This is a genomic window from Streptomyces sp. WAC 04229, from assembly GCF_003947455.1.
Classification (GTDB): Bacteria; Actinomycetota; Actinomycetes; order Streptomycetales; family Streptomycetaceae; genus Streptomyces.
The window spans coordinates 1-42,064 of record NZ_QHJH01000055.1 but is presented as its reverse complement, the minus strand read 5'-3'; the positions used below and the strand labels follow the sequence as shown (position 1 = coordinate 42,064).

Genomic DNA, 42,064 nt, shown 5'->3' with positions numbered 1-42,064 from the left:
GCGCTCGAGGACTGGATCAAGAACTGGAACGAGCAAGCCCGGCCCTTCAAGTGGACCAAGACCGCAGACCAGATCATCGACCGCATCTGCCGCTACTGCGACAGGATCTCCGGACCGGGACACTAGCTGGTCGACGACGCGGTCGGCTCGCCCACTGACGCCGACGCGACGCCTCGCCCGTTGCTGCCCTCTCTGGCCAGGCGCCTGTCGGGCAGTGCTGTCACAGAAAGGCCCACCATCGCGATCTGTCCGGTACGAGCATCTGAACCAGCCCGGCGAGGTCGGCCACGTTGGCGAGCGCGGCCAAACCCACGGTCCGGCGATCACCCAGCGGGCGTAGCGCCGCCTCCGTTCTCCCTTGAGCAGGTGGCCAAACGCTCGCATCCCAAGTACTGCGCACGAAGCGTTCTCAAGGGCGGCCGACCCAGGCCCGATGGTGGGACGCGACGTACAACCCCTCGCGCTGTCGGCCGCACAAGACGCCGACGCGCGTTCTTCCCTCCACCACCTGCAACCCACTGTCCGACGGCCCCCAAAGGCGCCGATCGATCAGGAGCGGCGGGCGCAGCCACGTCCCGTGGTCTTCCCAGTGCCTGCCGACTTCAGGGACTTTTACTGAGGCCCAGTACACGGGGTTCTGTGCGAAATGCTCGATCAGTCCGGCTTCGCTCTCACCGGTCGGCATGGTATGGAAGTCCGTGGCTGGGAGCGTCTCCAGCGTCCAGGTGATCGCGCTCAGGTCGAGGTGGCCGTAGTCGGCCACGAAGGGGCCGTGGTCGCCGTGTTCGAAGAGGAAGTCCCGCAGCACATCGTCCGGCCACTGCAGGGCGGCCAAGATCGGGTCAGTGCGGAAGCGGTCGAGGTCAAGGCCGCCATCCTGGCGGCGGACCATCAGCGGGCCAAGGTCGTTGAGGTTCATGCCACCAGATCTATCGGAGATTGCTGACGGTGTTCCCCCTGTCCGCGGTCTAGTGACGTCTTGTCGGCTGCCTGGCGGCGACCACGGCTTCGGTGAGACGGTCCAGTCGGCTGTAGAGGGCCCGTACGAGGCGGGCGCGGTTCTGGACGCAGCACGCGGTGCCCTTGAGCGGTGCGGACAGGCGGCCGTCGGCTTCGCGGAGGATGACTTCTGCGAGGGCGCCGCGGCCGTCGCTCTTGGGCAGGGCGGCGGCGAGACGCCGGATGTCGGCGGCGACCGCGTGGGCGTGCCCGGTGAGCTGGAGGGCGATCTGCTCGTAGTCGCAGGGAGCGAGGTCCGGATCCTTCCACGCGAGGACGGCGGTGACGAGGGCCTCGTGCGGGGCGCGGTCCAGGGGCAGTTCGGCGTCCATCAGGCCCTGGGGGTCGTGGAGCACGGCTTAGGCCCCTCTCACCGCAGGCCCACCGCGTCGTCGACCGGGGCCGGGAGCGCCGGCGTCGCCGTGGTGGTGGCCGCGAGTTGGTCGGGCGCGGTGGCCGAGGCCGGCGGGAGGTTGTGGGCGTCGCCGGGCTGATTCCCGCTCGCGGACGGCGCGGGGGCCGGCGGGAGTTTCTCCGGTGCCATTGGGTCGGGTGTCGGAGAGGAGTTCGAGCTGCGATTTGTGGACACTTTCCGGCCCGAAAGTACGCAGGTGCCTCGCTTGTGCGGCGCGGTCGGTACAACGGTGGGAGAGATCGACCAGGGAGGGCTGCATGACCGAGTACAAGGACGCGCCCGAGCACAAGCCCGCGGTGGAGCGCGCGAGGCAGTACGAGGCGATGGCCTCCCGGTACGTCAAGAAGGCGTTGGCGGGCGAGGCGGGCGCGGTGCAGATGGCACAGACGTTCGCGTCGCTGGCAGCCGCCGCCCGGATGGAGCGCCTGGACTGGCGTTTGCGGGTGCTGGGTGACCAGCTTGGAGACGTGCAGAAGGCGATGGACGGTCTTCGTCGCAAGCTGCCCGAGCGGTGACGTCCCTCAAGTTGGCAGCGGCGCTGCTTACTGTGGGGTCGTGACCACGCCCTCCGATGACGCGGCCAAGCCGGTGCCGGTGCGGGTCGTGCTGCCCGCCGACCCGCTGCTCGAGCACCCGGAGCAGGAGGTCGTGGCACGGCTGTGGGGGCGACGGCAGACCGAGACCGGGTGGATGTACCTCGTGGGCCTGCCGTCGTACCGGGACCTCGAGGACGGCAGTGTGGAAGCCGCGGAGTACCGGGTATGGGTCCGGGCGCCCGACCACGTACGCCCGGTCGACGGCATCGACTACGACCAGGTCCCCACCGAGCCCCTACCATCGGCGCCCGCGTCGGTGGTTCGTGAGGTCCTCGGGGAGCGCCGGCCTTCGGGCTGGGTGCTGGCGAAGGTCCGCGAGGGGCGGGGCTCGGTCCGCGGGGTGCTGCACGCGCCGGACTGTGAAGAAGCCCCGCAGGGTGCGCCGCTGCTCGGTGTGGAGCAGGCGCTGAACGTCGCGGAGAACCCGGGGACGCGGCTGTGCACGCTGTGCGGGTGCGCTCAGGAGCTGACGCCGATGCTGAGCGGGTTCGACCGCATCACCGACTCCTGACCTGCCGTGGTCGGGACGGCCGGTGCCGTGGTCGGGCCCGTGGTCGGGCCCGTGGTCGGGCCCGTGGTCGGGCCCGTGGTCGGGGGGTGTCTCCGGAGTGACGGAGCGGCAGCGCACACGCGGGCCGGGAGTGCTGGGTTCGCCGGGGCACGGGTTGTACCACGGACGGTCTTCTCCTCGCGTTGAACGAGTGAAGGACTCGTCGCGGGGTGTCTGGCAGTCGCGGTGACCAGCGATTTCACATTTCGGGTCCGAGGCACGACGTCGTGGTGTCAGGGCAGACACCGCCGGCCGGTCGGCAATGCCACAACGCCGTGGCAGTCACCAGAGATTCATGGAGAAGACGAACGTGACCGAGTCAGTCGCAAGTTCGGGGCGACCGCGCAAGCGGAACCGAGCGATCCAGTATCTGTTTCAGGATCGCATCCAGGCGCGGGGTATGACCGAGGAGGAAGCGAAGGAGAAGGCCAGGGAGGAGATCATGAACCTCCTCATCAAGCACAGGTCGCACTGGCTTGCGCTCACCCAGCGCTTCGTGCGGGGCCACCAGGCCGAGGACTTCCTCCACACCGGGATCGAGCACATCATCGCCAGCCTCCCGGAGGACCCCCGCACCATCAAGAACCCTCGTGGGTGGATCGCCACCGTCCTCACCCGGCGCGCCCTGGACGAGTTGCGTCGCATGGACGCGGAGGCGCGGGCGCTGGAGAAGCACGGCGCGATGCCGGAGGCGTGGTCCGACCCGGACATCGCCGAGGCGGCGGAGGGCTACCTCCAGGTTCGCGACGTCCTCTATGACGTCCTGCCTGACCGGCAGCACCACGTCTACGTGCTGTACCACGTCGGTAAGTACTCGGGCGCCGAGATCGCCGAGATGCTCGGCATCAAGGCCACCTCCGTGCGCAAGGACCTGTCGAAGGCGCAAGCCGTTCTGAGGACGTCCGAGGTGCGCGAGCGTCTGCGCGACCGGTTGCGCGACTGAGGCCGGCGGTAGCCCTTCGCGGGTGAGCGGATAGGGGTGGACCGGTCCGATCCCCTCCACGTCTCCCGTTCGCCCGAGTGGGGTCATCGCCGATGCCCCAGTCCTACGGGATCAAGAACAAGGACGAGAACAAGAACACGAACAAGACCATGAACAAGAGCCACGACATCTTCGAGTTGAGCGAGAAGGAGCCCTTCGTGTACGACCGCATCATCTTGTACGTCTCGATCGTCATCACACCCGTGATGGCACTCTTCCGACGTCTCTTTAGGCGAATCGAGGCAGCTCGTACCCCCGTCGCCGTCTGGGACGACCCGACCTTGCGCGCCCAGGCATCGGAAGGGCGACCCGCGCGCCGCTCTCTGCGGACACCGCGAACCATGCGCACCTCTGAGCCGAAGAGGGCGTAGCAGCACACGAACCACGACCTCGTCTTCGTGCCGCGACAAGTGGGAGGAAGCTCAGTAAGTTCACGATAGAAGATCACTGACACAGGGCCGGGACCTGCGACTTCACAAGTCGGGTCCCGGCCTTCGTCGTGTGGGGTGTAGCAACCCCGATCACAGGAGCCATCATGGTGACCGCCTCCTCCCCCGCCCGCCGCATCGAGTCCTTCGAGCGGGACTTCGATGCGCGCCTCACCGCGCTGACCGCGGTCCTCGACGCCAAGGGGGACGACACCGCCGTCAAGGACGCCGTGGCGTCGCTGTTCGCCGTCGTCGACGTCGACCTCGCCGCCGGTGCGGAGGGCCTCGACGCGTACGGGGCCTTCGCGGCGCTGCTGACCAAGGTGGAGGCCGATCTCGCCGCCCGGGAGGCCGAACAGCGGTCCGCCCGGGGCCGGGTGCGCCAGGTCGCCCGCGCGCAGCGGCGTTACCGTCGTCGTCAGCTGCGCATGGCGGTCACCCGGATGGCGCCGCGCATCGGGTTCTTCTGCTTCGTCCTCATCGGCATTGTCGTCTTCGGCATCGCCGTCACGCTGATCGCGATGGGCAGCCTCGCCTCGGCCCTCCCGCTGTTCCCGGTCGCCGGAGCCGCCTGGGCCCTCGCCCGCGCCCTGCGCCGATAGCGCGCCCCAGCAGGGTCACCGGCCCTGCACCCGCGGTCCACGCGAGGAGACCGTGTCCGCTGCCCCCGACCCCCAGTGGGGTCGGGGGCAGCGCTGTATCCAGGCCATGCAGCGGCGTTGTTGCCCCGTTGGTGCAGGTCCCGGCAGATCAGCCCGTACTGGCCGTGTCAGCGGGCCCGGAGACGGGAGAACCAGCTCCCAGCCTCCGGTCCTGGAGCAGGTTCTTCTGCTTCATGGTGCGGGTGATCCTGCTGATCCTGCTCCCGGTGTTCGCGCTCGTCGGCTTCGGCCTGCTGATCGGCTGCGACGGCCTGGTCCTGGCAGTTCTCGCACAAGTGCGGGTGCGACTCGCGCTCGCCCCAGCCGCGGGTGTAGCCGAGCGTCTCCCGCTGGTCGTCGGTGAGTTTCTGCCCGCAGTCCGCGCAGGCTGGCCGCCGCCCCTCCCGCTCCGCGGCCATCCGTTCCTCACGGCGCCGTTCCTCTTCCCGGACGGCCTGGCGGCGGCGGGCGAGGTAGGCGTCCCGGCGGGCGTTGCCGATGGCGTCCAGCAGCGGCTGGCGGTGGTCGCGGCCGAAGCGCCAGAAGACGGGTCCGGCCGGGCCGTGTTCGCGCAGCTGGTCCAGGGTGGTCGCCACGATCGGGATGCAGCGGTCGTAGGAGTGGTAGCCGCCCTGGGGATGCCACCGCCCTTGCCAGTGGTGGCGGGTGAGGTCAGCGACCCTGGCCATCTGGTTGTTGGCGGAGCGCTGGCCGATCTGGTGGAAGACGAGCAGGACCGGCGGGTGCACCCGCTCGTACGCATCGGCGGCAGGTGCCCACCAGCGGGTGCGCCACAGCGGCTTCTCGATGCCGTCGGTGTCCTTCTCCTGCCGCTTGAAGAACCGGGCGTACTTGTCGAACTTCGCCGCGATGAGCACGGCCTCCTCGGTGCAGTTGTCGACCTCGATGAACAGCAGCGGCATCCCGGCTTCCGGGGCGGTCAGGACGACGTCGGCGCGGGCGCTGCCGATCGCCGGGTTCTTCCAGGTGCCCTTCACCGGGAGCGCGACCTCGGTGGCGTAGGAGGCGAGGGTGCCGATCCCGTCGGGTGCACAGGCGGCAGCCCGCGCGGCCGCGACCGCTTCGGCCGGCTCCTGCATGACCTTGTTCAGGTTCGGCTTCGGGCGGATCAGCGCGATGACCGTCTCGTTCACGGTCATCGGGTGCGAGGCGCCGGAGCGGCCCGCGCTCTTGGGCAGGCCGCCCATCTCCTCCAGCCCGCGGTCCAGGTCGATCGCGGCGGCAGCCAGACCGTCCTTCGTGAGCAGCCGGGTCTCCTCACCGCCCCGCGTGCGGCCGCCGTCAACGGCCAGGCCATGGCGCCGCAGATCGTTCACCGCGGCACGGTGGGAGGCGGTCCGGGCTTCCTTCCGCTTCGCTGGGGTCGGCTTGGTCGTGTGCCGGTAGGTCAGATGCGGCGTGGACAGCCGCTGAATCTGGTCGGCGGTGGCGATCTTCAGCACACCGAGGACGCGCAGCACATCGGCGCGCAGGTCGTTGCTCGATCCCGCCTCGTTCTCCTTGCGCTTGCCCGCCATCAGGCTCGCCCTCCCGTCGTCCGCGACCGGCCCACGGCCGGGCGCCGCCCCCCGGCCGTGGAGGGGACCGAGCCCCCGGACCCGATGATCTCCCCCACCACCGACAACCAACTCAAGGCCAAGGGGAGAGAAGAGGGTTGTGACGATCCGGCGCGGGCCCGAAAACCCGTAGTGACAAGGGCAAATACCGGGTGCGTGGCTGCCGGGCACGGAAGTGGCTTCGGCAGTGGGAACGCAAGCGCCGGCGGCAGGGCCTCACTGGGGCTTGCCCAGCAGCCGCTACGCGGGGCGCGGCCAGGCTGGGCGGCGACAGCGTGAGGGGTCGGGCTCCAGGATCGCGGCCGCGCGGGGCGGCGGGAAGGGGTGGGTCGGTCGGGAGCGGGCACGGTGTCCTCGTTCCTCCGGCCTGCTGGCCGGGTCGGCGGTTCCGGCCCGCGCGTGGATGTGCGCACGGGCCAGGGCCACCGTGAGGAAGGACCCCTTGTCCGCGGTCTGACGACCAGACCCGGCAGGCGTCCATTTTCGCCTTGACCAACCCTTGCAGGCTGGTTTTGTCCGTGGCCGACGCCACACCGCCGGGCGGAGTTCAGCGGGCGGGGCGTGTGCTGGACGGCGAGGCTCCGCGCCGCCAGTCCGAGGGCTTCTGGCCGCGGAACGTCTCGCCGCTCTCGATCCGGGCCTTGTTCCGGGTGAACTCCCGCTCGGCTGCCGACATCTGCCGGGGCGCACAGGCGGAGTGTCCCCAGCGGTCGGTCACCTTCGTGATGACCTCGCCCTTGACGTAGTCCTTGAAGCAGGCCGGGCAGGTGCCCGGATAGGCGGCGCGTACCGAGCCGCGCGGCAGCGGCACCGCCTTCTTCGCCGCCGGCTTCTCCGCGGCCGGCTTCTTCGCGGCCGGCTTCCCGCCACCCGCCTTCTTCTTCGCCGCCTGCGCCCGCTTGATCGCCTCGCGTTGCGCCTTGCCGGGCCGCTTCTTCGGCTGCTGCCCGCGTGCCGCCTTCGCGGCCTTCTGTGCCGGGGTCTGTCCCACGCGCGGATAGTCGAGCCGACTCCTGGCGGCCGTCGCGCGCCACGCGCACCAGCCACCGGGAACAGCGGCGCGCGGAGGCGCACCGGTAGGCGCGCGGCGCGTTGAGTTGCGCACGATGCACCGCACTCCCCCACCGGGTGGAGCGCACCGGGTGGACTCCAACGCGCAGCCGATGCGCATCACGATGGGTCCACTCCCCACCCGGTGCGCCAAGTGGCGTCCACTCCCACCCGGTGGAACGGACCGCGATGCCAGAGCGCGCGGCATCGTCCGCACCCCGCATCGCCCTTACGCAGGGTGATGATGCGTGGTGTGTCGGGAGGGAGAGATCTCCCCTCCGCCACCGTGCATCGGGTGCCCGGTGAGGGACGTCTCCGGAGTGGTAGCGGAGGGTGTCAAGGTGAAACGTCGAAAGATCGCGGGAGATCGTGGCTGGACAAGGGTTGCTTTCCGCTCGGTGGACTGGGTGGGATCCGCAGCGGCACACCTGGACAAGGGGGTGCATCGAGTGCACCGCGTCCGATGCTCCGTCACCCTCCGTATGTACACCGGGTGGAGCGGGCGGGAGCGGCCGGCCACTCCCGTACGCATCGTGCGGTGCACCGGTGCGGTGGGGATGAGTGCACGGCATCGTCGGCGCGCGAACCGGTGCGCCCGATGCACCGCGCCAGCGCACCGGATGCCGGGATGTCCTGCACTCCCCCACCGCACCGGTGCACCGGAGTGGAGTCCACCCGATGCGCACCACCGTGGTCTCCACTCTCCGAGTGGACTCCACCGCCCACCCAGCCGCCGATCCGCGCCCGGGTGGGCGGTGGAGTTCACTGTGCCCACTCACCCCCAGCGGCGGCCCCGCACGGAGCGCCACGGGCTCGGCCGGCCGCCGGGGTACTGCCGAGAGCGCGAGCGGCGCCGGACGGGCGGCGGCTTCGGCGACGGGTACAGCGCCGCGCGCAGCCGGGACGCGTCGGCGAGCTGCTCGAGGCGCTCGCACTGCTCCGGCGAGAGGTGCGGCAGGGTCGGGTGGACCATCGGGGCCTCCGTGCTTGGGTGGGTTAACTCCCCTGCACCCTCGCTGTCTGCGTCGCCCGCAGGGGCGCTCGCGCGGCCCGCGTCCCGACAGACGCTCCGGCGACTTCACCCGTCGTCCCGTGAGACGGGCACGAGCTCCGGGCCCTCGAGGATCCGAACGCGCCGACGCCCACGGACATCTGGTCCGTGGGCGTCGGCATGGTCAACGACCAGCGCTCAGCTCGCCATCATGGCCTGGAGGTCGCTGAGCGACAGCTCGTTCGTGCCACGGTCCGCCGCCTTGCTCTGCGTCCACGCGAGGATCGCCGGGTGGGCGTCCTCGTACTGCGCGCCGGCGGTCGTGTGCTGCCCGTCGCTGGTGGCGACCTGGGTGAGGTAGGCGGCCAGGGCGTGCGGGCCGCCGCCGTTGTACCCGATCTCGTAGCCCATGCCGTTCCTCTGCGGAAGGAGCGAGAGCACGCCCTTGTCCGTCCGGGCCCAGAACAGACCGCGGCCGGTGTAGAAGCGGCTGAAGACGTCGTTGGGGCACAGTTCGAGCGGGGCGTACGTGGTGTAGCTCCACTGGTCCGTGCCGCCGGTGCCCGCGTGCTTGAAGTGCTCGCCCACGACGGGCAGCCCGAACTCGGGATCGTAGAAGGTGCGGCGGCACACGCAGCCCGATCCGCTGATGGCTGAGGGGCTGGCCTTGTCCTCTGTGACGCACGGGTGGAAGAGGGCCGGGATCTTCTTCGGGTTCACGAGTGTGCAGTGCATCGCGTTCGGCTCGCAGCGCACCAGCCTGTTCAGCCACTCCTGGAAGTGAGGTGTCACGGTCTGCTGCGCCTCGATCTCCAGTACGGCGTTCAGCGACGACGTGACGGCGCCATGCTGGGGCTCGGTGTAGAGGACGAAGTTCAGGTAGCCCTTCGTCGGGTCGGTCAGGTTCAGATCGCGGGCCTCGTAGGGCAATGTGCCGCTCCAATGCGGGTGCCGGGCGGCCGGGGCGCGGCCGCGGGTAACGGTGAGGTCAGCCGGCGCGGTGTTCCGGGCGCAGGGTGAGGCCGCGGTTCAGGAACTGCGCGGTGTCGTCCGGCCCGAGCCCGAGAGCGCGGGCAACGGCGGTGCCTTCGTCATCGCGGACGAAGGCGAGCAGGATCTTGCGGCTGGCGGGGTCGGCCAGGACCCGGCGGGCGGCTTCGACGGTGTGAGCCAGGCAGCCGGTGGTGCCGTCTTCGACGATGTCCCGGCGCGTGGTGTCGTCCCAGACGTTGAGCTGGAGGTTAGCGCCCTCGGTGGAGCAGTCCTCCTTGGAGTCCGCGCCCAGGACGCACCGCCCGAGCAGCGCGGCGTGGGCGTGACGCTGGAAGTAGACGGCGGTGCCCAGAAGCCGGTCGACCTCCTTGGCCGCGTCTTCGCGGGCCTTCTCGGGGCTGACAAGCGAGGTCCTCGGGTCGTGGGGCTGCACCCGGATTTTCAGCGCCGCCAGGCTGCGGGCGAGATCGTCGGCGATGCTGAGCAGACCCACCAGGTTCACGTCGCCGCGCTGGCGGGGCGGGGGCAGTTCGTCGGGGTAGCTGTCGAGCGGTTCCAGCGGTTCGTGCAGGTCGGTCAAGGGTTCCTCCCGTGCCGGGTGCCAACCTCCCGATTCTCGATCCGGCTTCCTGGAGCTGGCGGGTGAAGTCGCAGATCGGCCACGCCCTGGCCGGTTGCCATCCCTCACCGGTCAAGGCCCGCTCCTCTGCCATGGGCGGGCCGGTTCGCGTGGTGCTGCTGCTGGTCGGTGGGCTTGACCGCGTCTGCCGGCTGCTCGGGCTTCGGCCAGTCCTCCATGGCGCGGCGGCGGGTGTCGGCGGCGCGGGTGAAGGCGGCGAGCCGGTCCAGGTTCTTGGGTGTGCGCAGCCATGTCGCCGGGTCGGTCGTGCGGCCCTCCAGGTACTCCTCGGGCATCGCGGCCTGCTGGTGGGCCTGAACTGCGGCGGCCCGCTGCGCCCGGGTCAGGGCGGCGTCCCGGCCCTGGTGGTCGACGGCGTGGGGAGCGGACGCCGTCTCGCCCTCGAGGTCGCGGTGATCGGCGGGTGCGGAGACGTTGTCGGCTCGGAAGCGGGCGTCGCGGATCGCGTTCTGCACAGCAAGGCTGGCGACCCGGGCCCGCTCGTAGCGGCTGGACTCCCGCGGCGGCGTGCCTTCGGCGGGAGCGATCCACCACCGGTGCGGCACCGGGAAGTCGGCGGTGTAGCTGATCCGGTCCGCCGTCGGAGCCCTCCGGCCGGGCTTCGCGACGGTGCGGCGGCGGGAGTACCGGAGCAGGGCCCGGTCGGCGATGTAGTCGTCCAGGCCGCGGGTGAACTCGCGGCCGCGCAGCGTCTCCAGCAGGTGCCGGCGCGCTTCGGCCAGGATGTGGCGCCGGGAGAACTTCTCTCGCACGGTGAAGACGACCGCGGCGATGTCGACGGCGGCGAGCGTCACGTCCACGGTGGGATCCACCCGCGCCCGGATCGCCGCTCCGACTGCCCGGCACCTGTCCAGGAGGCCGTCGATGAGCTGCTGGCCGAAGCGGAGGATCGCGGAGGCGCGCCACCACGCGAGCAGCTGCGCGAGCGGCTTCGGCTTCTTCTTCGCGGGCCGGGTCTCCTGCGCCGCCCACCAGCCCAGTGCGTGACGGCCGCGCTCGCCGGGCAGGTGCCCGTGGTCCTTCACGTACTGGTCGGTGAGGACCTCCAGGGCGTCCTCGATGCGCTGGCGGCGGGACGCTGACCAGTTGATGAGGTCCTCGGGCACTCCGGCGATCTCCATGACCGGACGCAGGCCCGGCGTGACTTCGCGCGGCACGGTCGCCAGCCCCAGGGTCTCGCACACCTCGGTCGTCATCGCCAGGGTGTAGAGCGTCCCGGCGGCCACCACGTACTGGTAGAGGCGGTAGGTGTCCAGGGCGCCCCAGACCGGTTCACCGTCGGCGCCCAGGCGCTGGACGCGGTTGAGGATCAGGCAGTGCTCGTGCAGGAGCGGCAGTCCGTCGCGGTTGTCGTAGTGTCGGAAGGCGGCGACCACGAGCGCGGGCGTCTTCGCGCGGCCGCGGCCTGATGCCCACCGGGTTTCGGCAACTTCGTCCTCCAGCCAGCGCAGCGCCGCGGCGAAGGCCCGCTCGTGGGCCCGCTCGATGACCCGGCGCACGGTGGCATCGCCTAGCGCCCACAGGACGACCAGGGACGCCTGCGGCCGGAAGGTGAAGTCCATGCCGAGCAGCGGTGTCTGCTTGCGGGCCTCGATTTCCTCGATCGGCTGCCCCAGCACCGTCAGCCGGCGGGCGGTGGCCGCGTCGACGCCGTCGTCCAGGAGGCTGCGCTCGATGCGGTCGGCGTCCGGGTGCCGGCCCTCGCCGAACAGCAGCTCCAGCTGGCGCTCGGATACCTGGCCGCCCTCGGTGAGCCCCAGCGCACGCAGACCGCGCCCCAGCCACCGTCCCGGTGGGAGACCGGCCAGCTCCTGGGCGTCCTTCAACGATTGTCCGACCGGGCGGCGGCCGTCCCCGAACGCGACTCCGCGTATGTAGTACCGCCACGCGTTACGCCTCTGGATCTTCGCGACACTCAGCATCGCCCCAGCACACACCGGCTCTGACCTGCAAAAGAAACTCGATCCCGTGAGGCGGGAGGGTTCACTGGAACTTCACCGCCGATCCCGTGCGACGGGCGGTTTTGGCGGGAGGAAGTCCGCTCTGGGCAGACCGCCGGGCCATGCAAATGCTGCGCATCGGCGGTCGACCGAGTTGCCCTCACGGGATGTTCGGGTGGCTCCCGTGGCGGGGGCACCTCGCAGTTGATGCCGGGATTCGACTATCAGGGTCCGGTCCGAGAGGCAGGGACCATGCCTTGCGAATGCTGTCGATCAGAGGACGGGCGCTGTAGGGCGATATCCCGAGTTCCTGTCGTGCATCGGCTAGCCGTTCAGGATCGCCTTCCTGGCCGTGTCCGGCAGCCAGTTCCGTACGGCGCTCGAGTCCGTCGGTGCTGAAGATGTCGAGCAGGGTGAGTGAGAAGTAGGCGTACGTGGATGCTTCGTCGATGAGCTGGCGTGCGCTGCCGCTGATCTCTGGATCGTCTGGTGGCCGATGTGACGAGTCGTCGGCTGTCGCAGGAAGGGGGTGGGCGCCGTAGGCGTGGAAGGCGAAGTGATCAAGCGTGCGGAGTACATCCGCTTCGACGCACGGACAGGGGTCTCGCAGGTAGCTGCTGAGCGTGCGGAAGGAAGCGAGGACGCCGCTGGTGTCGTGCGACCACTGCAGTTTGCCCAGCAGGGTGCGGAAGCCGGCAAAGGTCTCCGCGAGTTCTTCCAGGATGAGTTGCCGGGAGATGTCTGTGAGCTCGTAGGACTGGGTCTTGTCCTGTGTCTCGCGGAGCTGTAGGCCGTAGCGGAGCAGGTCGCGCAGGATGCCGCCGGACAGCGCGTGTGCGAGCAGGATGTGGGGTTCCTTCAGTGTCTGTGAGCGCCTGGCGAGGATGGCTCGTGAGTCGCTGAGGGTGCTGGGCTGGACATGGATGATGTCGTCCAGGGAGCTGTCGGTGGCGTCCCGGTGCGGAAGTCCTCTGCGGACGAAGGCGGCTCCCACGTCCTCAGCAACCGAGATCAGGTAGTGGACCAGAGGAACGCCCAAGATGGCTTTGATCTCCCGGAGGAACGCGAGCGCATCAGTGTCCGCGCCCAAGCGGTCCACTTCGTCGATGGCGATCACGACGGTCTTGCCCGCTTCGGTCCTCTCGGTGGCGATGCACCTGAGCAGTTCGCGAAATTCTTCCACCAGTTCCGGGTAGTTCGGGGGGACGGTGGACACAGACGCGGAGTGGTTGGTGCCCAGGCTCATGATCTGGGCAGTGCTCCCGGTGGTCAGGCCGTGGGTGGCCTGCTGGATCGTCTGAAGGCGGTAGAGGTGGTTCTGGCAGCGCGTGACCAACTCGGGTTCTTCCGACTGCGGCTGCCAGTCCCCCAGCTTCGACAGCAGGAATCCGGCGATGATGCCTGCCAGTCGCAGTGGGTTTTCCGGATCCGCTAGAAGGGACCGTATCTGCGGATTTGTGATGAGGAACAGCAGAAGGTAGATGCCCACGGCGGCGCTGATCGGGCGGAAGATCGTCTCCAGGAAGATGTGCCGCCTTCCGAGAGGGAACTCGACTTCCGAGTCGCGGATCAAGCGCAAGAACGACCACAGGAACAGCAGCCCTACTGCGTAGCCGACGGCTTGGTAGAGGGCCTCGGGCTGGGTGTTGTGCAGGTACCGGGCCCGCTGACGGATCTGTTCGTCCAGCAGCAGGGTGGCAGCGGATGCCCAGGCCAGGAGCAGTCCGATGGGTCTGATACCGCGCGTCCACAGGCGTCCCAGCATCCGGGGCAGCAAGGCTGTGTGCCTTGACTGCCACCAGACGATTCCGCCGATCGTGACGGCCAGGCTTGCGACGACGGTGTGGCCCTGCCAGATGGCCGTGACGTCGCTGCGTAGGGCGTCGGTGTACGTGCGCGCGACATCGGATACGGACGTGGCGTACTGCTCGTAGAGCGACCGGACCGAGGCCGAAAGCCCTAACACCACCAGGGCGGTGGCGGGCACTGCGAAGGAACTCCACCGGCTCAGCCGCTTGGCCTGGAGCCTGACTCGCCGCAGTGCTCGGCGCGCGGGCGACAGGCGAGCGAAGCCGGTGGGTTCATAGCCCCGGGCCCGCATGTACTTCTCGCACAGCTGGACCGACAGGGACAGGAGAAAGTCGTGTGGAGCGTAGGTGGCCGGCGCTTGGACGATCACGCCGAAGCCGGCCTTCTTGACGCACTGCTCCAGTAGCGTCGATTTGCCTGCACCGCGTGGGCCGCAGACGGCGATGGTGCCGTCCTCGAGGTGGGTGAGCTTGCGCTCGAGTTGACGCCGGGCCGCGTTCTCGATGATGAAGCCGGGCGCTCGGGGCGCGCGCAGGCCCCACTCGTAGTCATCGGGGATGAAGAGGGAGTCGGGGTCATCGCCCAGCATGTGACGGACCAGATCGGCCACCACGGGACCGGTACCTGTCTCTTGCAGTTCTTCACCCCAGCGTGCGGCGCATGCTCCTACCTCTATGCGTTGAAGGAGCCACGCGCCCTTGAGCCCTGCGGCTATCAGGCACTGTGTCAGGTTGGCCCACAGTCGGGACCCCCGCCAGATGAACAGCGTGACCATGGTGACTGCCGCCACCACCACCGCTATGAGCAGGGCGAGTGGGCCACTGAAGATCAACAGGGCAAAAGAGACGGCAGCGACCAGCGAGCAGACGACTCGCCAGTCCCACTGCGTCGCTCGAGCCGCTCGCTCGTGTCTGTCTCGGACCTCGGCCAGGTCCTCTATCGCTCTGTCGAGCAGGGATGAGGGGCACCGGAGGGTGGTGTAGCGGTGGTATCGCGTCGTCGTCATGCGCTCTACGACGGCGTCGCGGTCTACGCCGGCACGTTTGCCGAGCAGCCGCTCCGTCTCGGGCGCGTCAACTGCGGCCAGCACGGCCCGTTGGTAGATCGCTGACTTGTCGGCACCGTCGACGAAATCGAAGGCCCTCGCCGCCCATAACTCCAGCCAGGCCCGCAGGTGCGGCATCCATCCACCTTTCCCCCGAGTGCAGAACCTGCGGATGCTACTCCCGCGGCCAGCACTGTGGCAGGCGTTCTCCTGAAGGTGGAGGCTGGCTGCCTACGGTGCGTTGGTCCGTTTGCCCAGCAGGCCTTCTACACCGGCGAGCGCGCCGACCCACTGGAGGGCTCGCCCGCGGCTTTCGGTGCTTGGCACCGCGCGCAATGTGGGCGGGCTGCCTTCGAGGAGACGCAGCAGTTCGGTGCGGCGCTCGGTGTACGGACGGGGCCTCCAGTCGGTGTCGTCGACGGCGAGGACGTCGAAGAGTGCGACGTGGACGGTGAAGTCCGCGCCGCGTGCCGGGCCGCGGCGACCGGCGCGGGTCTGCAGGCGATCGAAGGCTACGCCGGAGCCGGCAGTGAGGACCGCGACGAGCTCACCGTCGAGGACGGCGTCCGGCAGACCGGCGACAGCGTCTGCGACATCGGAGAACTGGTGAGAGGGGTTAGTGCCGTGCCGACTCCACACACGTCGGGTCGCTGTGTGGATCTGGCATCTCCAGCCGTCTTTCTCCAGACTCTGCTGTGTCTCCCGAGACACAGCAGCGCCGCTCTGGCTCGGTCATCGTGAGACGGGGGCGATGTGCTGAGCGCTGACACGCCTGCGTCATGAGCTGAGTTTGGATACTCAGGACGAACGGAGCCAACGGCGCTATCAATGAGTCATGCGAGCATCACGCCCCGGTCCTGCTTCACCGTCCGCTGACCCTGAGCAACTCCCCGACCTTGTCATCCTCGTTCACGGCACCTTCTCCACCGCCGACGGTGAAGGGGGGGACCAGTGGTGGCAGCGAGACAGTCCAAACTGGCGATGGCTCCAAGAACACCTACCGGCGGGCGTCGCTCTGCCCGACGAATCTGTCCGACTGTTCCGATGGGACGGCGCGAACAGCCAGGTTAGCCGACTGCATGCAGCTAATAGATTGCTGGCGCTCATGCTGAAACTCGAACATGAAGGACGGAATTACCACCTGGTCGGCCATAGTCATGGCGGTTCCGTAATATGGGAGGCCCTAGTCAGCGCCGAAGTTACACGTAATCACGGGAGGGTCTATGCGGAACTGCGCCGGGCCTTGAACGATCCTGAAGTCCTACCAGGTGGCCAACCGCTCATCCCGCTACGGCGCGACGAGTACGACCCTTGGTGGGTGAGGTACAAGACTCGGGATCTTCCTGACTCGTCCGAGTATGAAGCCATTCGATCGGCGACAAAATTGCAAGGTTTGCGAAGTTGGACGACCGTCGGAACCCCATTCATGCGTTACATGCCGGTACGCCGAGGGCTGCTTTCCCGTTGCCTGTCCCTCCAATCGCCATCAGCCTGGCGCATCTTGGGCAAAGCGTACGTTGCTCTGATTCCGATGTTGCTGACGGCGCTTCCACTAGTAGCTTTTGCTGCTGCTCTTTTCGGGTGGAACTGGGGCAGGGCGGTGCTAACTAGCGACACCGCCAATGCGTGGAGTGTCCCTTACGCCTTGTGCTGGTTGGTCACTTTTCGCTCGATGAGAGTCAGCGACTATAATGATTCATTGTTAGATCGCGAGCGGGCTGTACCTGGTGTCTTCCGCCGGTTCTCCGGGCGCTGGCTGGGCTTATGGTCGCCATCTGATGAAGCCATTAACATGCTCTCGGCTCTGGCTCACCACCAGGTCAGGTATGAGCTGCTGTGGTCATCGGGCGCCCTGAGCGCCCGCCGAAAATTGGCGCGTCTCCCCAATCAGGTACCGCTACCGAATTTGACTATACCGGACCCTATTCGCACGATCACCCTGGTGCCGCACGTTCGGCGCACTTCTGTATTGTCCGCAACCAAGCCAGTCGTCACTTTGGTAAATCGATGGATCGCGCCGTTGTGGACACGAAAGATCGCCCGGACCTTGGCGCGCAGCGTCCAGGGATCTGACCTTCCTCGCACTGTTGCCGCCTATGTCTCACCCTGGCCGCTACCACTGGATCACGATTGCACCCACTTGGGCCTCCCTGTTCGCACCATTCGTGAAATCGATCGGGAGGTCACTGACTGCAATGCCATGCTCGCACCAAAGGCGCGCGAGCTACTGATTATTGCAGCATTGGAAGGCGTGTCGAAAGACGGTCAAGGTTCTGGCAGGTTCCTCATGGAGAGTGACAGTACGTTGGTGCATACCGGATACTTCAATAATCCGGATGTACGCAGGCTAATTATCCACCATATCTGCCAAACACGGACTTCGGTCGACGGCTACTCGGCACCGGCAGACGACGAGTTAGAAATCTGGCTCACACGGCACCTGGAGAGTACCCGAACCTGCTTCGCGGGTCTTTTGCAGCAGTCAATAGAGGCGCTGCGTGCGGATACGTTCCCAGTTGAGGATTCAGCCAGATGAGACACAGCAGAGCGTCCGGAGAACGGCGAACTTCAGAGCGGAGGCTGTGGGGTCTGTACCGCCTCCGCCGTTGCTGCCGGGGTCCTTCTTCGCGTCAGCGTTCGACGAGCATCCAACGATCACGAGAGTTAACGCTGCGGCTGCCGCCACCCTGATGGCGCCCTCATTTCATCCCCCAGTTCCACACTCGGAAGTCAACACGCACTCGCTTGATCATGACAGTAGCGGGGCGCATAGAGGGCGCTGCTGGCTGGTCCGGCGCGCGCAGCTCGCTGCTGCAGGACCAGCCACCAGACCGAATGAACACGTCGATGGCTGCCGCCCGGCCCTCGCGGAGGGGCGCCAGGCCCTTCGGGATGCCCCGCCCGGGCCCGTCGACCCGCTACCGCCCCCGTCATAGCTGACGCTCGATGCAGCGGCGGCTGTGGCCGGCTTCCAGCAACGGGTGGACCGTGGCGCGCCTGATTCGGACACGGTTGACCAACCGCTCACCCCGCCGTCACCGTCGCGGGTGATCACTTCAGGTTCGTGGGTGGTCTGCTGGCAGGTGCATACCTAGGTCATCCACAGGCGCAGTGACCAGAAGAGGAGGCCGATGACGCCGGCTCCGGTGCTGTAGGCGGCGCCGCGCAGAAGGTATTGGGTGAGGGTGCTGTGGTGGTCGCGGTTTCGGCGTTTGTTCCGGCGGCGGGCAGGCCGCCATGAGCCGCGTGTGTGCGGGTGTGGGCCGGTGGTCGGCTTGGGCTTGGTTCGGGTCCGCCTTTTCTGTGATGCCGTCGTGCGGGCGTCGCGGCGCGTACGCTTGGGCATGAGGACGCTCTCTTTCGTGAGGTGGTGTCCTGGGCGAGGAGTTCGCTCTGCGGTCGGTGGCCTCGGAACCGGTGACCGCGGGAGGGCTCCTTGTCTGCTGTCGGGGGTCAGGAGCGGCGGGCTGCCACGTGGTGGAGGCGGTCGGCGATCTGTCGTTCGGGCCGGCACACCAGGGGCTGGTCGTCGCTGTGGTGTAGGGCGAGGCGGACGACTTCGTCGAGCAGGGACGGGTGGGCGGTCGGCTGGTGGTGCTCGTGCATCCACTGGGTGAAGCGGGCGGTGCCGAGGAGGAACTCCTCGTCGAGGCCGGGCGCCTGCAGGCGCAGTTGGTCGATCCAGTGGGTTGCCTGGGTGCGGGCTCCTTGTGCGGTGTGGTGGAGGTAGAGGCAGTAGGTGGCGCCGAGGTGGCCGGCGCCGGCTGCCAGTTCCCACCAGAACTGGGCGCTCTGGGGGTGGTCGGCGAGGTGGAGCATGCAGCCGAAGAGCTGGGCGCCGTCGATGTCGAGGTCTTCGATGGGCGGGTGGCGGTTGCCGTCGCCGTCGTCGCCGAGGCAGGCCGCGAGCTGCTCGACGTGCCGGGCGGCCTGGGAGTTCTTGAGGTAGAGGCGGGTCAGGACGGAGAGCTGGCGGCGGGCTCGTGTGACCAGGGCGGTTTCGTGGGTGGGGGGCAGGGGGGATTTGCGGGCGAGGCGGCGCAGGCCGTCGGCTTCGTTGAAGGGGCGGCGGCGGGCGCGCAGGGTTTCGCCGGCTTTGGCGAGGATTTCTTCGACGGTGTCTGCGGGACGGGATCGGTTGAGTTTTGCTCTGCTCACGGCGTCAGTCCTTCGTGTCCGTCTCGCTGCCAGCGCCGGTGATGGCGTCGCTGTCCTTTTTGAGCAGCGTGGGCACGGCCTGTTCGATGCGCTGTTTTCCCTGGCGGCAGTGGTAGTTGACGGTCTGCTCGCTGAGGCCCATGTACCAGCCGATGCGCTGGGGTTTGATGCCGAGGATGTAGCGCAGGACGACGGCGTCGAATTGCTGGGGCGGGAGGCCGGCCAGGGCTTCGAAGACGCCCTGTTCGCTGTTGAGGCGTCCCAGGCCCTGGCGGTAGGTGGAGAGGCTGTGGGCTATCGCGGCGCGGTCCTCGGCGTCCTGCCGGTACTCCTCCACGGTCTGGCGCATGATGGCCCAGACCTGCTGTTGCATGTTGCTCTCGACCAGCAGTTCGTTCCAGTTGTCCTGCACTCGCGTCATTGCGGTGTGCACGGCGGACTCGGCTGCTTCGTTGTCTTCCAGGACGACGAAGGCGTAGTCGTGGAAGGCCGTCTGGTCGGACAGGTACAGCGCCTGGTAGCTCAAGGGCAGGCGGGTGTAGACCCCGATCGGGTCGCCACCGCTGCCGGCACCGACGTGCTCTGCGTGCTCGTTGTCGTTCATGTCTCCTCTTCGCGCGAGGACGGGTAGCGCCCCCCCCTTGCCCAGGCAACAGCGCCTGGGCCGCGGCTTTCTGACGACTACTCAAGCGCGCCGAACGCCCGATCGCTCATGCACGAGAAGACGAATTTCGCCCCATCAACCACGGACGGGACATTTAGCACTCAACTACCTTTCAGTAACAGGCCGTGAGCTGCCGCTTTCGATTAGTCATACGAACGAGAAGTGGATGAGCCTCCGAGAATGTGCCCCAGCTCACACCGGCGCATCCGAAGACGCCTCCACGAGCCACGACACGCACGAGTGAAAACCAGCGAACCGATTGACGCAGCGAAGCCGACCGCCACGCATCGGGGCTGTCCGCTGGCGGCCCTTCCCCCTCGACGAGCAGGACTCCGCCCGGACCGAGTCACTCCACACGGGGGTCGGAGCGGTCCTGCCTACGGCACCGGCTGGTAGGTGATCTGCCCGGGGCAGTCGGCCCCGATAACGCGGATGGCCGCTGCTTCGTCCTCGTCGGACGACAGGCGCCAGCGCAGCTCGCGCTCACCCACTCAGCGACGGAGCGGAGCGGCAGTGCGTCGCGGCCGCCGGGCGGCAGCCCCGTCGCTGGGTCCTGGTTGACGAACCCAGCAAGTACGACGGTCCTCACCTGACCGCAGACCACGTCCGGGGGCTCAGGAGGCGCGCGGAGGCTTCCGGGGCGCCTTCTTTGCGGCCGTCTTCTTGGCCGCGGTCTTCTTGGCCGGCGTCTTCCTCGCGCTCTTCTTCGGCTTCGCCAGTTCGTGGATGTCGGCGTGCGTGCCGTCCTCGCGGGTTTCCCGGGCTCTGGCAACGGAAGCGTTGAGCGCGGCCATCAGGTCCAGCACGCCCTCGGGCTGGTCAGGCTCCGGTGCGGTCGGCGGTTCGCGGTGCTCGCGCTTGGCCACGATGATCTCGCTGAGCGCCTTGGTGTACTCGTCCTCGAACCCCGGGCCGGTCAGATCCTCCACCGTCATTGTGTCCATCAGCGCGAGCGCACCGTCGACTTCCTCCTGCGAGACCTCCACCGGCGCCGGCAGCAGCGACGACGGATCACGGACCTCGTCCGGCCAGAGCATCGCGTGCAGCACGATCGCCTCCGCGCGCACCCGGAGCAGGCCCAGACGCTCGCGCCCCGACCAGGCGTACTTCACGACGGCCACCCGCGAGGAACGCTCCAGCGCCTGCCGCAGCAGCTTGTACGGCTTGGCGGCGACCTGCTCCTTCGGCTCCAGGTAGTAGCCGGAGCCGATCCGGATCGGATCCACGGACGCCAGCGGCACGAAAGCCACGATCTCGATCGCGCGGGCGGTCGGCAGCGGCAGGTCCCGCAGATCCTCGTCGCTGATCGGGATGATCTGCGTCTTCGACAGCTCGTAGCCCTTGCCAATCTCCGCGGCCGTCACCTCGCGGTCCTCCAGCTCACAGACCTTGCGGGTGCGCACTCGGCCCATGTCCTCCAGGTGGACCCGGTGAAAGCGGATCGAGTGGTCCTCGGTCGCGCCGGTGACATTGATCGGCACGCTGACCAGGCCAAAGCTGATCGCGCCACTCCATACGGTCCGGGGCATGACCTACCTCCGCAGCAGCCCCGAGTCCTTCCAGGCTAGGACGAACGCAACCGCCGGGCACCCCGCCGGCGCGAGGGCGCAGGGCAGTCCCCCGGGCGCGTGGTTGTCCCGGGGGCGCTGTGGGAGGCTGCCTATGCCGCTGGCTCGTAGGTGACGGTCTGGTCCGGGCAGTCGGCCGCGACCTCGCGCATGGCAGCTGCTTCGGCTTCATCCGCCGACAGGGTCCAGCGCAGTTTGGTGCCCACCCACTCGGCGATGTAGCGGCAGTGCACCTCGGCGGCCGGCGGCAGCCACGTCGCGGGGTCCTGGTCCGACTTGGACCGGTTGGAGCGGGCGGTGACCGCGACGAGGCTGGCCTCGGCGCCCAGGTCGTTGGCGTAGGCCTCCCGCTGCGCCGCGGACCAGGTCGAGGCGCCACTGTCCCAGGCCTCGGCCAGCGGGCCCATGTGGTCGATGTCGAGGCCGGAGGCAGAGGTGACCCAGACCTGGTCGTAGTAGGAGAACCAGCGGCCGCCCGTCAGCCGGCACCGCGACCCGACGGTCGGGGGCTCCACGGCTTCGGCGATCAAGACCTCGGCACGGGTGTTGCAGCCGTCGGAGGGATTGGCGCCGGTGTTCCAGTGGCGGAAGGCGTCCCGGTCGTAGCCCTCACGGGACTCCTCCGCGATCGGGAGGGCGGCCACCGCCTCGGCCAGGGACAGGGTCTGTGCGGCCTGGGCAGGCGCGGGCACCGTCAGGGGCAGGGCGACGAGGAACGCGGCACTCAGGCCGCGCAGCACGGTTTTGAGCATGACCCGTTCGTAGCGGGCCGGCCGGGGGCGCAGTGGGGCGTTCGCCGAAGGCGCCGCCCGTGTGGGGGTAATGGTCCTACCGGCGCCGGGGAGTGCGTCAGCCGGCCGCGGGGTGCAGCTGTAGAGGCGTTGGGGCGTGGTGACGTCAGTTTCGCGCCCGGCCTACGAGCAGCTCGCAAGCCGGGCCCTGTGCAGTAGTGGGGGCTCAACGAGCGATGAGCCGTTGGCTTGCAGCGTTCCCTGCCGTTGGGCTTCGATTTCAGGACGCAGCTGCCGAAGCTGCCGCCGGTCCTCAACGGAGTCGAAAATCGGTTGCGGCGCAGTTGCAGCCGTGGGCTGGCCGGGCAGGGCGTGGGTCAGTCAGCTGCGGCCTACCAGGCAGCTTCGGCGTCCTGGGCGGTGGGGTGGGTTGGGAAGACCTGCTCCAGTCCGACGACGCGGAGGATGCGGCTGACGCGGGTGGGAACGGCGACCAGGACGATGCTTGCCTCGCCCGCGAGGGCGTGGTTGCGGGCGGCGATGAGCATGGTGATGCCGGTCGAGTCGCAGAAGGTGAGGGCGCCGAGGTCGATCACGAGCTGCTGGCCGGTGCGCAAACTGAGCGCGTCCAGTGCGTCCCGGACCTGGGGTGCGGTGTGGTGGTCGAGCTCCCCGGCAAGTTCGATGACCGGACCGGATGCGGTGGTACGGGTGTGGACGGTCAGGTCGTTGGTCACTGCTGCTCATCACTGGTGAGTCGGGGCACGTGGATGGCCAGGACGGCGGTGTCGTCGTCGACGCCGCTGCCGAAGGTGTCGAGCAGGTCACGGACCGCGCGGATGGTGTCCGAGGCGGTGTTGGGGGCGAGGTCACGGCCGAAGTCGAGGAACGCGTCGTCGCCGTAGCGTTCTCCTCCGCCGGCTGCGGCGTTGGTGTGTGCTTCGGTGAGGCCGTCGGTGTGCAGCAGGAGGGTGTCGCCGGGGGCCAGATGGACGGTGGCGGTGGCGATGTGAACGTCGGGCAGGACGCCGATGAGCTGCCCGCCGGGGGTGGGCAGGAAATCGGCGGTGCCGTCCGCGCGCATCAGCAGGGCCGGCGGGTGACCGCCGCTGGCCACGGTGATGCGGAAGCCGCCGCGGTCCTCATCGGGGGTGAGGAGGCCGTAGACAACGGTGCAAAAGCGGGGGTCGGTCCCGTTGTACTCGTGGTTCAAGACGGTGTTGAGGTTGCCGAGGACGGCGGCCGGGTCGGAGTCGTAGACGGCGGCGGCGCGCAGGGTGTAGCGGGCCAGGGAGGTGACGGCGGCCGCGGCGGCGCCCTTGCCGCACACGTCGCCCAGGAACAGGCCCCAGGTGCCGGCCGCCAGGGGGAAGAGGTCGTAGAAGTCGCCGCCGACCTCGTCGACGGAGGCGATGTGGTAGTACGCGGACACGTCCAGGCCGGGAACGTTCGCCAGGGCGGGTGGTAGCAGGGTCTTTTGCAAGGTAGTGGCCAGGACTTGGAGCCGATCGCGTTCGATGTCGGCTTCCTGGCGGGCGCGCAGCAGCTCGGTTTCGTAGGCGCGGCGGTCACGGGCGTCGAAGATGGTGGTGCGGATCAGCAGGGGCTGCCCGTCGCTGCCCGTCTTCACCGTGGAGGTGACCAGGACCGGCAGCCGGGTGCCGTCGGCGGCCTTCAGCTCCAGGGCGATGCCGCTGATCTCGCCCTGCATGCGCAACAGCGGGCCGAAGTGGGTCTCGTGGTAGAGGCGGCCGCCGACGGTGAGCAGGTCGGAGAAGTGCTTGCGGCCCACGAGGTCGTCGCGGTGATGTCCCAGCCAGTTCAGCAGCGTGGCGTTGACCTTGGCGATCCGGCCGTCCAGCTGGGTGGAGAGGTAGCCGCAGGGCGCGTGCTCGTACAGGTCCTCGGCGCTGTCCTCCAGCAGTGCGGAGAACTGCGCCTGGTCGTCCGGCCCGTCGTCTTCTCGCCGGTCGGCCTCTTCGTCGTTGATCTTGCTCATCACCGGGCGGCTCCCACGAACGTTGCGATGGCCTCGGCGGTCTCCTCGGGCGCGGCGAGCTGTGGGCAGTGTCCGGTGGCGTTCAGCGTGACGAGTCGGCTGCCGGGTATCTGGGCGTGCACGAAGGCGCCCACCTCGGGCGGGGCGATCGCGTCGTCGGAGCACTGGGCGACCAGGGTGGGCACCGTCACCTTGGCGAGGTCGGCGCGGTTGTCGGACAGGAAGGTCACGCGGGCGAAGACCGTGGCGATCTTCGGGTCGGTGCGGCAGAAGCTGCTGGTGAGCTCCTCGCCCAGCTCGGGCCGCTCCGGATTGCCCATGATGACCGGGGCCATCGCACCCGACCAGCCCAGATAATTAGCATCGAGCGATTGCAGCAGCTCGTCGATGTCCGGGGCGCTGAACCCGCCCCGGTAGCCGGTGTCGGGATCGTCGATGAAGCAGGGGGAGGGTGCCAGCAGCACCAGGCCCGCGAACGCCTCGGGCTGTCGAGCGGCGGCCAGCACGCCCATCATGGCGCTGACCGAGTGCCCGACGAATGTCACCGGGCCCAGGGCCAGCTCCCGGCACAGTTCAAGGAGGTCTTCGACGTATCCGTTCAGTGTGGAGTACCGCTCCGGACTCCACGTGGAGAGGTCTGAGTTCCCCGCGCCGACGTGGTCGAAGAGGACGACGGTGAAGTCGCGCTCCAGTGCCGGCACCACGAGACGCCACATGTTCTGGTCGCATCCGAAGCCGTGCGCCAGCATCACCACCGGCCCGCCAGCTTTGCCGGTCACCCGTACATGGTTCCTGCTCCGCACGTCCATACGGCCCATCCTCGCAGACCCTCTTTGCGCCTTCCGATGGCCGGTTCAGCGGTCGAGGGCTGCAGAGAGGGTGGGGTGGATGTCGAACAGCGTGGTGGCCCCGGTGATGTCGAGGCGGCGTTGGAAGGACGGGCTGAGGGGGCCGACGAGCGCCACGCCCGGCGCCGGGCGTGCGCTGATGAGCAGGGCCAGCAGTTCCGCGTTGCCGAAGCGGAGACCACCGAGGTCGACGACGAGCGGGAGGCCGGTAGCGGCGGCTCGGGCGAAGTCGACGTCGAGGCCGTCGGTGGTGGTGAAGTCGACCGTACCGCGCAGCATGAGCGCCGTCGCCTCCGCGGAACCACAAGACCACCGCATCCGGGGCCTCGTCGTCGCTCAGCTCCGAACCGGTCGCTTGCTTGATCGCCCCAAGCAGCTGCCTGCGACTTCGCCGGCCCGGCCTCGTGGACCTGTGCCACCAGCGGTGGGGGCACCAGAAGTGCGGGATCGGGCAGGTGGGGCTCTTGAGGCTGAAGGCTTCTTACCGGTCGGTGTGGATGGCGGGGTTGGTGGTGGCCCACGACGCGAGGAAGCGCAGGGCTTGACTCGATGGTGTCCCTGGCGGGGCGGACAGGACCATGAGGGACTGGTCGGGGTCGTGGGGAAAGGTGAGGATCTGCCAGTCGAGGTCGAGGTCGCCGGCCACAGGGTGCCGGTAGCTCTTGGTTCCGAAGGTCTTGTGGGCGACGTCGTGGGTGGCCCACCAGCGGCGGAAGTCCTCGTCGCGGACGGACAGTTCGCCGACGAGTGCCTGGAGAGCGGAGTCGGTGGGTGTGAGGGCGGCGTCCATGCGGACGAAGGAGACGCAGGCACGGGCGCTGGATTCCCAGTCCGCGTAGAGGCTGCGGACGCCGGGGTCGAGGAAGGTGAGGCGCAGGAGGTTACGTTCGGCGGGAGGCAGGGCGGCGAAGTCGGTGTAGAGGGCGACGGCGAGGGTGTTCCAGGCCAGCACGCTCATGTGGCGGCCGAGGACCAGGGCGGGGGTGTCGGCCAGGTTGTCGAGCAGCAGCTGGGTCTGGTTGCGCACCCGCGTGTCGTGGTGCGGTCGGGCACGGCTTCGGGTGGCGTGCTTGTCGGCGAGCTGGTGGAGGTAGCTGGTCTGGTCCGCGTCCAGGTGCAGGGCGCGTGCGATCGAGTCGAGTGCGGCGGGTGAGGCCGAGGGGAGTCGTCCTTGTTCGAGGCGGGTGTAGTACTCGTTGCTGATCGCCGCGAGTTGAGCGACCTCTTCGCGGCGAAGGCCGGGGACGCGGCGCAGGTGTCCGGTGGGCAGGCCGCATAGGTCCGGGCTGATGTCGGCTCGGCGGGCCCGCAGGAAGTCACCCAGCTCGTTGTTCCTGCCTCTGCTGGCACTCATCGTTTCCATTGTCGCTCAGCGGAGGGGTGTGCGCTTGCCCTGCCTGCGAGCGCTGTGCGGGGTGGGGGGTAACAGATGTGGCCTGGTAGCGGCGGCCCGCGCGTGTGAGCGTGGAGGCGTCCTGGAATGAGGGACGGGAGTCGTGATGCGGGCAGTCCTGTCGAGCGGGTCCGCAGGCGTGGTGGTGGCCGATGTGCCGTGGCCGGAGCCTGGGCACCACCAGGTGCTGGTGCGTGTCTCGGCGGCCGGTGTCAATCCCGTCGACGTGGACGCCGGCCGGACGGGTCCTTTCGATCGCGTCCTGGGCTGGGAGGCCGCAGGGGTCGCTGAAGCGGTGGGCGAGGACGTGCGCGGAGTTCGGGTGGGGGACGCGGTCATGGGGTGGACCTATTGGTTCTCCAGTGGGCGGGGCTGCCAGGCGCAGTACTGCGTCCTCGACGCCTCGGAGGTGTCGGCGGCCCCGCGGCAGGTGGATGCCGCGCAGGCTGCGACGGTGCCGCTGAACGGGAGCACTGCCTGGCAGGCGCTGCTGGAGCTGGGCGTGCAGCCGGGTGAGTCGTTGCTGGTGATGGGTGCTGCGGGTTCGATCGGGGGTTTCGCCATCGATCTCGCTGTCGGGAAGGGCTGTGAGGTGTGGGGCGTGGCTGCCGCGCGGGATGCCGATTTTGTCGGCGCGCGCGGGGCGCACTTCGTCGACCGCGCCGATGCTCTGCGCGGCGGCGGTGCTCTGCCCAGCGGCGGCGTCGACGCGGTGCTGGCGACCGCGCCGGTCGACGAGGCGTGGCAGACCGCGGTCCGTCCGGACGGCCGGTTCCTGAGCACGGTAGGCCAGACGCTGCCCCGCACGGCCTGCGGGTTCCTGAACGCCCATCCCGACGCCGGTCAGCTGGGCGAGCTGGCTCAGGTGGTCGACAGCGGCGAGCTGCGGACGCGGGTGGCGCAGCGGTATCCGCTCGCCGATGCCGTCGTGGCCTACGCGGACGCGGCAGCGCCGGCGGTGCGCGGACGCCTGGTCCTCACCCCCTGACCACTGGCCCGGCCCCGCCTACGAGCAGAACGCGAAACAGTGAACACAACGAGTGAACCGGAGAACGACATGTCCGCCGTTGAGAGCGTGACCTTCAAGAACAAGACACTGGACGTCGCCGCCGACGTGTACTTTCCCGACGGCTTCGACTCCTCCCGCACGTACCCGGCCATCGTCAGCGCCCACCCCATCGGCAGCTGCAAGGAGCAGACGTCCGGCAACGTCTACGGCAAGGCCCTGGCCGAGCAGGGATACGTGGTGCTCGCCTTCGACGCCACCCACCAGGGCGCCAGCGGCGGAGAGCCCCGCTACATCGAGGACCCCGGCCTGCGCGTGGAGGACTTCCGCTGCGCGGCGGACTACCTGGTCACCCTCGACTACGTCGACGAGGACCGCATCGGGGTTCTCGGCATCTGCGGAGGCGGCGGCTACGCCGCGACCGCGACCATGACCGACCGGCGCTTCAAAGCCCTGGGCACCGTCGCAGCCGTCAACTACGGCCGGATGATGCGCGAGGGCGACCTCTCCCCCGACTCCGCCATCAAGACGCTGGACGCCGTCGCCCAGCAGCGCACCGCCGAAGCCCGCGGCGCCGAGGCCCGCGTCGACGACGTGCTGCCCTCCTCCCCGGAGAAGGCCGAGGAACTCGGCATCAAGGCTCTCGACGTGGTGGAAGCGACCAAGTACTACCGCACGCCCCGCGGACAGCAGCCCCACGGAGTGAACCGGTCGCTGTTCTCGCACGCCGGCCCCGCGATCGGCTACGACGCCTTCCACCTCGCCGAGCATCTGCTGACCCAGCCCCTCCAGATCATCGTCGGGGGCGTTCCGGGCGAGTTCGGCTCCTACCGCGACGGCTTCGACCTGTTCAACCGGGCCAGGTCCACCCAGAAGGACATCGTCGTCGTGCCCGGGCAGTCCCACTACGACATGTACTGGAAGCCCGAAGCCACCCAGCAGGCCCTCGACACGCTCATCCCCTTCTACAACAAGAACCTCTGACCCGAGGCCATCCTGGCAGCGGACCCGGGCCGCCACGGCGCACCGTCGTGGCGGCCCGCGCCGTTCCGCCACCCGGTTTTCCGCGCGCATCCTCGAGGGCCAGCATGAGTGACACGCCTGTCCGTACCGGCCACGGCCGGCACACCGCGATCCTGACCCGCATGGTCGCCCGCAGACGAGACGAGGAGCACCGCGCGGCCACTCCGCTGGAACTGTTCTTCGACCTCTGCTTCGTCGTCGCCGTCTCCCAAGCCGGGGCCCGCCTCGTGCACGCAGTCGCCGAGGGCGATCCCGCGCACGGCGTCACCGGTTACCTGTTCGTGTTCTTCGCGATCTGGTGGGCCTGGGTCAACTTCACATGGTTCGCGTCCGCCTACGACTGCGATGACGTCCCCTACCGCCTGGCCACCCTGGTGCAGATCGCCGGCGTGCTGGTGCTCGCCGCCGGCATCCCCCGCGCCTTCGACGGCGACTACACACTGGCCGTGGCGGGTTACCTGATCATGCGTGTCGCACTGACCGGCCAGTGGCTGCGCGCCGCCCGAGGCGAGCGCGGCCCCGCGCGGCGGGCGGCCCTGCAGTACGCGGCCGGTCTCATGGTCGTCCAGGCCGGATGGGTCGTCCTCCTTCTGCTCCCGGACGCCGCCTGGTGGTGGGGGTTCGTACCCCTGGTCGTCGCCGACCTGGCCGTCCCCGCGGTCGCCGAGCGCACCCACCCCACCCCCTGGCACCCGCACCACATCGCCGAACGCTACGGCCTCTTCACCATCATCGTGCTGGGCGAGAGCATCCTCGCCGCCTCCACGGCGGTCAGGGCCGCCCTGGACGAGCACACCGCCCTCGGCGAGCTGCTGCCCATCGCAGCAGGCGGGCTGGTGATCGTCTTCTGCGCCTTCTGGATCTACTTCGCCTCCCCCACCCACGAGTACCTGGCCGGTGTACGCAGGCCCCTGTGGTGGGGATACGGCCACTACGTGATCTTCGGCTCGGCAGCCGCGATCGGCGCCGGCATCGAGGTCGCCGTCGAACAGGCCACCCACCACGCCCACATCTCCACCCTCGCCGCCTCGTTCGCCGTGACCGCACCCACCGCACTTTTCATGATCACCGTGTGGCTCGTTCACACCAGACACTTCAAGCACGGCGCGGCCCAGCACCTCGTCCTGCCCGCCGGAGCCGTCCTCGTACTCGCGACCACCTTCGCCGGCCGCTGGGCCGTCCCCCTCGCCAGCCTCGCCGCAGCACTCACCGTCGCCACGGGCTTGTACCTCACCACCCAGAACAGCCGTGCACCCCACCACACCACCACCGGCTGAGCGGCCTCGCCTGACCGAAGGCAGGACATCCGAGACGGCGCCGGCCCCGAACCGACCACGCGCCCGCTACGCGCCGAACAGCGGCACGGAAGCGGCCGACAGGTCGGGACGGGTCCGGTGGAGACGTACCGGGTGCCGCCACCGGCCGGCCGCATCGCGGGCGACGTCCACGTCGACCTCCACCACCAGCTGCGGGTCGACGAGCGTGACGTCCAGGACGTCGCGGCTGCCCCACCCGACCGTGAACGTGCGCCCCGTACACGGATGCCCACCCGCCGCCGGCAGCAGCACTCCCTCCAGGGAACGCGTCACCGCGCGGGCGAGGGATGTAGTGCGGCCGGTGTAGCGGAGCGCGCCCGCGTCGTCGTAGCGACCGAGGAGCAGAGTGCGGGGCGCGGCGGGCGGGCCGGTGACCGCGCCGACGAGGGCGTCCTCGGTGGCGCGGACCTTGTACTTGGCCCACGCTCTCGCGCCTCCGCGGTAGGGCTCGGTCAGCCTCTTGAAGCAGAGGCCTTCGAGCCCGGCGGACGTCCATTCCAGCCAGGCGCGGGCGGTGGCCGGGTCGGTGGTCGACGGGCACAGCGTGAACGGCGCGGACAGACCCCGCTCCGCGAACAGGGCCTCCAGGGCCGCGCGGCGCTCGCTGTAGGAGCGGGGTGTGAGGTCGGTGCCCTCCAGGCACAGCAGGTCGAAGACGACCAGTTCCCTGTTAGATCTGCGTGTTGAAGCGGATCGGCAGGGGTGTCTTCAGTGGTTGATTGGCGGGTCTTTTGGGTGCCGGAGCACGGGGCGCCCTCCATGCGGCTGCAGAAGATGCTGCAACGCGAGGGGCTGGGCTGGCGCGAGGAGACGGGTGGGCGCCCAGGAGACCCGATCATGCTGTCGCCGGACTACCGGGTGGATACGGAGCTGAGCAACTATCTGTGCCGCTCGTCATTCGCTCGTCTGAGTGGTGAGACGAAGCGCAACTACACGGACGACTACCGGATCTTCTTCAACTTTCTGTGGCGACGGGGCAGATGGTGGCACGAAGCCGAATCGGACGATCTCTGGGATTTCGAGGACTGGCGGATGCGGTCTTCGGACAATCCTGCGCCGGTGGGCGGGGCACGGTGGAACCGCGGTCTGGCTGCCCTGAGCCGGTTGTACGGATGGGGCGTGAGCGCCGGAGTTGTTGCCCGCTCGCCGGTAGTGACGCGGGAGGTGCGGGGCCGCTTCGGGGGTGTGGTCAAGGTTCCGGAGGCGCGGGCAGTCCGGGCACGCAGCAGCAATGTGCACTGGCTGACACCGCGGGCGTTTCGTGTGTGGCTGGAGGTAGGGCTGCGCAGGCACTCTCCGGAGGGGGGCCCTGAGTCGGGGCGGGCGGGGCGGCTGGAGGCGCGCAACACGGCGTTTGCGGAGCTGCTGTTCTCTTCGGGATTGCGGTTGACGGAAGGCGCTTCGCTGCTCACCTTCGAGATGCCGCGACCGGCGCTTGGCGGGGACCGGTTTTATCCGGGGCGGCTGGCGCGGGCGGTGACGAAGTCGAAACGGGCCCGAACCTTCTACGTGGCAGGCCAGGTGGTCGGGTCGGTCGCGGGCTATGTGGAGTCCTCACGTGCTGCAGTGGTACGCCGGGCGCAACAGGCCAGCCGTTATGAGAAGTTGATGCTGCGGCGCGTGGTGACGGCCGTGACCGGGAGACGGCAGCGGGTGTTGCACTGGCGTGATGCGCAAGGCAGGCAGGGGCGGACAGCGCTGGCGGAGGCGGGGGTGGCCGAGCGGATGCGTCTCTATCGCGAGGGTGCACAGGGGTTGGAGCCGCTGTGGCTGTGGCTGAACGAGGCCGGGCTGCCGCTGCGGCCGGCGTCGTGGGAGAACGTCTTTCGCAGCGCCTCGGAACGGTGTGCGCGGGAGCTGGCGGGGCAACTGGCCGAGCCGCCGTTCTGTACACCGCACATGTGCCGGCACTCCTTCGCCCTGCACATGCTGGTGGTACTGCATCACCTGATGGACCGGCGGATGGGCTTGAGCGTGCAGGAGCGTCGGGACTTCCAGCTGCTGTACGGGGATGTGTGGCGGATGGTGCAGGATCTGCTGGGCCATGCGCAGGTGGAGACCACTCGCGACATCTATCTGGCGCCGGTGGCGGACTTGCGGCTGCGGTCGCTGCTGGCCGATCCGGCACCGCTGGCGAAAGGGGCGGCTGCGCCCTCGGTGCAGTGGGTGAGCGAGCTGCTGGCGCGCATCGCCCGCGAGAGCGAGGGTGTGCAGGACGTGGACATCGCGCCGGGGCGCTGGTGAACAGGCGCGGGCGCCGGGCGGTGCTGCCGCAGACGGTGCACCGCCGCGCCCCGGTGTTGGAGGGGCCGGCATTGGTGGTCGAGCACCGCGATGCCGCGGAGCGGGTGCGGAGTTATGACTTCGCCCGGCTGCCCGTCGCGCCCGAGCTGGGCCGCGCCTGGGCGCAGCTGTTCGCGGCCCGGTGCGGGCCGGGCGGTAGCTGGAACTCGGTCCTTTCCAGCACCACGGGCTGGACGATCCTGGCACGCTTCGCTCGTTTCGTGGGTGCCTGGGATCCGCCGCCCGTCGGTTCGGAGGCTTTGACTCCGGCACTGTGGAACGCCTACAGACTCAGCCGCCCCCGCACCGCAACAGGGCTGAACGACTGGCGGTGCTCGCCGCGTTCCTGCGCACGGACCCCGAACTGTCCGGGCCGGTGCGCGAGGCGCTGAGCGGGCGGATGGGGCGCCTGCCGGCGAAGGAAGAAGCCTTCTCGCCGACCGAGTTCGAGCACATCCGCGGCACGGCACGGCGCATGGTCCGCGCCGCCCACCTGCGCATTGTCCACAATCTCGACCTGCTGGAGACCTGGCGCAGCGGCGCGCACCGAGAGGGCAGCATGCAGTGGCTGGTGGGCGAGACACTCGAAGCGCTGGCACACACCGGCTACTGCCCGCCGTGGCCGGTCAGCCGCCCAGGGCTGGTGCCCCACCGGTATGCCAAGGCTCTGGGCGGCGCGGGAGCGGAGGCAACGTGGAAGCGGCTCTTCCTGGGCCGGGAAGAGGTCGCGGCGGTGGCCGTGCTGCTGGCGGCCGAGTTCGGCTGGAACGCCTCCGTCATCTCCCAGCTGCAGGTACCGCGGCTGGTCTCCGCGGTCCCGCAGGCCGGGGCGGGGGCGGTCTACCGCCTTGAGCTGCACAAGATGCGGCGCGGCGCGCGCAGCATGGAGAGCCGCAACCTGACCGACTGGGGTGCCGACTCGCCGGGCCGACTGATCACGACGGTGTTGCAGTGCACCGCTCCGGCCCGCCGGCTGGTGGAAGAAGGAGGTGGCGATGCCGGGCGGCTGCTGATCTGGCGGGAGGCCACCGACAGCCGGCGACGCGCCCAGTGGAGTGAGCTGCGAACGGGGCCGTTCGCCCTGGGCCTGACCGGAAACCAGGTCGAGTCGTGGGGGCGCGCGCACGGGCTTTCAGGCTCCCCGTTGCGGCGGCTGCGCCGCACCGTCAACGTGCTGCACCGGCGCGAGCCGGGACAGAACAGCCAGGACGTGCACGACACGGTGTATGTGCTGCGCGAGCCGCAGGCGCGGCAGGCCGCCGTCCCCGTGATCGCGGCCGGGGTCACCGAGGCGTTGGAGGCCGCCCGCGCCACCGTGGTGCGCGCCCGGCTGACCGCCGCGCACCGGGCGGGAGATCAGCCCACGGTACTGGCCGACTGCGCCGACTTCGCGCACAGCCCGCTTATGCCCGGCACCGAGGGCTGCCGCGCCTCGTTCCTGCTGTGCACGGCCTGCCCCAACGCCCGCGTCCACCCCGGCCACCACCCGCGCCTGGCCTACCTGCAACGGGCCATCGACAGCCTGCGCCCGGTGCTGCCCGCCGAGGTGTGGGAGGCCGAGTGGCGCGACCCTGTACTGCGGCTGGCAGACCTGCGCGCCCGCGTGGGCGAGAGTTCCTGGCTGCGCGCCCGAGCCGCGGTCACCGCCGACGAGCGCGCCGTGATCGATGCGCTGATGAAAGGCCATCTGGATCCGTGACCCACCCAGCCGCCGGCCTGCCGGCCGTCCTGCCCGGGCCCGGGAGTCCGGCCTTCCTTCCCGAGCGCATCGTCGCCGCCCACCACGGGCCGCCGCCTCGCTACGCGGATGCGGTCTGGTCCCTGGCCGCGTTGGAGGGCAACCCCTCCAGTAACCCGGTGCGGATCTTCTGGAACACCTATCCCGCGCCCCTGCGCGAGCAATTCCGGCTCCTGGCCTGGTCTCTCATCAACCGGGAGCTGCCCGGTCACTTCATTGCCGCACGCTCCGCCGCCTGGCGCACCCGGGTCAGCAGCACCGCCATCTACCAGACGCATCTCACCTGGCGGCACCTCGCGCGCTGGCTCCACGCACATGGCGCCTGCGGCCTTGCCGCCTGCACACCGCAGGTCTTCACGGACTTCATCAACCGCTCGGACCAGCCTCGCAGCAGGGTCGAGGTCCAGCACCAACTGACGGCGCTAACCCGGCTGTGGGCCCTGGACACATGGTGCTCGCCCCAGCCCGTCGGCGTGAGTGAGCCGCCCTTCAGCCGCACGGTGGAGGACTTCCTCCCACCGCATCCGGCCGGAGGGGAAAACGCCATCGAACCTCTGGCTCCGGCCACCATGGGACCGCTGCTGATCTGGGCCCTGCGCACCGTCGAAGACTTCGCCGACGACATCCTCACCGCCCACACCGCACGTCAGACCATCACCGCCCAAGCCGCCCGGACTCGCGCCACCCCGGCCGGGCGCACCGCGGTGCGTGCGTACCTGGCCGAACTCGTGGCCCAGCAGCGCCCGCTCCCGGCCACGCTCGCCCTCGGCCGCCCCGCCCTGGCCCAGGCCTATATCGCCGCCCGCACCGGCGCCGCCCCGCACCAGGTACAGCGCGTGATGCGAGAGGAGAGCGAACGCTTGCGCCCCTACCTGCACGCCCACCCCGGCCCCTGCCCTATGGACATTCCCATCACCGGCACCGTCGAAGGCCGGCCGTGGACCGAGGCGATCGACTTCTACGACGCCACCAAACTCTGGCGCCACCTGGGCACCGCTGCCTTCATCGTCGCCAACTACCTCACCGGCATGCGGCCCAGCGAAACCCTCACGCTGCGCCGCGGCGCCTGCCAGATCTCCGAGACGGGCCCGCCCCTGCTGCACGCCCACACCTACAAGACCGCCAAGGCCCCGGACGGCACCCGGCTCGGCAGCGGCCAGCTGCGCGAGACTCCGTGGGTCGCGGTCGGCCCGGTGGTCACGGCCGTCAGCGTGCTGGAGCGCATGACCGGTGCCCGTCCGCTCCTCTTCGATCTCGATAAACACGACCCCGGCGGCCGCCACCATCGCAGCGGCGCGCTCAGCCCGGAGGCGCTGCGCGACCGCATCGAGGCTTTCTGCCTGTGGGCCAATGCCCTCGCCGACAAGCTCGGCAGGCCCGGCGAACGCATCCCTGAAGATCCGCACGGCCCGATCGGCACCGCTCGCTTCCGTCGCACCCTGGCCTGGCACATTGCCCACCGGCCCGGCGGGCTGGTCGCCCTCGCTCTGCAGTACGGGCACCTGCGCACTGCCGTCAGCGCCGGGTACGCCTCCCGCAGCCGCGACGGCATCCACGATCTGCTGGACATCGAGACCGCCCGCGCCACCGCCGACACCCTCACCCGCCTCCACGAGGACCTAGAGAACGGGGACGGCGTCTCCGGACCTGCCGCCCGCCGCGCCCTGCACGCCGCCGCCCAGGCTCCTGTCTTCGTCGGCACCCTGCACACCACCCGTCAGGCTCGCGAGGTCCTGGCCAACCCGCAACTGGCCGTCCACGAGAACCAGCACAGCTACCTGATGTGTATCTACGATCCCGACAAGGCTCTGTGCCACCGCCTCGGACCTCGCCCCCAGGCCCCCACCCTGGAACGCTGCCAGCCCGGCTGCGCCAACATCGTCCGCACCGACCATCACGCGACCCGACTCACCCACGAGGCAGACAGGCTCGAGCAACACGCCGCCAGCCCGCTCACCCCACCGCCTCTGGCCCAGCGCCTGACCACGCGGGCCGTGCGGCTGCGCGATCTCGCCGCCGCGCACTACGACAACCGCATCGCTCAGGAAGAGTCGACCCCGTGACCCCCGCTCCCGACGAACGCGACCGCATCCAAGCCGCCATAGAACGCATCCTGGCTGGTGCTCCTCAGCACTCCAACGGAGCCCTGACCATCGTCGCCCTCGCAACCGAAGCGGGTGTCCCCCGCAACGCCCTCACCCAGCGCCACCTGGACCTGAAGAACCGCTTCTACGAAGCAGTCCGTGCCCGTGGCCAGGCCCCAGAGAGTGAAAGGCGGCTCCGCCAGCAGATCACCAAACTCAAGGAACTACGTGCCCGCGATGGCGAAGAACTTGCCCAGCTGCGCCAGGACGTCGAGCACCTCGTCCGCGCGCTCCACGAACTCTCGTGGACTAACGGCCAGTTGCGTGCAGCGGCGACCCGGGCGAGAGCCCAGATTCGTGCCCTTCCCAGACAGCCCTCATGAGCAACTTCAACGGCATGCACCTCACACGCATCCCGTTTCTTCCGATTCGCCCGTGCCTGTGCCGAGGAAAATACCGCATTGGAGGGTCAACGTGCCCCCGGTACGCCCGGTACCGGATCGTCCGGCTCAGGCCCTGGGACCGAGGTTCTCCCGCGCCCACTGCTCCATCGTGGTCCCGGGGCGTCCCAGGACGGTCTGGACGTCGTCGTGGACGACTGCCTCGAATCCCATGTTGCCGAGCACTGTCTGGCGCATCGTCGCGACAGCGCTCTCCATGTAGAGGCGTTCGGCGGCTGAGGGGACTGAGCTCGCGTACGCGGCCAAGTCGTCGGGGCCCGACACAGAGCACGTGATCTCGGATCCCAGCACCTCGCTGAGGGTCTTGGCGACCTGCGAACCGGTGGCCAGTTCCGTGCTCAGCCAGTAGTTCTTGCCCCCGTGTTCGTCTGGTCCTTGACGCAGCACGGCAGCTGCGACCGCGGCGATGTCTGCGGCGCACACCCATCCGCGTGCGCTCTCCTGCCAGGGGACGTTGAACGAGCCGGTCTCGGCGACCGTGGCCAGCACCGTGTCGGTGATGACAGTGGGGTGCAGGTGCGTCCACGCGATCCCGCTGGCCTCGATGTAGGTCTCGATGAGCTCATGCCAGCTGTAGTGGGGAATGTCGTGGCGTCCGGCGCTGAAGACGCCGAGGTGGACGATGTGGGCCACCCCGGCCTGGGCGGCGGCGTCGACGAACGTCTTGCTCTGGTGGAGCATGTGCGCGGTGTACCCGGTCAGGAGGAAGACCCGGTCGATCCCCTCCAGCGCCTTGGCGAAGTGCTCAGGCCGGTCCAGGTCCAGCAGGACGGCTTCGCGCCCCTGCGTGCGCCACTGCTCGGCGACATCGGCGCGCCGTGTCGCCAGGCGGACTTTAAGTCCCGCGTGGTCCTTGTCCAGCTCGTTGACGAGCTGCGATCCGACTGTTCCGGATGCGCCGATGATCAGGGCTGTTGCCATGGTGGTGCCTTTCGGTTCTGCGGGCGTAACGCCGCCCGCCTGTGCGGGTTCAGGCTGCGGTCGCGTTCTTGGTCAGCGCGTCCATGAGGAGTTCGACGAGCCGGTGGGCCTGCTCCCTGGTGCTGTGTTGTGCCGAGGCGGCGGCGCTGCCCACCAGGAGCAGGGCGTCGCCCGGGGTGATGTCGGCGCGCAGGGAGCCGTCCCGGGCTCCGGCGTCGATCAGGGTGGTGACGGCGTCGTTCAGGAGTGTGTGCGTATGGGCGTAGGGGTCGGCGTCGGAGGCGAGGGCGGCGTTCAGGGCCGCGCACATGTTGCTGTTGGCCATCGCGTGGTCCAGGAAGTGGTCCAGCCATGCCCGGGTGGCCTCGGCGCCGATGCGCCGGGCTGCGAGGTCGCTGGCTTTCTCGCACACGAGGGTGATCTGCCGCGTGTGGGCGGCGACGAGGAGGGCTTCACGTGTCGGAAAGTGCCGGTAGAGGGTGCCGACTCCGACGCCAGCCTGCTTGGCGATGGCGGCCGGCGTGGCCTCCGGGCCCTGCTCGGCGAAGGCCCGCGCGGCGATCTCCAGCAGTCGCTCGCGATTCTGCAGCGCATCACTCCTGGTCCTGCGGGGGGTGGCGGGCATGCGGCATCCTCCTACGATCACCTGAAGCATGTTCCGGAATGCGTTCCGCTTAGAATATTAAGCGGAACGCGTTCCGGAAAAACTGTACACCCTGCTCCGGAGGATGCTGCGTGCGCGATTCGGGCAAGGCGTGAGCTCTGCGGCCCCTAGCCGGGATCGCGCACCCCCGGCGGGCCCGGCGCGGTCACGACCGCCCCTCGATGAGCGCGGCCAGGCGCTCCATCTCGTCCACGTCGTGGTTGCAGCACTGGCCGCAAAGCACCGCCGCGCCTTGGGCGGCCCGGTGAGCCGGATGTCGTGCGGTGCCCAGGAGCCACCGGTGAACTGGCGCCGTTCTTCGGGGTGAGTCAGTCGCACTTCGATCAGCTGATGGAGCAGGTGCGCCGTCGTGGCGGTGAGGTCTCAGCGGCTCAACACGCAGAACTTGACAGAGAAGACCAGGTGCGCGGGCCGGGCCTGCGCGGCCGCGAGCGCGCCGGCACCGCGGCGGCGGGCGAGGCGCTGCTGGAGGCGCTCGAAGGCGAGACGGCCGGACTCCCACACCACCAGCTCGCCGTCGAGGCCGGTGTCCTCGGGCAGCTGCGCGAGGGCGGCCTCACGGACTTCGGGGAACGCACCGGGCATGTCGGTGCCCTGCCGCGAGCGCAGCAGCACCCGGCCGCCCGGGTAGCGGGCGAGCTGGGCGCGGAACCCATCCCACTTGGGCTCCCCCGCGGCGCCTGCTGGCAGATCGGGGCCGGCCACAGGGACGGTGAGCATCGGCTGAGGCAACGTCCAAGTCATGTCGGATGCTTTCCACCCCGCCCTGCCTGTCACTAATCAAACGGCGCGCAGCGTTCTGCCCCACCGCTCTGCGGCCTTGGCGTCGCAGAACTCGCACAGCGGCGAGCGGGCGCCCCGACCGTACTTGTGGGTCGGCCGTCGGCACGCGGCACACGGGCCGCGCTCATCGCCAGGGCAGGTGCGGGCGGAGGTGTCCGGTTCCGTGACGGGTGGCAGTGGGGTGGTCATAGCGGGGTCCTTTTCCCGGCGGCCGACCCCGGCCGCCTCGAACGCAGAATAGAACGCGCCAGGTGCTTCGCGGCTCGCGCCCCGCCGTGGTGTTCAGGAGGCGCGGCGGATGACGGCGGCCGGGCCGATGACGCCCGGGCCGAACTTGTCCCGTACGCGGTCCATGGCGGCTTCGGCGACGAGCCGGGCTTCGCGGCCGTGGTCGAGGCTGATCTGCTGGGCCACCTGGTCGGCGTCCACGAGGTCGTCGCCCTTGAGGACGAGGCCGGTCAGGCGGCCGCGCTGGAGACCGGCGGCGTCGATGATCCGGTAGGCCATCGTGCGCAGGTCCTCGTCGTGGGCGGAGGGCTCGGGCAGGCGGCGGGTCTTCTCCCAGCTGCCGCCGCCGGCGAACTGCAGCGTCAACGACAGCGCGCGGGCGGCCTGGCCGCGTCGGCGCAGCAGCCGCGCGAGCTGGACAACCAGGTCGAGGAGGGCGGCGCGAACGTGAGCGCCGTCCAGGACATGGCCCTCAAAGCGCATTCGGACGGTGGCGGCCGCGGGCAGGGTGCGGGGGACGACCGGGCGGGGGTCGATGCCGCGGGCCCGGTCGGCCGCGAGCCGGCCCGCCTTGCCGCCGAGCAGGCGCTGGACGGTCTCGGACGAGATCGCGGCGAGCAGGCCCACGGTGTGGACGCCGTAGTCGTGCAGAGAGGCGGACTGCTTGGGGCCGATGCCGTGCAGGGCTTCCACCGGCAGCGGCGCCAGCCAGTCCGCGGCGCGGTCGGGCGGGACGGTGAGGACGCCGCCGGGCGGGTCGACCTGGGCGGAGGCGGTGGCGGCGACCGTAATGGACGGGCCGATGCCGACCCGGACGTCGACACCGAGCCGGGTCAGGGTCCTCACCCGCAGCATCTCCCCCAGCCGCTGCACGTCGGAGCCGTGATAGCGCAGCGCGCCCTTCAGCTCCACCAGGGCCGCGGTCGGCGGCAGCGCCTGCACCACCGGCGACAGGCCGGCGAGCAGCTCCAGCACCTGCCGGTAGACGTCCTCGCGGAGACGGTCCAAGCAGCGCACATGCATCACCGTCGGCACCCCGCCCGCCTCGGCGTCCACGCTCGTGTCCACCGCCACCACCTCCCCCACTACGATATAGAACAAGAATTCGAACACGCGAGTGTGACGGAGATGGATCACGGGCCTAGAATCAAAAATGTGTTCGATGACCTGCCGCCCGACCTGGAGCGTCTCCAGACGCTGCGGATCTGGCACGCCCTCTGGGTGCGGCGCATCGACACCCGGATCGCCGCGATCCGGCAGCGGCAGGCCGAAGAGGAGCGCGGCCGCCGCAACCGCCCCGCTCCGCCGGACTGGGTGGTCGAGCTGGGCATCGGCACCGGCCGCCCGCCCGTGAAGGTCCACGCCGGCGACTGCCACATGCTCGGCACTCGCCGCCGCGCCGTCGACCGCAACGAAGCCCGGCGCCTACTCTCCGGAGGCCTGGCCGCATGCGGTCACTGCCAGCCCGACGTCCAGCTGGAAGTCATCGACTGACGCGACACCGCTCCTGGCCGGGGGCCAGCACCATACGCGCGCGCTACTGGTGAAGAGGCAGTGTTCCGTCCGTGCACTACTCCGGCTGTTGGGTCACGGTAGCTCGCGCCGACGACGGTGCAGCAACTGCCGCTTCACACCGACCATGACTCGCCCGATCATGCAGGCGATTCCCGCGCCGCCGGCAGCGATGGTCCAAAAGCCGTCACCAGCCTGGGACGTGTTGAAGTAGAGCCAGCAGCTCAGCCCAAGCAGTACAGCGCTTACGACATTCAGCACTGCGCCGACGACGAGCAGCTGACGACCCCGCCCCGAGAGCTCCGACAGCAGTAGCCACCACCGCCAGAGGAACCACACTCCCCCGGCGGTGAACGCCGCACCCAGAGCGGTGAAGGCGCCGAACGGCACGCCGACCATCAGCCCTACACCCGAGGGCAGGCTAAGCAGCCCTCCTACGAACATGATCGCTCGCACCTGGCCGTCTGAACTCGGTGTTACGTACGCCATGGTGATGACCCTAGGCCAGGCCAGCGAGAAGCCTGGATGGCGGTAGCCAGTCCCGTGCGGCGCCGCCCTGACCGTAGTTGGCAGGCGTTGCCGACTAGGCACGTTTTACTGGTGAAGAGGCAGTGTTCCGGCCTTGCACTATGCGTGGCATCGGCAGCACCCATCACCGGCGGCGGGGCAGGAGCAGACCATTCCAGCATCACCGACCACACCACCTTGCGGTCGTCACCGGACCGCGCTCCAACAAGGGGCCTTGCGCCTGCCCGAGCGTCGGCGGGGGGGATGGGACAGGTTCTCGAGAACGCGACGGCCAGTGACGCGGCTTCCATTAGGTTCGGGCAGGGAGACACAACTGCATGCGCCTCTTGCCATTTGGCAAGAGGCGAGAGAGATGGGGTGGGTGGCTGTGGGTGACGGAAGCGGTTCGGATCAGGGGTGGATGGACCTGGCGGACGCGATCACGCTGTTGCGGGACCAGGTCGCCGAAGCCCAGAACCGGATCGCGGCCCCAACAGGCGACGGTGACCAAGGGGTGCTGTTCACGCTCGGGGAGATCACGCTGGATCTCGGCCTGGAGTTGACCGGCAGTAAGAGCGCCGACGGCGGACTGCGCTGGAGCGTGATCAGCCTGGGGGGCAAGAAGGAAAGCGGCAGCAAGGCCACCCACACGGTGACGGTGAAGCTGACGCCCCACCGACCGGGCGGTGGCGACATCGACGTCAGCGACGAGGAGTAGACCCTCCAGGCACGCGCGAGGGCCGGAGTTGATGGCAAAGAAGGTGGGGGCAGCTGGTGGAGTTCGACCGGCGGGTGCAGATCCGGGTGGACCGGCTGGAGAAGGGGCAGCGGCAGAAGGGGTTCGGCTCGGGGTACCTGGTGGGGCCGCGGCTGGTGCTGACTGCCGCCCACGTGCTCGACCACGCAGACCCTGACGCCGTCAGCCCGGTGACGGTGAGTCTGCCCGACACTGGCGAGCGGCAGTTCCCCGCGGTGGTGCGCTGGCAGCGCATGGACGACACCGTGGACGCCGCGCTGATTGAGATCGTCGACGGCCACGGCTGGCAGGTGCCGCAGTCCCTCAGTGACCTGCTCAGCCGGCCGCCCCAGCGCTACGGACTCATCATCGGAACCCGCCCCCACCTGGTCACCGCGAGTGGCTTCCCCCGTCTACAGAAGGAGACCACGGACGGCCGGCGGCTGGATGAGCAGTTCGTCGGCCATATCGCCCCAGGTACCGGCTCCCTGGTCGGCCGCTACGAACTGACCGGCACCGACCCCACCCCCGCCGCCGCAACAGGCACCCACGGCAGTGGGAGCCGCTGGTCGGGGATGTCCGGCGCCGCCGTCCTCGCCCACGACGGCTACGGCTCGGATCTGCTGTGCGGCGTCATGCGCCGCGACCGCCAGGCCGACAACGGCACCCGCCTGACCGCCACCCCCGCCGCCCGACTCCTCGCCGACGATGCCTTCCGCGCCCTCATCACCGAGCACACCGGCAGGGAGCCCGTCCTCGAACCGGTCGAACCCGCCGCCCTTCTC

Annotated in this window: 42 protein-coding genes and 1 pseudogene; 16 read left to right on the top strand and 27 right to left on the bottom strand. The window is 69.4% G+C overall.

Annotated elements, in window-relative coordinates; translation table 11 throughout:
* Positions 1 to 409: 409 nt before the first annotated feature.
* From DMH12_RS17335 to DMH12_RS39115, 3 genes are read right to left on the bottom strand one after another with little or no spacing between them, the layout of a single operon-like run.
* Positions 410 to 919, bottom strand: coding sequence for a hypothetical protein (locus tag DMH12_RS17335; protein WP_125492481.1), 510 nt, complete (start codon positions 917 to 919; stop codon positions 410 to 412).
* 49 nt (positions 920 to 968) lie between these two features.
* A complete protein-coding gene (locus DMH12_RS17330) occupies positions 969 to 1,331 on the bottom strand; it encodes a restriction endonuclease (protein ID WP_125492488.1) in 363 nt (120 codons plus the stop codon).
* A gap of 38 nt (positions 1,332 to 1,369) precedes the next feature.
* The gene (locus tag DMH12_RS39115; RefSeq protein WP_185832374.1) at positions 1,370 to 1,543 is read right to left on the bottom strand and encodes a hypothetical protein; all 174 of its coding nucleotides are present in this window, start codon (positions 1,541 to 1,543) and stop codon (positions 1,370 to 1,372) included.
* A 128-nt stretch (positions 1,544 to 1,671) separates the two neighbouring features.
* Between DMH12_RS39115 and DMH12_RS17325 the strand changes: the two genes are divergently transcribed.
* From DMH12_RS17325 to DMH12_RS17305, 5 genes are all read left to right on the top strand, one after another.
* Positions 1,672 to 1,929, top strand: a complete 258-nt coding sequence (locus DMH12_RS17325) for a hypothetical protein (protein WP_125492480.1) — start codon at positions 1,672 to 1,674, stop codon at positions 1,927 to 1,929.
* Positions 1,930 to 1,969: 40 nt separating this feature from the next.
* The gene (locus DMH12_RS17320; RefSeq protein ID WP_399187683.1) at positions 1,970 to 2,521 is read left to right on the top strand and encodes a DUF6233 domain-containing protein; all 552 of its coding nucleotides are present in this window, start codon (positions 1,970 to 1,972) and stop codon (positions 2,519 to 2,521) included.
* Between the two features lie 439 nt (positions 2,522 to 2,960).
* Complete coding sequence (locus DMH12_RS17315) at positions 2,961 to 3,503, top strand: RNA polymerase sigma factor (protein ID WP_185832373.1); 543 nt, start codon at positions 2,961 to 2,963, stop codon at positions 3,501 to 3,503.
* 92 nt (positions 3,504 to 3,595) lie between these two features.
* Complete coding sequence (locus DMH12_RS17310) at positions 3,596 to 3,913, top strand: hypothetical protein (RefSeq protein WP_125492478.1); 318 nt, start codon at positions 3,596 to 3,598, stop codon at positions 3,911 to 3,913.
* A gap of 164 nt (positions 3,914 to 4,077) precedes the next feature.
* Positions 4,078 to 4,572 carry a hypothetical protein gene (locus tag DMH12_RS17305; protein WP_125492477.1) on the top strand — a complete coding sequence of 165 codons (495 nt, stop codon included), beginning with the start codon at positions 4,078 to 4,080 and terminating at the stop codon, positions 4,570 to 4,572.
* 167 nt (positions 4,573 to 4,739) lie between these two features.
* Here the strand turns inward: DMH12_RS17305 and DMH12_RS17300 are convergent, their stop codons facing one another.
* From DMH12_RS17300 to DMH12_RS17265, 8 genes are all read right to left on the bottom strand, one after another.
* A complete protein-coding gene (locus DMH12_RS17300; protein WP_125492476.1) occupies positions 4,740 to 6,149 on the bottom strand; it encodes a replication-relaxation family protein in 1,410 nt (469 codons plus the stop codon).
* Positions 6,150 to 6,735: 586 nt separating this feature from the next.
* Entirely contained in the window at positions 6,736 to 7,179 is a 444-nt protein-coding gene (locus tag DMH12_RS39110) for a hypothetical protein (RefSeq protein ID WP_185832372.1), read from the bottom strand.
* 834 nt (positions 7,180 to 8,013) lie between these two features.
* A complete protein-coding gene (locus DMH12_RS17290) occupies positions 8,014 to 8,211 on the bottom strand; it encodes a hypothetical protein (protein WP_125492475.1) in 198 nt (65 codons plus the stop codon).
* Between the two features lie 216 nt (positions 8,212 to 8,427).
* Complete coding sequence (locus tag DMH12_RS17285) at positions 8,428 to 9,159, bottom strand: hypothetical protein (RefSeq protein ID WP_260474240.1); 732 nt, start codon at positions 9,157 to 9,159, stop codon at positions 8,428 to 8,430.
* 58 nt (positions 9,160 to 9,217) lie between these two features.
* Positions 9,218 to 9,802 (bottom strand): hypothetical protein, encoded by a 585-nt coding sequence (locus tag DMH12_RS39105; RefSeq protein ID WP_185832376.1) that lies wholly within the window; start codon positions 9,800 to 9,802, stop codon positions 9,218 to 9,220.
* 104 nt (positions 9,803 to 9,906) lie between these two features.
* Entirely contained in the window at positions 9,907 to 11,784 is a 1,878-nt protein-coding gene (gene mobF, locus DMH12_RS17275) for a MobF family relaxase (protein ID WP_125492474.1), read from the bottom strand.
* A 178-nt stretch (positions 11,785 to 11,962) separates the two neighbouring features.
* A complete protein-coding gene (locus DMH12_RS17270; protein WP_125492473.1) occupies positions 11,963 to 14,794 on the bottom strand; it encodes a hypothetical protein in 2,832 nt (943 codons plus the stop codon).
* A 93-nt stretch (positions 14,795 to 14,887) separates the two neighbouring features.
* On the bottom strand, positions 14,888 to 15,367 hold the full coding sequence (locus DMH12_RS17265; RefSeq protein ID WP_125492472.1) for a hypothetical protein: 480 nt from the start codon (positions 15,365 to 15,367) through the stop codon (positions 14,888 to 14,890).
* Positions 15,368 to 15,761: 394 nt separating this feature from the next.
* Here DMH12_RS17265 and DMH12_RS17260 point away from each other — a divergent pair, with 394 nt between their 5' ends.
* Positions 15,762 to 17,192, top strand: a complete 1,431-nt coding sequence (locus DMH12_RS17260) for a hypothetical protein (protein ID WP_125492471.1) — start codon at positions 15,762 to 15,764, stop codon at positions 17,190 to 17,192.
* Between the two features lie 917 nt (positions 17,193 to 18,109).
* Here DMH12_RS17260 and DMH12_RS17255 read toward each other — a convergent pair.
* From DMH12_RS17255 to DMH12_RS17215, 9 genes are all read right to left on the bottom strand, one after another.
* Positions 18,110 to 18,814: a hypothetical protein gene (locus DMH12_RS17255; protein ID WP_125492470.1), complete on the bottom strand. Its 705-nt coding sequence runs from the start codon at positions 18,812 to 18,814 to the stop codon at positions 18,110 to 18,112.
* A 4-nt stretch (positions 18,815 to 18,818) separates the two neighbouring features.
* On the bottom strand, positions 18,819 to 19,418 hold the full coding sequence (locus tag DMH12_RS17250) for a sigma-70 family RNA polymerase sigma factor (RefSeq protein WP_125492469.1): 600 nt from the start codon (positions 19,416 to 19,418) through the stop codon (positions 18,819 to 18,821).
* 674 nt (positions 19,419 to 20,092) lie between these two features.
* A complete protein-coding gene (locus DMH12_RS17245) occupies positions 20,093 to 21,007 on the bottom strand; it encodes a Ku protein (RefSeq protein ID WP_125492468.1) in 915 nt (304 codons plus the stop codon).
* 131 nt (positions 21,008 to 21,138) lie between these two features.
* Complete coding sequence (locus DMH12_RS17240) at positions 21,139 to 21,798, bottom strand: HNH endonuclease family protein (RefSeq protein WP_125492467.1); 660 nt, start codon at positions 21,796 to 21,798, stop codon at positions 21,139 to 21,141.
* A gap of 371 nt (positions 21,799 to 22,169) precedes the next feature.
* Complete coding sequence (locus tag DMH12_RS17235; protein WP_125492466.1) at positions 22,170 to 22,514, bottom strand: STAS domain-containing protein; 345 nt, start codon at positions 22,512 to 22,514, stop codon at positions 22,170 to 22,172.
* A complete protein-coding gene (locus DMH12_RS17230) occupies positions 22,511 to 23,776 on the bottom strand; it encodes a PP2C family protein-serine/threonine phosphatase (protein ID WP_125492465.1) in 1,266 nt (421 codons plus the stop codon). The genes DMH12_RS17235 and DMH12_RS17230 overlap by 4 nt, the downstream gene beginning before the upstream one ends.
* Positions 23,776 to 24,585: an alpha/beta fold hydrolase gene (locus DMH12_RS17225; RefSeq protein WP_125492464.1), complete on the bottom strand. Its 810-nt coding sequence runs from the start codon at positions 24,583 to 24,585 to the stop codon at positions 23,776 to 23,778. The genes DMH12_RS17230 and DMH12_RS17225 overlap by 1 nt, the downstream gene beginning before the upstream one ends.
* A gap of 45 nt (positions 24,586 to 24,630) precedes the next feature.
* The gene (locus tag DMH12_RS17220; protein WP_125492463.1) at positions 24,631 to 24,903 is read right to left on the bottom strand and encodes an anti-sigma factor antagonist; all 273 of its coding nucleotides are present in this window, start codon (positions 24,901 to 24,903) and stop codon (positions 24,631 to 24,633) included.
* 202 nt (positions 24,904 to 25,105) lie between these two features.
* Positions 25,106 to 25,978: a helix-turn-helix domain-containing protein gene (locus DMH12_RS17215; protein ID WP_125492462.1), complete on the bottom strand. Its 873-nt coding sequence runs from the start codon at positions 25,976 to 25,978 to the stop codon at positions 25,106 to 25,108.
* A gap of 145 nt (positions 25,979 to 26,123) precedes the next feature.
* Here DMH12_RS17215 and DMH12_RS17210 point away from each other — a divergent pair, with 145 nt between their 5' ends.
* From DMH12_RS17210 to DMH12_RS17200, 3 genes are all read left to right on the top strand, one after another.
* Positions 26,124 to 27,005 (top strand): NADP-dependent oxidoreductase, encoded by an 882-nt coding sequence (locus tag DMH12_RS17210; protein ID WP_125492461.1) that lies wholly within the window; start codon positions 26,124 to 26,126, stop codon positions 27,003 to 27,005.
* A 69-nt stretch (positions 27,006 to 27,074) separates the two neighbouring features.
* Positions 27,075 to 28,007 (top strand): alpha/beta hydrolase, encoded by a 933-nt coding sequence (locus DMH12_RS17205; RefSeq protein ID WP_125492460.1) that lies wholly within the window; start codon positions 27,075 to 27,077, stop codon positions 28,005 to 28,007.
* A 104-nt stretch (positions 28,008 to 28,111) separates the two neighbouring features.
* Complete coding sequence (locus DMH12_RS17200) at positions 28,112 to 29,323, top strand: low temperature requirement protein A (RefSeq protein ID WP_125492459.1); 1,212 nt, start codon at positions 28,112 to 28,114, stop codon at positions 29,321 to 29,323.
* 66 nt (positions 29,324 to 29,389) lie between these two features.
* Here DMH12_RS17200 and DMH12_RS39805 read toward each other — a convergent pair whose 3' ends face one another.
* Together DMH12_RS39805 and DMH12_RS39800 are read right to left on the bottom strand one after the other, a co-directional pair.
* The gene (locus tag DMH12_RS39805) at positions 29,390 to 29,635 is read right to left on the bottom strand and encodes a hypothetical protein (RefSeq protein WP_260474239.1); all 246 of its coding nucleotides are present in this window, start codon (positions 29,633 to 29,635) and stop codon (positions 29,390 to 29,392) included.
* Positions 29,636 to 29,782: 147 nt separating this feature from the next.
* Positions 29,783 to 30,031, bottom strand: a pseudogene (locus tag DMH12_RS39800) (ATP-dependent DNA ligase); the annotation flags it as partial.
* Between the two features lie 90 nt (positions 30,032 to 30,121).
* On the opposite strand from DMH12_RS39800, the gene DMH12_RS17190 reads away from it, so the two are divergent.
* From DMH12_RS17190 to DMH12_RS17175, 4 genes are all read left to right on the top strand, one after another.
* On the top strand, positions 30,122 to 31,606 hold the full coding sequence (locus DMH12_RS17190; RefSeq protein WP_260474238.1) for an integrase: 1,485 nt from the start codon (positions 30,122 to 30,124) through the stop codon (positions 31,604 to 31,606).
* Positions 31,607 to 31,976: 370 nt separating this feature from the next.
* Positions 31,977 to 33,344 (top strand): hypothetical protein, encoded by a 1,368-nt coding sequence (locus tag DMH12_RS17185; protein ID WP_125492457.1) that lies wholly within the window; start codon positions 31,977 to 31,979, stop codon positions 33,342 to 33,344.
* Entirely contained in the window at positions 33,341 to 35,446 is a 2,106-nt protein-coding gene (locus tag DMH12_RS17180; protein WP_125492456.1) for an integrase, read from the top strand. Before DMH12_RS17185 ends, DMH12_RS17180 begins: the two co-directional genes overlap by 4 nt.
* Positions 35,443 to 35,850: a hypothetical protein gene (locus DMH12_RS17175; RefSeq protein ID WP_185832370.1), complete on the top strand. Its 408-nt coding sequence runs from the start codon at positions 35,443 to 35,445 to the stop codon at positions 35,848 to 35,850. Before DMH12_RS17180 ends, DMH12_RS17175 begins: the two co-directional genes overlap by 4 nt.
* Before the next feature lie 126 nt (positions 35,851 to 35,976).
* Here the strand turns inward: DMH12_RS17175 and DMH12_RS17170 are convergent, their stop codons facing one another.
* The 4 genes from DMH12_RS17170 to DMH12_RS17150 all read right to left on the bottom strand — a co-directional run bounded on the left by DMH12_RS17170 (position 35,977) and on the right by DMH12_RS17150 (position 39,547).
* Positions 35,977 to 36,849, bottom strand: a complete 873-nt coding sequence (locus DMH12_RS17170; protein ID WP_125492455.1) for an NmrA family NAD(P)-binding protein — start codon at positions 36,847 to 36,849, stop codon at positions 35,977 to 35,979.
* A gap of 49 nt (positions 36,850 to 36,898) precedes the next feature.
* Positions 36,899 to 37,474, bottom strand: coding sequence for a TetR/AcrR family transcriptional regulator (locus DMH12_RS17165; protein WP_125492454.1), 576 nt, complete (start codon positions 37,472 to 37,474; stop codon positions 36,899 to 36,901).
* 402 nt (positions 37,475 to 37,876) lie between these two features.
* Entirely contained in the window at positions 37,877 to 38,233 is a 357-nt protein-coding gene (locus DMH12_RS17160; protein WP_260474237.1) for a hypothetical protein, read from the bottom strand.
* A 345-nt stretch (positions 38,234 to 38,578) separates the two neighbouring features.
* Positions 38,579 to 39,547 (bottom strand): hypothetical protein, encoded by a 969-nt coding sequence (locus tag DMH12_RS17150; RefSeq protein WP_125492483.1) that lies wholly within the window; start codon positions 39,545 to 39,547, stop codon positions 38,579 to 38,581.
* A gap of 132 nt (positions 39,548 to 39,679) precedes the next feature.
* Between DMH12_RS17150 and DMH12_RS17145 the strand changes: the two genes are divergently transcribed.
* Complete coding sequence (locus DMH12_RS17145) at positions 39,680 to 40,018, top strand: DUF6233 domain-containing protein (protein ID WP_185832368.1); 339 nt, start codon at positions 39,680 to 39,682, stop codon at positions 40,016 to 40,018.
* A gap of 93 nt (positions 40,019 to 40,111) precedes the next feature.
* Here DMH12_RS17145 and DMH12_RS17140 read toward each other — a convergent pair whose 3' ends face one another.
* On the bottom strand, positions 40,112 to 40,525 hold the full coding sequence (locus DMH12_RS17140) for a hypothetical protein (RefSeq protein WP_125492452.1): 414 nt from the start codon (positions 40,523 to 40,525) through the stop codon (positions 40,112 to 40,114).
* Between the two features lie 439 nt (positions 40,526 to 40,964).
* Between DMH12_RS17140 and DMH12_RS17135 the strand changes: the two genes are divergently transcribed.
* Together DMH12_RS17135 and DMH12_RS17130 are read left to right on the top strand one after the other, a co-directional pair.
* The gene (locus DMH12_RS17135) at positions 40,965 to 41,261 is read left to right on the top strand and encodes a trypco2 family protein (protein ID WP_237546091.1); all 297 of its coding nucleotides are present in this window, start codon (positions 40,965 to 40,967) and stop codon (positions 41,259 to 41,261) included.
* A gap of 56 nt (positions 41,262 to 41,317) precedes the next feature.
* A partial coding sequence (locus DMH12_RS17130) for a trypsin-like peptidase domain-containing protein (RefSeq protein ID WP_148107530.1) occupies positions 41,318 to 42,064 on the top strand: 747 nt, incomplete at its 3' end.

Coding starts and splice junctions, on each gene's coding strand:
- DMH12_RS17335 (WP_125492481.1), bottom strand. CDS start 919: ATGAACCTCAACGACCTTGGCCCGCTGATGGTCCGCCGCCAGGATGGC.
- DMH12_RS17330 (WP_125492488.1), bottom strand. CDS start 1,331: ATGGACGCCGAACTGCCCCTGGACCGCGCCCCGCACGAGGCCCTCGTC.
- DMH12_RS39115 (WP_185832374.1), bottom strand. CDS start 1,543: ATGGCACCGGAGAAACTCCCGCCGGCCCCCGCGCCGTCCGCGAGCGGG.
- DMH12_RS17325 (WP_125492480.1), top strand. CDS start 1,672: ATGACCGAGTACAAGGACGCGCCCGAGCACAAGCCCGCGGTGGAGCGC.
- DMH12_RS17315 (WP_185832373.1), top strand. CDS start 2,961: ATGACCGAGGAGGAAGCGAAGGAGAAGGCCAGGGAGGAGATCATGAAC.
- DMH12_RS17310 (WP_125492478.1), top strand. CDS start 3,596: ATGCCCCAGTCCTACGGGATCAAGAACAAGGACGAGAACAAGAACACG.
- DMH12_RS17305 (WP_125492477.1), top strand. CDS start 4,078: ATGGTGACCGCCTCCTCCCCCGCCCGCCGCATCGAGTCCTTCGAGCGG.
- DMH12_RS17300 (WP_125492476.1), bottom strand. CDS start 6,149: ATGGCGGGCAAGCGCAAGGAGAACGAGGCGGGATCGAGCAACGACCTG.
- DMH12_RS17290 (WP_125492475.1), bottom strand. CDS start 8,211: ATGGTCCACCCGACCCTGCCGCACCTCTCGCCGGAGCAGTGCGAGCGC.
- mobF (WP_125492474.1), bottom strand. CDS start 11,784: ATGCTGAGTGTCGCGAAGATCCAGAGGCGTAACGCGTGGCGGTACTAC.
- DMH12_RS17270 (WP_125492473.1), bottom strand. CDS start 14,794: ATGCCGCACCTGCGGGCCTGGCTGGAGTTATGGGCGGCGAGGGCCTTC.
- DMH12_RS17260 (WP_125492471.1), top strand. CDS start 15,762: ATGCTGAAACTCGAACATGAAGGACGGAATTACCACCTGGTCGGCCAT.
- DMH12_RS17250 (WP_125492469.1), bottom strand. CDS start 19,418: ATGAACGACAACGAGCACGCAGAGCACGTCGGTGCCGGCAGCGGTGGC.
- DMH12_RS17245 (WP_125492468.1), bottom strand. CDS start 21,007: ATGCCCCGGACCGTATGGAGTGGCGCGATCAGCTTTGGCCTGGTCAGC.
- DMH12_RS17240 (WP_125492467.1), bottom strand. CDS start 21,798: ATGCTCAAAACCGTGCTGCGCGGCCTGAGTGCCGCGTTCCTCGTCGCC.
- DMH12_RS17230 (WP_125492465.1), bottom strand. CDS start 23,776: ATGAGCAAGATCAACGACGAAGAGGCCGACCGGCGAGAAGACGACGGG.
- DMH12_RS17225 (WP_125492464.1), bottom strand. CDS start 24,585: ATGGACGTGCGGAGCAGGAACCATGTACGGGTGACCGGCAAAGCTGGC.
- DMH12_RS17220 (WP_125492463.1), bottom strand. CDS start 24,903: ATGCTGCGCGGTACGGTCGACTTCACCACCACCGACGGCCTCGACGTC.
- DMH12_RS17215 (WP_125492462.1), bottom strand. CDS start 25,978: ATGAGTGCCAGCAGAGGCAGGAACAACGAGCTGGGTGACTTCCTGCGG.
- DMH12_RS17210 (WP_125492461.1), top strand. CDS start 26,124: ATGCGGGCAGTCCTGTCGAGCGGGTCCGCAGGCGTGGTGGTGGCCGAT.
- DMH12_RS17205 (WP_125492460.1), top strand. CDS start 27,075: ATGTCCGCCGTTGAGAGCGTGACCTTCAAGAACAAGACACTGGACGTC.
- DMH12_RS17200 (WP_125492459.1), top strand. CDS start 28,112: ATGAGTGACACGCCTGTCCGTACCGGCCACGGCCGGCACACCGCGATC.
- DMH12_RS17190 (WP_260474238.1), top strand. CDS start 30,122: ATGCGGCTGCAGAAGATGCTGCAACGCGAGGGGCTGGGCTGGCGCGAG.
- DMH12_RS17170 (WP_125492455.1), bottom strand. CDS start 36,849: ATGGCAACAGCCCTGATCATCGGCGCATCCGGAACAGTCGGATCGCAG.
- DMH12_RS17165 (WP_125492454.1), bottom strand. CDS start 37,474: ATGCCCGCCACCCCCCGCAGGACCAGGAGTGATGCGCTGCAGAATCGC.
- DMH12_RS17160 (WP_260474237.1), bottom strand. CDS start 38,233: ATGCTCACCGTCCCTGTGGCCGGCCCCGATCTGCCAGCAGGCGCCGCG.
- DMH12_RS17150 (WP_125492483.1), bottom strand. CDS start 39,547: ATGCATGTGCGCTGCTTGGACCGTCTCCGCGAGGACGTCTACCGGCAG.
- DMH12_RS17140 (WP_125492452.1), bottom strand. CDS start 40,525: ATGGCGTACGTAACACCGAGTTCAGACGGCCAGGTGCGAGCGATCATG.
- DMH12_RS17135 (WP_237546091.1), top strand. CDS start 40,965: ATGGACCTGGCGGACGCGATCACGCTGTTGCGGGACCAGGTCGCCGAA.